Origin of the sequence: Microbacterium sp. R1 (assembly GCF_015159725.1) — a bacterium.
GTDB lineage: Bacteria > Actinomycetota > Actinomycetes > Actinomycetales > Microbacteriaceae > Microbacterium > Microbacterium oxydans.
The window spans coordinates 225,817-281,992 of record NZ_JADDUD010000002.1 but is presented as its reverse complement, the minus strand read 5'-3'; the positions used below and the strand labels follow the sequence as shown (position 1 = coordinate 281,992).

Genomic DNA, 56,176 nt, shown 5'->3' with positions numbered 1-56,176 from the left:
ACCGCGACGACGCGCTCGGATCCCGGACCCATCCGAAAGGCCCGATACAGCTCGGAGACCTCCACCAGACTCATGACGCCTCCTTCGTGTCGAGTACAGGGGCCGCGGCGATCAGCGAGAGCGTATACGGATGAACCGCGTCCGCGAAGAGCCCCGGCTTCGTGAGCGTCTCGACGATCTCGCCCTGGCGCAGGACATGGATCCGATCGCAGATCGCGCCGGCCAGAGCCAGGTCGTGGGTGATGAAGAGCATGCCGAGACCACGGTCGCGGATCTGCCGTTGGAAGATCGCGATGATCTCGGCCTGCGTCGTCACGTCGAGCGCACTCGTCGCCTCATCGGCGAGCAGGAGCGCGGGATCGGTGCTCAATGCGGAAGCGATGACCACGCGCTGGAGCATGCCGCCCGAGAGCTCATGCGGGTACTGTCGCATTCGCCGCTCCGGGTGGGTGAGTCCCACCGCGGCGAGGAGCTGGACGATATGCGCCTCGGCGCGGCCCCGTCGCCAGCCGTGCACGCGGACGAGTCGTTCGGCGAGTGAATCCCCGATGCGACGCACGGGGTTGAGCGCGGAACGCGGATCCTGCTGCACCAGCGAGACGGATTCGGAGCGCACGCGCCGCCGGGTCTTCTCATCGGCCGCCACCATCTGGGTCCCGTCGACGCGGATGCTCCCCGCGATCGTCGCCTCATCGCCGTAGAGGGCGAGGGCCGCGCGCGCCGTCGTCGACTTGCCCGAGCCCGACTCCCCGACGAGCCCGACGAGCTCGCCGCGGTCCACCACGAGGCTGACGCCGGTGAGGATCCGAACCGCGTCGTCGCCTTCGCCGAACGCCAGATCAAGGTCCTGTATGTCGAGGAGCATCATTCATCCCTTCGCAAGCAGTCGGTCGGCCACGCGCACCCCGGCGACGTTCACCGCGATGACGACGATGGCGATGGCGGCACCGGGGACGAGCGTGGGAAGGAACTCCCCCTGGATGATTCCGGGTTGCCCCTCCTGGACCATCAGGCCCCACTCCGAGCTCGGAGGCTGCGCCCCGAACCCGAGAAAGCTGAGCGTCGCGAGACTCATGAGGGCTTCGCCGAAGAGGACGACGAGATACCCGACGAGCGGAGGGAGCAGATTCGGGATGACTCCGCGCACGCAGATCGTCAGGCCGCCGAGCCCCTGAACCCGGTACGCGTCGATGTAGGGCCGCGTCATCTCGCTCAGAGCCAGGCTGCGCGTGTACTTCGCGATGACCGGCGCGTAGGCGAGCGCGAGCGCCACGATCGCCGTGGCCGGCCCCTTGCCGAACACGGCGATGACGAGCACGACGAAGAGCAGACCGGGGAACGCGAACATCACGTCGGTCACGCGAGCCAGGACGGTATCGATCCATCCCCCTCGCCACGCCGCCAGGACACCGATCGCCACGCCGAGCACGGTGGCGAGCGCGAGCAGCGCCACGGGGCCGACGAGCGTCTCACCCGCTCCGATGAGCAGCCGGGAGAAGAGGTCGCGCCCGAGCTGGTCCGTGCCGAGCAGGTGCTGCGCGCTCGGTCCTTCCCAGATCGCTCCGAAGTCGACGCTGTCGGCCTCGTACGGGGCGAGGAGCGGGGCGAACGCTGCCGCGACCGCGACGAGCGCGAGGAGGCCGCAGGAGATCCAGAACCCGACGTCGGATCCGGAGCGCCGACGGCGGCGCACCCGTGGGAGGAGCACGGAGGTCATGCGGACACCGTCCTTCGTCGGATACGGGGGTCGAGCACGGGAAGGAGCAGATCGACGATCGTCGTGACGATCATGTAGGCGACGACCATGAACAGGAGCACCGCCTGCACCACCGGGAAGTCGTGCGTGTTGATGGCGTCGACGAGCAGGGAGCCGACGCCGGAGATCCCGAACACCGTCTCGACCGCGACCGTTCCGGCGATCATGCTCGCGATGACGAGCGCGACCATGGTGATGATGGGTCCCCAGGCCCCGCGCAGGACATGATCGCGCACGATGTACCGCTCGCGGAGACCCGAGGCTCGGGCGGCCTCGACGTGTTCCGAGGAGAACTGCTCGATCATGGACTGTCGTGTCACGCGGCTCACGATGGCGAGCGCGGTGATGGCGAGGGTGAGCGCCGGGAGCGTGAGCGCATACAGACGATCGAGTCCAGCGGAACCCGCACCTGCCACGGGGAACCATCGCAGTTCCACGGCAAAGAACGCGACGAAGGCGATTCCGAGCACGAAGGAGGGGATGCTCGCTGCGAGAGTCGTGAATCCGATGATGGCGGTATCGGCCGCCTTTCCTCGGCGCACGGCCGCGACGATGCCGAGGCCGATGCCGACGACCGTGAGCACGACGGCCGCGTAGGCGACGAGCGACAGGGTGATGGGCACCCTCGCCGCCAGTAGCGCGCTCACGGGCTGGTGGTACTGGAACGACTGTCCGAAGTCGCCGGTGAGGACTCCGGAGGCCCAGTGCCAGTACTGGACGAGCATCGGCTCGTCCAGGTGGTACTGGGCCCGGACGCTCGCGATCCGCTCCGGGGTCAGGTTCTCGGGGTTGCCGATGAGGAACGTGACCGGGTCACCCGGCGCTGCGTACATCGCAGCGAAGATGATGAAGGAGGCGATCACCAGCGTGAAGACCATGCCGGCGAGCTTGCGGAGCGCGAATGGCATCGTGACTACCCCTTCGCGCTGCCGAGGTCGACGGCCCACGGGTAGTAGATGAACGCTGCAGAGGCGGGGACACCCGTGACCGCCTTCGACATGATGAGCGTCGACGGCGTCGCGACGACCGGGATCCACACCGCGCGCTCCACCCAGCGCTTCTGCAGCTCTGTCGTGATCTCGGCGCGCTCGACGTCATCCGTCGCGGCGTAACCCTCGTCGACGAGCGCATCGTATTCCGGGTCGGAGAAGACGCCGAAGTTCACGCTCGCATCGGACGCGCCGTTCTTGTAGAAGCCGAGGGGGTCGTTCTTCGAGATGTAGTACTCGTCGGGCCACAGATCGGCCTGGCCTCGGAGGTCGGGGTCGGAGTAGAAGTCGCCGTACTGCACCTGCGGGATCACGGTGATCTCCGCCTCGAGCCCGATCGATTGCGCCGCGGCGACCAGCGCATTCGCGATCACGTTGTGCGTCGAGGAGCCGTTCGAGGCGACGACGATCGGGGCGGAAGGGGCGCCGGCCTCGGCGATCAGGTCCTTGGCCGCCGCGAGATCGGCCTCGCTCGGCTTCGCGGGCGCGCCCTCGAGAGCGTCGTAGGCCTGCTCGAAGGTGTCGGCCTCGTATCCCCAGGCTCCCGAACCGACGGGTGTCTTCCACGGCTGGGCGAGACCGCCGAAGGCAGCCGTGGCGACGCCGGTCCGGTCGAGGGCGAGCGAGAGGGCCTGCCGGATGCGCTCATCCGTCAGTGCGCCGCGATCGGTCGTCTCGAGCACCCACGCGTTCGTCGAGGGTCCTTGATACACGGACACATCGGCGCTCCCGATGAAACTCCGGGCGGCGCCGGCGTTCTCGAGGAACGACCCCTGGGCCTCGCCCGTCGTGACCGAGTTGGCTATCGCGGTCTCGTCGGCCCATCGGAAGACGACCTCGTCCGTGAGGGCATCGACGTCGGAGTTCCAGTACTCGGGGAACCTGGTGATGGTGAGCTGCGACCCCGCGTCCCACGACGTCACCTGGTACGGCCCGCTGCACGCGGAGGCGGAGCCGGGGCTGCCGAAGCCCTCCCCTTCGGCTTCGATGACGCGCGGGTTCCAGACGATACCGCCGTCGCCCGCCATCGCCTGGAGCAGAATCGCATCCGGCTGCGATGTCGTGACAGTGATCTGGTCGGTGCCGGTCTGCTCGATCGAGACCACGTTCCGGTACTCGTCGGATTCGGCGGCACCGTCCTCGGAGTGGCGCTGCATGCTCCACACGACGTCCGCCGTGCTCACGGGGCTGCCGTCGTGGAACAGCGCCCCCTGCCTGATGGTGAAGACGAGATGGGTGTCGTCGGTCCACTCGGCGTCCGATGCCAGCCCGGGACCGAGGGTCAGGTCGGGCTGCACCTGCATGAGCCGGTCGCAGACGTTCGCGAGAACCGTGTCGTCGGCGGTGGTGGCATCGATGTCGGCATCGAGTGTCGTCGGCTCGCCGCCGAGCATCCACGTCACGCTCTCGAGCGGACCGGAGGCGGCGGGTGTCGTCGCACCGAAAGGCACGTCGAGTGCGGCGTCGCCGTCTTCGCCCTTCGACCCCGAACTGCAGCCGGCGAGCACGAATGCCGAGGCGGCGAGCACGCCGATCGTCACGGTGATGGGGTGATGCTGCTTCTTCATTGAACGCTATCTCCTCGGGTTCTCAATCTGTCGGTCAGGGGGAGGGGAGTTCGTCGTGCGGGCCGTCGTAGAGATTCCAGGGCAGCACCTCGTACTCGGTTTCGCAGGGGAATCCGTTCGCGACGCGGTATTCGCCGGTGGTGAGGTCGACACAGCTCGAGAGGAGCGTCGACCACTGCTTCACCGAGGGGGAGTCGGGATGCGGATGTGTGCAGACGCCCTCGGGGAAGCCGAGGTGATCCGACATCGCCTCACGCACGAGCGCGTAGCTGTGTTCGGGGTTCTCCGCACGAGCGACCGCCGCCAGCCCGGCCTGGACACGCGGCAGACGAAGCAGCGAATCCGCTGCCACCGGAAGGTAGGACCCGGCGAGCTGCGGCGGCACGGAAGCCTGGAAGTGGTTGGTGTGCGCGATCACGCCGCGTTCGGGATAGATCCAGTCCACGCCGCTCGGCGTGGTCTCGAGGTCGATGCCGAATCCGCTGCGGTCGGCGAGGAGCGCATTGCTCGCGATATGGGGACGGGTCTTGACCAGCATCCTGAGCGCGCTCGCGATATCGCCCTGATCGAGCACGAGCCGGCGGATCAGGGTCTGCGGCACGCCGACCGCCGCCCCGAAGCTCCCCCCGAGGCCGTTGGCGTTCAGCGAGATACCGGCGGAGTTGGCACCGTGGCGTCCCACCTGCCCGGCTTCCACCTGCATGATCACCGTGGGAAGCGGATCCTGCACGACGCGGACGATGAGGGTCGTTCCCGCGGTGCGCGTGCGCCAGTCCCAGTTCTGCCCGACGAGCGTGTGCCCGGTGCCGCTGCCCTCACCTGTCAGGAAGAACGACGTGCAGCCGTCGACGGCGTCGTCGCGCTCGTCGTCGGCGGCACGGGCCGCGGTCCTCGTGACTCGCGACGGTCCCTGGTGGTCGTAGACGAACTCGCCGCGCACGTTCAGCGTGACGATCTCGGCGAAGGCGACACCCGCCCCCTCCGCGATCCCCCGCATCTCCTCGACGAGGTGCGGCGCGATCTGCTCGCTGATCGGAACCCATCGCGAGACGGAATCCGTGATCCCGGCCCAGCTCATGCCGGTCTGTTGGGTCAGCGCTTCCGTGTAGTACTCGATCGAGCCGGCGATGAGGTCGGCGGCGGCCTCGCCGTATCGGCGCCCGCGCTCGCGGGGCGCCCCACTGATCTCGATGGTGCGGATCGGTGTCATGGCCGCCATATGACCTCCCTGTCAGGTGCGCCTGTTGCGCAATGAGGTTGCACCCGGGATGATTGAATCATCCGTTACGGATGATGCGCCTCTCGAACAGAATGATACAGCAATGGAACCGTTTGTAACAAGCGATACAGAGAACCCTGCGCTCTCCGGCCTCCGCGCGCGCATCGCCAGGACGTGGAACGACCTCTCGAAATCCGAACGTGCCGTCTGCCGCGTGCTCTCATCGACGTCAGCCGAGCACATCCTCTATGCGAGCGCCGCCGAACTCGGCACCCAGAGCGGCACCTCGAACGCCTCCGTCGTGCGCACCCTGCAGAAACTCGGATACTCGGGCCTCTCGCACCTGAAGCAGGAGGTGGCGGCTCCGTTCTCGAGCAGCGTCTCGCCCGAGGTACGACTCAAGACCCGCATCGAGCACATCGGCCAGGACCTCGCCCGCATCCAGCAGGAGACCTGGGATGAGGCGGCGTCGCTCATCGAACTCGCACGCAGCTCGAACGACGACGCTGCGTATTCCGCCGCCATCACGCTGCTCATGCGCGCCGAGAGCATCTACTGCTACGGCCTCGGCGCCTCCGGGATCGCCGCTGACAACCTCGCACTGCGCCTACGACGGACGGGACTCTCCACTCGGCGGCTCAGCACCGACGGATTCCGTCTCGCAGACGAGGTCCTGAACCTCGAGGCGAAGGACGTCCTCGTCATCTTCGCGCCTGGACGGGTCACCCGCGACATCGACGTACTCCTGGACCACGCACAGTTGATGGGCGCCGGCGTCATCCTCGTGACCGACGAGCTCCACGAGAGGCTCTCCTCCCGTGTCGACGCGATCCTGACCGCACCCCACACCCCCACAGGACTGACCTCCGAGAGCCTCTCGGCGATCCTCATCTCAGACGTACTGGTCCAGGGCATCTCCGCTGTCGCGCCCGATGCGGCATTGCGTTCTTCGCAGCTGCTCAACGACGTTCGGGCACGACTGGGTTACTGAGCCCCCGGCCCCTGCCCCCTCACACGGCTCCGGTCATACGTCAGTTCTGCATGGCGATCTGCTGCCCTTCGACGAGCGGGTAGGCGACCAACTCGGAGCCATCGAGGTCCTCACGGTGCATGTCGACCCCGGTGATCTGGCTGTTCTCATAGGTCGTGTAGTAGTAGATCCCCTTGTCGGCGTTGCAGCATGACGAGTAGATGGTGATCTCGTACTTCTCCTCGTCGCCCACTTGCACGCATCCGCGCTGCTGGGCGACGGAGCCGAGGATCTGGAAGAACTGGCTGATCGACTCCGACTCGGAGCTCCCCGAAACGGAGTTCATCCGCGTGAACACCGCCTTCACGAATCGTGATGACGACGACAGGTCCCCGGGGAGACCCATCCCGCCCATCCCCCGGCTGTAGGTATCCAGAGGCACGTCAGGGGCGAACGTGTTCTGCGGCTGCCGGGTCGACAGATGCATGTAGTCGTTCAGCCGGAAGCTCTGGATGTCGAACGTGGGATTGTTGGTGAGAACGCCCCAGGGATTGTCGTACACCTTCAGGCCGTCATGGACGCTCTCCACCGTGATCGAGGCCGCACCGTCCGAGATGATCCAGTGCAGCGGCGACAGCGGGAACTGCGCGCTGAACGAGATGTCGGCGAGGTTCACGGTCTCCAGCGCTTCCTTCACCTGCGCCACGGAGTCGAACTGCCCCAAGACCCACGGGATGAACTCGAAGGGGGTGACGTTGGTCGCCTCGGAATCCTCCGCCGGGTAGTACGCGTTGTCGGGGAAGTTGAGCCCGGCCATACCGAGCCCCTTCTCATTGACCGCGTCGTAGTACAGCGGGTACCCGTCCGAGATCGTCGCGATGCCGATGATCGCGTGATGCGTAGGCATGGACGCGAGTCGGCGGAACGGGAACGAGAAGTTCCTCGGCGTGATGGTGACCGTCTCGTTGTACGAGAACTCGAGATCGAGATTTCTCCCGAAGTAGTGGTCGACGGTGGTGAAGCTCAGTCCTGTGCACATCGTTCCCTCTCCGTTCCGGGGCCCGGTCGGGTCCTCGAACGGCCATGGTCGCACTCGTGGTCGCCCAGCGTAAGGGGGGTGACGCAAGCGCGAAGGAGGGCCTCCCGGCGCGGGAGACCCTCCTTCGTGAAGCGGGAGCGGTGTCAGCTGGTGACGGTCCAGTCGAACTGGTCACCGTACTGCTTCAGCCACTCGTCGACCGCGTCGGCTTCCTTGCCCTCGCCGTACTCGTTGACCACGAGGTCTTCGAGCGCACCGTACTGCTCGTCGTCGAGCTTGATCTTCTCGATCAGCTCGGCGGCCTCGGGGAACTCCTCGGCGAAGCCGTCGGTGCCCAGGAAGTGCAGGCCCTCGGCCTTGCCCATCGCACCCTTCGGGTCCTCGAGGTCCTTCACGGGGAAGGCGTCGTTGGCCCAGAACGGACGCCACAGCGTCACGACGATGTCCTCCTGCTTGTCGGTCGCGGTCTTCAGCTCGGTGAGCATCGCCGCGGTCGACGAGGTGACGAGCTCGTACTCGCCATCGAGACCGTACTCGGGCATCATCTTCTGCGTCTGGGCGGTGAGGCCCGCGCCCGGCTCGATGCCGTAGATCTTGCCGTCGAACTCGCCGCCCTTGCCCACGAGGTCTTCGATCGAGTTCAGCTCGGAGTACTCCGGAACCGCGAGCGTGAGCTTGGCGTTCTCGTAGTACTTGCCGAGGTCTTCGATGTCGTCACCGTACTTCTCCATGTAGGAGGCGTGGGTGAGTTCCGGCCACGCCGAAGGATAGATGTCGACGTCGCCCTGGGCGAGCCCGGTGTAGAGCGGGCCTGCCTCGGTGAGCGTCTTCATCTCGACCGTGTAGCCGATCTTCTCGAGCTGGTCCTGCAGCAGGTAGGCGGTGCTCAGCCCATCGGTCCACGAGGGCAGGAAGCCCAGCGTGATGGTGCCCTTGTCGTCGCCGCTGCCGTCGCCGCCGCCCGTGCCACCGGCGCCGTCGCTGCTGCAGCCCGCGAGGGTGAGCGCCGCTGCGGCGCCGAGTGCGGTGATTGCGAGGATCTTCTTCTTCATGTGATTTCTCTCTCTTGCGTTCCGTATGGGTGTTGTTCCGTAGGTGATGGGACTCAGTGCACGAGTTCCGGGTTCGCGGCGTCCTGCTGCGCGGACGTCTCGGGAGCGGGAGCGGATGCTGTTCCGCCACCGTTCCCGCGCGGGGTGCGACGCCGTGCGAGCATGCCGAGCAGCGACGAGCGGTTCTCGCCCGGAGCTCCCAGCGCCGCGGTGACCCGGTCGAGGAAGACCGCGATCAACACGACACCGAGGCCGGCCTCGACGCCCTTGGGGATGTTGATGGTCGAGATCGCCTCGACCACCATCTTCCCGAGGCCGTCAGCTCCCGCCATTCCGGCGATGACCGCCATCGACAGGGCGAGCATGATGACCTGGTTGACGCCGGCCATGATGGTCGGCATCGCGAGCGGAAGCTGGATGCCGCGGAGGATCTGGCCCGGCTTCGCGCCGAACGCCTGACCGGCCTCGACGGTCTCGGAGTCGACACCGCGGATGCCCAGCTCGGTCAGACGCACACCTGGGGGCAGGGCGAAGATCACGGTCGCCACGAGGCCGGGCACCACGCCGATGCCGAAGAACACGATCGCCGGGATCAGGTACACGAAGGCCGGCATGGTCTGCATGAAGTCGAGCACGGGCTTGAGCACGGCGCGGACGGTGGCGTTGCGCGCCGACCAGATGCCCAGCGGCACGGCGATCAGCACCGCGATGATGGCGGCGACGAGCACGAGCGCCAGGGTCTGCATCGCGGGAACCCACAGGTCCATCCCGACGATCAGTCCGAACGACACGACCGTGCCGATCGCGAGCTGCCACGAGCGCACGACCCAGGCGATGAGCGCGGCGATCACGATGATGGCCACGAAGTTCGGGGCGAGCAGGATGCTCGTGAGGCCGTCGACGAGGAAGCTCATCACGAACGAGATCACGTCGAGCAGACCGTCGAGGTTGTCCTTGACCCAGTCGACGACGGACTCGATCCAGGTTCCCACGGGGATGCGGAAGCCATCCATCAGCGCACCTCCTCCGTCTCGACCTGGGCTCCTGAGCTTGTCGAGGGGCCCGGGTCGGCGGTCCACCCGTCATCGAGCACCGCATCGATCTCGGCCTGCGGCATCGGCATCAGCGGAAGCGTGATCTCCTCGGTCGCGCCGGGCCCGGGGCCGAGGGCGGCGAGCAGCGTCACGCGCGGGATCACCCCGACGAGACGGCCTTCGGCATCCGTGACCGCGAGCGGCAGGGGAGATTCGACGGCGGGCACGAACAGGTTCATCAGCACGTCGTCCTCCCGCACGCTCTGCAGCACGGGCTTGATGATCGAGTCGAGCGTGGTCGCACCGTTGCGCACGAGCTTCACCGCATCGCGATCGGTGACGACGCCGACGAGCTGCCGGTCCTTGCCGACCACGTACGTGGCCGACATGTAGGCGTCGCGCATCTGGCGCAGGGCGGTGCGGGGTCCCGCGGTGTGCGGCACGACGGGGCGCGGGCGCTCCATCACGTTGGCCGCGGTGAGCACGCGGGCACGGTCGACGTCCTGCACGAACTGCTCGACATAGTCGTTGGCCGGGTCCATCAGGATGTCTTCCGGTGTGCCGATCTGCACGATGCGGCCGTCGCGCATCACGGCGATGCGGTCACCGAGGAACATGGCCTCGTTCAGGTCGTGCGTGATGAACACGATGGTCTTCTGGAGCTTCTGCTGCAGTTCGAGCAGCTGTTCCTGCATCTCGCGCCGGATCAGGGGGTCGAGCGCGCTGAACGCCTCGTCCATCAGCAGGATGTCGCTGTCGGCGGCGAGCGCACGGGCGATGCCGACGCGCTGCTGCATGCCACCCGAGAGCTCGGACGGGAGCTTCTCGCCCTGTCCCTCGAGCCCGACCAGCGAGAGGATCTCCTCCGCCTTCGCCAGGCGATCGGCCTTCGGGGTGCCCTTGAGCTCGAGCGGGTACGCGACGTTCGCGGCGACCGTGCGGTGCGGCAGCAGGGCGAAGTGCTGGAACACCATCGAGATGCGGTCGCGACGGATCTCGCGAAGTCGCGACGACGGAATGCCGGTGATGAGATCGCCGTTCACGGTGACGGTGCCGTCGGTGACGTCATGCAGCCCGTTGAGCATGCGGATGATGGTGGACTTGCCGGATCCCGACAGGCCCATGATGACGAAGATCTCCCCGCGGTTCACGGAGAAGCTGGCGTCGATGACCGCGGCGGTGCCGGCATCCGCGACGGCGGTTCGGCTCTCACCGGCCTTCAGTCGACGGACGGCGGCGTTCGGATTCTTACCGAAAACCTTGTACAGATTGCGCGCTTCGAGAGCGATTTCGGACACGTTTCCCCTGCGGCTCGCCTTCGGGTGGCTGAGCCTGCTTCGGTTACGCCCGGGTGATCCCCTCAAGGCCGTTCGACATGTCTGCTGTGGCGGCACGGACGGCGGATTTCGGATCCACCGCGATAGAGCATCGACCGTACGTCCACGCCTCTTCGCAGCACAGCTCATCGAAAGAAGGACGTGGTCGCGGACTGGTCTTCGGGCCGTCAGGCCCACAGACCAACGTAACGAAATGGCCGATCAGGGGCAAATCCCGGTCGCGCGGGGCGGCCTCGTTTCGGTGGCTGACCGGGGGATTGCACGGGTATTCAACAATCCCTCCCGCGGTGGTTCCGCGGTCAGGAATCCGAGGTCTGCGTGCTCCGGATGCTGCGTGTGACGGTGAATTTCGGGGTGCGTTCGACCTGCTCGGTCGCCCCCACCAGCCGGGTGAGTTCAGGGCGATAGGCGAGGGAGGAGTTGTACACCGTGAAGAGTTCTCCGTCGGGCCGGAGCACACGCGCCGCGGCCTCGAACAGCCGCGTCGCCGCTCCCGTGTGCACGCTCGCGCCGAGATGGAACGGCGGGTTCAGGAGCACCACGTCGAAGGAGGCATCGGGAAGCGCGGAGCCGGCGTCGTCGTGGGTGACCGTGACCCTGTCGGCGACTCCGTTCGCAGCCGCCGTCGCGCGGGCGGATGCCACTGCAGCGGCAGACCGGTCGGTGGCCGTCACCTGCGCTTCGGGGTGCGCGAGGGCATAGGAGACGGCGAGCGCACCGGTGCCGCAGCCGAGGTCGAGCACACGTCGGGCCGCAGTGTCGTGAACGACTCCGGAAGGACGTCCATCTTCCGGCCCGCTCCGGTGCGAATCGCGCCGATCCGGGGCATTCTTGCCGAGTTGCGCACCGGTCAGGCCGAGCACCTCCAGCAGCACTCGAGTTCCGATGTCGAGGCGCGGCCCCGCGAACGCGCCTCCGTGGGCGACCAGCGTCAGCCCCTCGTGTTGCGCCGCCACCGGGAACGGCCGGTCCGCGGCGGCGGGGCGCGGCTCCGCGGCCACGATCAGTCGCGACTTCCGCTCGGCGCGTTGGGCCTGCACGTGCGCGAAGCTCCGCCCCAGCACCTCGTTCTGGCCGAGGGACATGTGCTTCACGCGGCCTCCGGCGACGAGCACCACGTCGGGAGCAGCCCAGCGGGCCACGGCGTCGGCGATCTCCTCGAGTTCCGCGAGCGACTTCGGCAGCTGCAGCAGCACCAGTCTCGCGCCGGTGAGCAGGTCGGCATCGAGCTCGTGCGGGTGGAACAGTCGGCCGAAACCCAGACCATCCGTCTCACGCTCGGCGGGTTGCCCCGCGACGCGCCCTGCCGCATTGAGGTCGTCTCCGTTTCGGCCGGAAGCACCCGCAAGCCCGAGCTCCTCGGCGTTGCGCTGCAGTGCCAGGCGGCCGGTCGCGAGGTCCTGATGCACGCGGATGCCGTGGCGCCCTGCCGCGGCAAGAGCGAGCGTGATCGCGCCGTACTCGTCGCCGATGACGACCGTCTCGGAGCCGTCCACGTCGAGCGCGAGCGCCCGTTCCACGAGCAGCAGGTCGGTCGCGTCATATGCCTGCAGGTTGTCCGCCTCGACGTCGGGCCAGCGGCGCAGGCGACTGTAGGGGAACTCCGGCACCAGCCCACTGTACGCGGGCGTCGTAAGGATTTCGCATGTGTTGTTTTCGCCCGATTCACAACTTTGTGAATCGGGCGTACGCTCCCGCGCATGACCACCGTCATCGCCACCCGCAATCTCACGAAGCACTACGGCCACACGCACGCACTCGACGGCCTCGATCTCACCGTCGAGCAGGGCCAGGTGCACGGGTTCCTCGGCCCGAACGGCGCGGGCAAGTCGACCACCATCCGCATCCTCCTCGGCCTCGCGCGGCGCACCGGGGGTGAGGTCGAGGTCTTCGGCGAAGACCCCTGGGATCGCGCCGTCGACCTGCATCGACGCCTCGCCTACGTGCCAGGAGACGTCAGCGTCTGGCCGAACCTGTCCGGGGGCGAGGCCGTCGACCTGCTCGCACGACTGCGCGGCGCCCGTGCGAAGGACGCCGCCTACCAGCACGAGAAGAAGCGCCTGATGGACGCGTTCCAGTTCGACCCGCGCAAGAAGGGCCGCGCCTACTCGAAGGGCAATCGGCAGAAGGTCGCTCTGATCGCGGCGTTCGCCGTGCCTGCCGACCTCTACATCCTCGATGAGCCGACCAGCGGACTCGATCCCCTGATGGCGGTCATCTTCCAGCGTGAAGTGGCCCGCGCCCACGCGAACGGCGCGACCGTGCTGCTGTCGAGCCACATCATGAGCGAGGTCGAGCAGCTGTGCGACCGGGTGTCGATCATCCGCGCGGGCCGCGTCGTGGAGGCGGGAACCCTGGCGGAGCTGCGTCATCTCACCCGCAGCGACGTGTCGTTCGCCTCCGCCGGCGCCACCCTCGAACAGGTCGGCCGCATCCCGGACGTGCACGACCCCGTGCAGCAGGGCGACCGCATCCGCCTCTCCGTCGACAGCGATCGCACGGCGACGGTTCTCCCCGCACTCGCCACCCTCGGCATCAGCGACCTCCGCGTCGCTCCGCCCTCGCTCGAGGAGCTGTTCCTGCGCCACTACGGCGATGACCTCGCCGGCCTCGAAGCGGCCGAAGACGGCGAGGCGGAGCACGAAGTGCCTTCCGCCCGCCGCGCGCTGAAGGACCGTGCGTGATGACCACGTTCGGCGTGCTGCTGAGACAGCGACTGCGCCGCGATCGGCTGCAGCTCGCGCTGTGGATCGTCGGTACGGCCCTGATGGCCTTCGCCGGATACGCCGGTGTCAGCCAGTCCTACTCGACTCTTGCCGACCGGCAGAACATCCTCGCCGCCGCGCTCGCGAATCCGGTGATCCTGATGTTCCGCGGGCTGCCGTCCGGCACGTCCGAAGGGGCGTTCCTGGCTTTCGAGGTGCTGCCGTGGCTGGCGTTCCTCGCCGCCCTCATGAGCACATTCCTCGCCGTGCGGCACACCCGGGGCGACGAGGAGGCAGGACGGGCTGAGCTCGTCTGGGCCACCCCCGCCGGGCGCCGCCTTCCGACGGTCGCGACGATCGCGCACGGGGTCCTCGCGAACGTCGCCCTGGCCCTGCTCACGGCGCTCGCGCTGGTCGCCACCGGCCTTCCGCTCGCAGGATCGGTCCTGGCGGGGGCCGCAGCGGCGTCCTGCGGCATCGCGTTCCTCGGCGTCGGCCTCCTCGCGGCGCAGCTTCTGCGCACCTCTCGAGGCGCGAACTCCCTGACGGTCTGGGCGCTCGTGGCGATGTTCCTGATCCGCGGCATCGGCAACGCGGCGGGCACCCCGAGCGACGATCTCACCCGCATGACGAGCGCGTGGCCGGCGTGGCTGTCCCCCTTCGGGTGGGTGGAGCAGTCCCGCCCCTACGACTCCGACCTGGTCTGGCCGGTGCTGCTCGGCCTGGCCTTCGGACTCGTGCTCGCCGGCGCATCCGTCGCCCTGCAGTCGATGCGAGACATCGATGCGAGTTTCGTCGCGGAGCGCCCCGGCAGGGTCTCGGCACGGCCCGCGCTCGCCTCGCCGCATGCCCTGGTGTGGCGGCTCACGTCCGGGGCGATCGTGGGGTGGGCGGTCGGCGGAGCGATCACCGGCATCCTCGCCACCACCCTGAGCGGACTGGTCGACCGGATCTCGGGCGAGAACCCGGCCGTGGCCGACATCCTGACCAAGATCGGCGGAGCGACAGGCGGGCTCGACGAGGTCGTGGTCACCGTGTTCTTCACCCTTCTCGGCATCCTCGCCGCGTGCTGCGCCGTGCAGATCGTGGTGCGCGCACGGCAGGAGGAGGCGCACGGCACAGCCGAGGCCGTGCTGGCGACCCCGGTCGGTCGTGTGCGCTGGCTCGCCGACTACGTGATCGTCGGCGTGGTCGCGGTGCTGATCGTGGTCGCCGCCGCGGTGCTCGCCGGGTGGGTCGGCATCCGGGTGAACGGCGGCGCTGAATCGCTGTACCGCATCGTGGCGGTGGCGGGGCTCGGCCAGGCGTTCGCCGCATCGGTCTTCGCCGTCCTCACCGCGCTCGTCTTCGTGCTGCTCCCCCGCGCGACGACGGCCGTATCGTGGAGCCTCGTCCTGCTGGCGACCCTGTTCGGGATGTTCGGTCCGTTGTTCGGACTGCCGGAATGGACGATGAACCTCTCGCCCTTCGGGGTGACCCCGGTGGTGGACGGCAGCGGCGTGGATGTGCGCGGCCTGTGGTGGCTCGTGCTCGCCCTGGTCGCGGGAGGCGCAGGAGCCCTGACCCTGATGCGACGCCGTGAGCTCGCCCCCGGAGCCTAGGAGGAGCACGATGCCTGACGACCGCGACGCACCCTCGCCCGACTCCCACCGCGGGACGGAACCCGCCGAGCAGGCCGCCGCCATGATGACCGCCGCCGGGATGCCGCGGATGCCTGCGCGCGTGATGATGGCGCTGATCGCCGCTCCCGAGGGCGGGTACACGGCCGCGCAGCTCGGCGAGCGTCTGGGCGTCTCGGCCGCTGCCGTCTCCGGCGCGGTGCGCTACCTGCAGCAGCTGCACTTCATCCAGCGTCGATCGCGCCCCGGCGACCGGCGCGACCGCTACGAGTTCGTGCACGATCCGTTCTACAGCTCGATCATCGGGAACATGCCGGTGTACTCGCGCCTTTCCGAGTACATCGACGAGATCGCCGCGGAGCACGACGACGATCAGGGCGCCCACGACCGCGCGATCGAGCTCGCCGAGTTCTTCCGCTTCCTCTCCACCCGCATGCTGCAGATCGTCGAGGACTGGCGCGCCCTCCGCCGCGACTCCTGACCCTCGCCCCACACCCACACCCACACCCACACCCACACCCACACCCACACCCACACCCACACCTTCCTCGCACACCCGCACCCGCGCCCGCGCACTCCTGCCAAAACGGAGACCATTCGTCCGCGCCCGGCGTGTCTCCCCGGAGGCGGATACCAACGCGCCGAGCGGGCACCGGATGGTCTGGGTTTTGGCACCAGCGACGAGCCCCTTGACACCCGCGTGAGTCATATGGTTACTTAGTCAAGTAACTAACCCACGAACCACGCGGAGGACTCGTGATCGAAGAAGGCAAGCCGCTCTTCCTCCAGATCGCCGAGCAGATCGAGGACTCGATCGTCGACGGCACACTCAGCGAGGAGGCACAGGCTCCTTCCACCAACGAGCTCGCCGCGTTCTACCGGATCAATCCCGCCACCGCAGCGAAGGGAGTCGCCATGCTCACCGACAAGGGAGTGCTCTACAAGCGCCGAGGCATCGGCATGTTCGTCGCCGACGGTGCCAGGGAGCTGCTCCTCGGCGAGCGCCGCGCCGCGTTCGCCGATCGCTACATCGACCCGCTCCTCGCCGAAGCCCGCACGCTCGGGCTGGGCGCGGAAGATCTCGCGGCACTGCTCAGGCAGCGCGCCGCACTGACCATCGACGCAGAAGGGAAGACCCCCGCATGACCGCCGTCATCGAGGTGCAGAACCTCACCAAGCGCTACAAGGAGAAGCGAGCACTCGACAACGTGTCGCTCGCCATCGAGGGAGACGCGATCTACGGCCTCCTCGGCCGGAACGGTGCAGGCAAGACCACGCTCATGTCCATCCTCACCGCGCAGAACTTCGAATCATCCGGAACCATCAAGGTCTTCGGCGAGCACCCGTACGAGAACGCGCGCGTGCTCAGTCGGATCTGCTTCGTCCGCGAGAGCCAGAAGTATCCGGACGACGCGTACCCCAAGCACGCTTTCAAGGCTGCGAGCCTGTTCTTCCCGAACTGGGACCAGGCGCTCGCCGACGAGCTCATCGCCGAGTTCCAGCTTCCGATGAAGCAGACGATCAAGAAGCACTCGCGCGGCCAGCTGTCCGCGGTCGGGGTCATCATCGGTCTCGCCTCGCGCGCCGAGATCACCTTCTTCGACGAGCCGTATCTCGGTCTCGACGCGGTCGCCAGACAGATCTTCTACGACCGACTGGTGGAGGACTACGCGGAGCATCCGCGCACGATCATCCTGTCCTCGCACCTGATCGACGAGGTGTCGAACCTCATCGAGAAGGTCATCGTGATCGACGATGGGCGCATCCTGCTCAACGAAGACACGGATGCGGTCCGCGAACGCGCCGTGACCGTGGTGGGCGACGCCGCCAAGGTCGATGCCTGGGTGGGTGCGCGGGAGGTGCTGCACCGGGAGTCGCTCGGCCGGGTCGCGTCGGTCACCGTCCTCGGTGCCGTGTCGTCGGAGGATCGCGCCGAGATCACCGCGTCAGGACTCGACCTCGCACCCGTCTCGCTGCAGCAGCTGGTCGTGCGGCTCACGCAGAAGGTCGCGACCGATTCCACGAGAGAGAACGCAGCGAAAGAGGAGGTGCGCTGATGCGACGCACATTCAACGTCGTCCGCCTGCAGCTGATCAACAAGGGCACCTTCGTCTGGTACCCGCTGATCATCCTCGCGGCTGCCGTCGTGATCTCGATCATCATCTACGCGATGATCCCGGTCGACACCCCCAAGTACGGCGGCGGAGGCCAAGCGCCCCTCTGGTACTTCTTCGCGATCGGCATGTCGGCGATGACCCTGACCTTCCCGTTCTCGCAGGCCATGAGCATCACCCGCAGGGAGTTCTTCTTCGGCACGATGCTCACGGCAGTCCTCGGCAGCGCCCTCATGGGAATCCTGTTCCTGATCGGCGGCGGCATCGAGGTCGCCACGAACGGCTACGGCGTGAACGGCTACGTCTTCTACCTGCCGTGGCTGTGGGACGCCGGGCCCCTCGGCGCCTTCGTCGTCTACTTCACTCTCGCCCTGTTCTTCTTCGTGCTCGGGTTCACGGGCGCGACGATCTACAAGAGCTGGGGGCAGCTGGTCCTGCTCATCGTGGGCATCGGGCTGGCGCTGGTGCTCATCGGCCTCGTCTTCCTGGCGACCCGACTCGATCTGTGGAACCACGTCGGCGCCGCGATCATGGACCTCGGGGCGGTGGGACTGGCGCTGTGGGGTCTCGTGCTCACCGCGGTCTTCACGGGAGTATCGTTCCTCGCGTTCCGCAGGACCATCCCCTGATCCTCCGCGAGAGAACACGAATGCCGCGACCGCACTCCCCGTGCGGTCGCGGCATCGTGGCTTTCGTCAGCGGATCCCCCTAGCCTCGGAGCACGGCGGAAGCAACCGGGTGCCGAAGAGCCGCGACGGTCACTACGCTCGGTGCGCGTGAAGATCCCTCCCCGTCTGCGGGCCCGCCGTTCGGGTGTCGCCCGCTCGCTGCATGAGGCCGTGCTCCCCGCGCGGCTCCTGCTCGTCGTGAAGACGATGCTCGCGGTCGGGCTGGCCTGGGCGATCGCACCGCACATGCCCGGTGTCACCGACGAGTACCCCTACTACGCTCCGCTCGGCGCGCTGGTGAGCATGTATCCGACTCTGATGGGCTCGGCGAGATCGAGTCTGCAGACCTTACTCGGGCTGGCCACCGGAATCGGCCTCGCGACACTCATCGTGATCACGGTGGGTCCGACCTGGTGGTCGATCCCTCTCGTCGTCGGCCTCGGCGTACTCGTGTCGGGCACGGGCTGGTTCGGCGTCGGTCGCGAGTATGTGCCGATGGCCGCCCTGTTCGTGCTGATCATCGGCGGACAGAACGCCGACGACTACTCGCTCGGGTATCTGACGCAGATGGCGGTCGGGGTGGTCGTCGGCCTGGTGGTGAACCTGGTCATCGCGCCGGCGCCGCTCACCATGGCAGCAGCAGGACGGGTGGCCGACTTCCGCGAGCAGCTGGCCGCGCATCTGCACGACATCGGCTCGGCGGTCTCGGAGTCGTGGCCTCCCGAGCACGAGCAGTGGGCTGATGACGCTGCCTCGCTGGCCGACACCTCCTCGGAGTTGAGGGCGGCCCTGACCGAAGCGGAGGAGAGTCGCCGCGGCAATCCTCGCGCCAAGGGACACCGCTCATGGATCCAGCAGAGCCACGATGAGCTCGCCGCCCTCGATCGCATCGGCCACCTCATCCGCGACATCGCCGACGAGATCGCCGACACCATTTGGGAGCGGCCGGCAGGGCTCGCGCTCGACCCCGCCCTCCCGGGTCCGCTGTCGGCCGCGTGCCATGCGGTGGCCGAGGTGATCGCGCACGGCGATGCCTCCTCGAGCGAGGATCACCGCGTGCGCGCCGAGGCGGCGCGGGCGATCCGGCTGCTCCTCGAGACCGTCGACGACCGCACGGTCGACGTCCGACGGTCGATGGGCCCGGGAGTGCTCACCGCGATGCACCTGCGACGCATCCTGATCCTGAGCGGTACAGGCTCCCCCTCCGAGAAGAGGGAAGAGGAGGTCGAGTAGCCGCGTCAGATGGTGTCGTCGGCGGCGATCACATCCACCTGCCAATAGCGTCCATCGGGGTCGGTGTCATCGTGCGCATCGTCGGCAGCGCTCATCACGTCGTTGATCTTCACCATCAGGTCGTCGAATTCGGCCTCGGTCAACCGCATCGTGCGCTGGGTGAAGGCGGCGTGCACCTCTGCCGTGCGACCGGCGACGTACTCGGGAGTCCAGGCGGTCACGCGGCGCATCAGGTCGTGGTGATCCTCGACCAGCGCGGCGATCACGGCGCTGCCGAGTTCCTCGTCGGCGACCGGACTCTCCGGGCCGCCCACATTGAGGGGACCCTTGTGCCCCGTCCAGACGCGGTCGCGTCGATCGCGGGCCTTCTCCGGCGCCTCTTCGATCAGCCCGGCATCGGCGAGCGCGCGCAGGTGGAAGCTGGCACTGTTCGCCGGCACGCCCAGTTCCGCGGCGATGTCGGCTGCGCGGAGGAAGTCCCGCCGGGCGAAGAGGCGGATCATCCGGCGCCGAAGCGGGTGCGAGTAGGCCTTCAGCATGGCCGATGTCATCCAGGCGGGGTCATCGCGCGCGCTTTTCGTGCGATCCTCCGTCATCCCCCGATCCTACCCGCACTTCCAATTGCGCAATAAGCCTTGCGCAATACTTCTTGCGCATCTAATCTCGACGCATGACCACCCTCACCGAGCCTCATCGCCTGTGGCGGAACACGCGCTACCTCACCTGGTTGGTGAGCGATACGAGCAAGGGGCTCGCCGGCGCGCTCTTCGCCTTCGCGATCCCCCTGCTCGCTCTGATCGTGACGAACGACCCCGCTCAGGCGGGCATCATCGGCGGGGTCGGGATGGCGGCCCGACTCCTCACGACCCTTGCGGGCGGCGTGCTGGCCGACCGCCATCGCCGTATCGCGCTGATGCTCCTCGGCTCGCTCATCGGCATCGTGCTGGCTGGCGGCTTCACGCTTCTCGCCCTGGGGGACGCCCTGACCTTCGGGTCGTTGCTCGTGGTCGACGTGCTGCTCGCCGCACGCAGCGGACTCTTCGACGTTGCGGGCGAGAGCGCCATCAAGGAGATCGTTCCCGACGACGCGATGGGGCGCGCACAGGCCGCGAATCAGGGGCGCGATGCCGCTCTCCAGCTGGCGGGTGGTCCGCTCGGTGGTCTGCTGCTCGGCGTCGGCGGCTGGCTCGTCGGTGTGGTCATGACCCTGTGCCACGTGATCGCGGCCCTGACCGCGTGGATGCTGGGGCGTCAGGCGCGTCGCGCCGGAGTGGTCGATGCGGGCGAAAACCCAGACCATCTGCGTGCTGCGCGGCGCGTCGAGCCCGAACACGCCGCGGACACGGCGGATGGTCTGGGTTTCGGCACCTCGACGACCCCGCCCGCGGCGAAGCCCGACGCGTGGAAGGAGCTCCGCGAGGGGTTCGGGTGGCTGCTCTCCCGTCCCGACCTCGGCGGGGTGCTGCTCATCACGACGGTCATCAACCTCGGCTTCAACGCCACGATCACCACCATCATCTACGCCCTCCAGCAGGACGGACATTCCGAGCTTCTGATCGGCACCCTGAGCGCGTCGATCGGCGCCGTGATGCTCGCGGGAGCCGTGGTGGCCCCGCTGCTCATCCCGCGCATCAAGGCCGGAATCCTGGCGATCGCGGGGCTCTCCGTGATCTCGGCGGGTGCCATCGTGCTGGCGATGGTCACCGACCCGCTGATCATCGCCGTGGTGCTCGGCGTCTCGGTACTGCTGGTCCCGGCACTCAATGCCGGCATGATGGGCTACTTCATGGTCGCGACCCCGAGCCACCTGCTGGGGCGTGCCAACAGCGCTGCCGGTGTTCTCGGCATGGGCGCGATGCCGCTGGCACCACTCATCGCCGGCTTCGGCCTCGCCTGGATCGGCCGGGAGTGGACCGTCCTGGTGTGCGCAGCGCTCTGCCTCGTCGCCGTGGCGATGGCCCTCGGCAACCGGGCGCTGCGCGCTCTGCCCGTCGAGTCCCGCTGGGCAGAGCACGCGAAGCAGTACGAGAGGGCCTGAGCTCCCGGGAGAAGGCGGTCGGCGCTAAAGCGCTCCGGTCAGCGCGGCGATCCCCGCCAACAGGGACACGAGAGCCAGCACGAGCGCGACCGCGATGAGGACGGCATGCACCTTGAGGAACGCCGTGGCCTTGCCGTTCTCGTCCCGCGCGCGGGGGTCTTTGGACACGCGCTTGTAGAACTGCGGCCAGACCAGAACGTTGAAGGCGGCGTTGAGGAACAGCACGATGGCGAGGGGGATCACCCCTCAACGGTATCGACTTCGTCTATGGGCCTCCCCGCACGATCATCCGCGCGGATTCTTGGATGCAGACATGTATCAGAAAGCCCTTGCCGCGCTCCTGGTAGGTGTGATCACAATGGGCTTCATGATCGACGGTGCACCCGGCACCGCTCACGATCCTGCCTCGGACGACGGGCGCGCACGCTGGGAGCGCGCCGCGGATCTGTTCGACGCATGGCGCGAGAGCGACAGCCGCGCGATGGACGAGCTCGTACGGCTGATGACGCCCGTGCTCTGGCACGTCGTGCGCGCCTATGGGCTGGAGCGCACCCTCGCCGAAGACGTCGTGCAGACCACCTGGCTGCGACTCGTCCGCGGCCACGACTCGATCAGCGACTCACGGGCCGTATCGGCCTGGCTCACGACCACCGCCCGCCGGGAGGCCTGGAAAGTCGCGAAAGCGCACGGCAAGGTCGACACGACCGAAGCGGATGACCTCGACACGCTGCTGCCCGAACAGGCGTCGGCCGAAGAGCACGCCACCCTCGGCGACGAGAACCGGCGACTGTGGGCGGCCGTGCGCCGTCTGAACGAGCGCTGCCAGAAGCTGCTGCGAGTGATCGCCTTCGAGGATCGTCCGGACTACGCCCGCATCGCCAGCGACCTCGCCATGCCCGTCGGCAGCATCGGCCCCACTCGGAACCGGTGCCTCGCCAAACTACGCGCCCTGCTGGACGCGCCACCGACAGCGCAGGCAGGGGGATTCGCATGACCGAGAACGAGGACGCCCAGATGTTCGCCCGGCTCCGCTCCCTGTGGAGCGAGGTCGATCCGATGCCCGCCGGCCTCATCGACCGCATGGTCGCCGCAGTCGCCGCCGACGGCCTGAACCGTGAATACGCGCTGCTCACGCTGGTCGAAGGACAGTTGGGCGCGGTGCGGGGCGAGGCCGACGCGCTCACCCTGCAGTTCAGCGACGGATCGACGAGCATCCTGCTGCACGTGACGACGACGGCTTCCGGACGCCGCCGCGTCGACGGCTGGGTCGACACCGCAGCCGCCGAGATCGTCCTGACCCAGGGCGAGAAGACCAGGTCGATCACGCCGGAGGAGACCGGACGCTTCGTGTTCGACGACGTCCCGCCCGGCCTCACGCGCGTTCAGCTGACCACCGTGATCGGGGACGAGACGCGCACACTGGCGACCCCGCAGTTCGAGCTGTGACCACGGGCGCCGCCCGTCGATGAAGACGCGGGTCCACCCGCAGGAAGAGGATGACGCATGGATCAGCCCAAGGGATGGACCTGGCAGGACCGCGCGGAGGGATCGATCCGACGGGGCACGGCGCTCGACCCGAGCACGGAGCCGGTGGACGGTATCCGTGCGTTTCCGACGGCGTACCTGCCGGAACGCCTGCTGATCACCCGCGCTCTCGGCGATGAGGAGGCCTACGACCGGGAGGTGCGCACGCTCCGCGACGCGGCAGACACGTTCGGCTGGCAGCTCGAGATCGAGGACGACACCCGCTCAGCGGTCGACGGCGAACTCGTGCCGGGAGTTCCCGGTTTCCTGCGCGCACGGCTGCGCACGCCGGACGAGCCGGTGCGCGGTGAATCGCCCGTCGCACCGGATGCCTGGCGCGTGCTCCAGCGCGCACGCCGCATGTCCCGCTCGACGATGCCGCGCACGAGCCTCGACCACGTGCTCTCCATCGATCCGGTCGGGCTCAATCCGTTCACCAGGACGAACCCGTTCACCCGCACCAATCCGTTCACCCGCACCAACCCGGTGCGCGGTGCGGGTGGCGCCGGCGGCAGCGACGACTACCTCGAGCCCGGACGCGGAGCACGACAGCCGGTGACCTGGGTGGGGCCTGCGCCCGTGCGCGGTCCCAGCCCCAAGCGCGGACGACGACCCGTCGTCGCTGTACTCGACACCGGCTGCGGCGAGCACGCCTGGCTTCCCGCTGACATCGTCACCCGCACCGTCGACCTCGACGGCGTGCCGGTCGGGCTGACCGATGACGCCGATCCGGAGCGCTACCCCGACCTGTACGGGCAGCTCGACGGGGAGATCGACGCGGTCGCGGGACACGGCACCTTCATCGCGGGCATCGTCCGACAGGCGGCTCCGGACGCCGACATCCTCTCGATCCGGGTCGCGGGGGCGCTCGGCGTCGTGGACGAGAGCACGCTCCTCGAGACGGTCGCCCAGGTCGTGACGCTGCTGGCGCGCCACCGCGAGAACCCGAAGACGGGCTTCCCGATCGATGTGCTGAACCTGTCGCTCAGCTACTACCACGAGACGCCGACCGACGGACTGTTCAGCCTCACGCTCTACCAGCTGCTCGCCAAGGCACGCGAACTCGGCTGCGTCGTGGTGTGCTCCGCGGGGAACGACGCGATCGATCGCCCCTCCTTCCCGGCATCCCTGTGGCCATGGCCGGGCGCGGACAACGGCATCCGCCCGGACAAGGACGCGCCGCTCGTCTCCGTCGGAGCGTTGAATCCTTCCGGCCAGTCGGTCGCCCTGTTCTCGAACATCGGTCCGTGGGTGCAGGCCTACGCACCCGGAGCGGCGGTGGTGAGCACCTCGCCCGCGTTCGTGGGAGGCGCCCAGGCGGCGACGAGGGCCGACGTCGAAGGTCTGCGCCGTGAGACGATCGACCCCGACGATTACCGCGGGGGCTTCGCGGTGTGGAGCGGTACGTCGTTCTCGGCACCGTATGTCGCGGCGCGGGTCGCCGCGCAGCTCGGTACGGTGCCGGTCGGCGGAGCGGCCCCCAGCGCTGCGGCGAAGGCGGTCGCCGCCGTCCTGAAGTCGCTGCCGAGCCCGATCGATCCCGTCTGACGCACCCCCGGGACGAGCCGTCCGTACCGATACGGGCGGCTCGTCCTGGTGCCGGGCGGCTGCCCGGGGCGCCCGGCGGTGCACCTGCAGGACGAATGCACGAATGCCGGATCAGGACGCGGCGCGTCATCCGACGAATGAACTTTCTCCCGGCGGGTGTCGAGCTCGATCCGCGCTCTTCCCCGCAGCCCTGGAGCACGGCATCCTGGAGGGATGCCCCTGTCCGCGATCGAGCTGCACCGGCGCGGAGTCGAGGCGGCGAACGCCCGGCGGTTCGCGCAGGCGCGGCGCGCCCTCGGCGCGGCGTCCGTCCGCGCCGACGACCCCGATCTCCGCGCACGCATCGACGGCACGGTCGCCTACGTCCTCGCGCAGACGGGGGAGCCGGCAGCCGCCGAACAGCTGTGCCGCGAAGCGCTCGGCCGGCCCGGTCTGCGGAGCGAGACCATCGCGGTGCTCAGCGGACAGCTCGGCACACTGCTCATGCACGGTGGTCGGCTGGCCGAGGCGGAGATCGAACTCAGCCGTGCGATCGACACGATCAGCGCGATCGGAGACGAGACCACCGAGCTCGCCAACTGCCTGATGAACCGCTCGGTGGTACGGATGCAGCAGCGCGAACTCGAGACCTGCATCGAGGATCTGCAGCGTGCGGTGGCCGTGTACGAGGCGAACGACGACGAGGAGCCACTCGCCGAGGCCAGGCACAACCTCGGGTACGCGGCCCTGCTCGGAGGAGACCTCGTCACCGCGCTCACGCTCATGACACGTTCCCGCCCGACGCTCGCCGCGATCAGCGATCTCGCTGCAGCCATCAGCGACCTCGATCGCGCGGAGGTGCTGCGCGACGCGGGACTCACGACCGAGGCCGAAGCACTCCTCGAGCAGGTCGCCGCCCAGTTCGGTACCCAACGGATGCGACAGGCCAGAGGCGAGTCGGAGTTCCATCTGGCTCGCTCTCTCCTGCGTCATGATCCTGCCGCAGCCGAACGCGCAGCACGCACCGCGGCGCGACGCTTCACCGCGCTCGCGAACGACGGGTGGGCGGCCCGGGCAGAGGCGGTGCGGCTGGAGGCGCAGCAGCGAGCGAAGCCGCATCTCCGCATCGACGACGCGGCGTTCGCGCGGACGGCGAAAGCCCTCGAACGGAGCGGCTTCCATACCGAGGCCACGGGGCTGCGGCTGAGTGCACGCCGTGATGGCTCCGGCCGCCTGCCGCGAATCGCCGACACCGCCCCGACACCGCTGCGCATCCGCGCCCAGGAGGTGCGTGCCGCGCGCGCCGCGGCTGCCGGCCGTGACCGCGACGCCCTGCGCGCCGCCGCCGACGGCCTCGAGCTGCTCACCGCCTGGCAGCAGGCGTTCGGCGCCCTCGACCTCCAGGCCTCCGTCGCGATGCACGGCAGCGATCTGATGTTCGCGGGGCTCTCCGCTGCGGCGCGATTGCGCGACCCCGCCACGCTGTTCGAGTGGTCCGAGCGTGCGCGCCACCTCAGCCAGCAGGTCGCCCCGGTGCGACCCCCACACGATGAGTCGCTCGCGGTGGACCTGGCCGAGCTGCGGATGCTGCGCGCCGAGCTGGCCGGGGGCGACTGGACGACGGATGCCAGAGTGCGGGAACTGCGCGACAGGGTACGCGAGCGGCAGTGGGCGGCGACGGGCTCCGGCGGCACCAGAGAGCGGCTCGGGCTCGCGGAGGCAACGGCGCTGCTCGCCCCCGACCTGGCGGTCCTGTCATACATCTTCACCGGATCCGACCTGCAGGCCGTGGTCGCGACATCGGCCGGCGCGACCATCGTCGACCTGTCGTGGCGGCGGGTGCAGACGGCGCTCGACGGCCTCCGCGCCGATCTCGATATGGCCGCGCTGACGCGTGGGGGACTGATGGGCGCGGTCACCGAGCGGGCGCTCACCTCACGGCTGGCGGTCCTCGACGCGGAGCTGCTCGACCCGGTGAGGTCCGCCGCGCCGTCCGCAGCGCGCTTCGCGATCACGGTGCCCGGTGTGCTCGGCGGCGTTCCCTGGGCGATGCTCCCCGGAATCTCCGGCGTCCCCTTCACCCTCGCGACGTCGGCCTCCCGCCTGCTGGGCGTCCCCTCTCGCACGACGACGGCACCGTCGATGATCGGCTTCGCCGCCGGGCCCCGGGTAGCGCGCGCCGCCGACGAGATCGAGCGCGCGGCGGCGACCTGGCGGGGAACCGGCCGCACTCCGCGAATCCTGGTGCCTTCGGACGCGACGGTCGCCGCCGTCACCGAGCTCGCAGCGGCCACCGACGTGCTCCACATCGCGGCTCACGGCAGGCACGCGGTGGACAACCCGCTGTTCTCCGGTTTCGAGCTCGCGGACGGCGTGCTGTTCGGCTACGACGTCGACCTGATCCCGAAGGTCCCGTCGACCGTGATCCTGTCGGCGTGCGAGCTCGGGCGCTCCTCGGTGCGGTGGGGCGAAGAGGCGTTGGGCATGACGCGGGTGTGGTTGCACGCGGGTGCCGACTGCGTGATCGCCGCCCCCGTCGCCGTTCCGGATGACGTCGCGGCCGAGCTCCTCAGCGCCGTGCACACCGGCCTGTCCGAAGGTGCCGCACCGGCCGTCGCGCTCGCGCGGGCATCGGCCGAGACCGGCCTGAGCGCCCCGTTCCAGTGCCACGGCAGCGGATTCTGAAACTTTTCCTCCATTCGATGTATCAGAAGGGGGGCCGCTCGCTCCTGTTCTTCGGAAGGTGCCATGCGAAGGGCCTCGAAGGGAGAGGCGCGAGGGAGGCGCAGTCGGATCTGGGGATCATGCGCACTGGGGGAGCGCGAACACGACACGGACACCATCTGCTCGAGGATGATGCGGCAGGCCGCCGCGGCACCCTCAGGGGGCCTCGACGATCTGGGGACGTCGGGGCCCTTGGGGTGTGCCGGGGGAGCGACGCTCCTCAGAGCCCGAGGAAGTCGCCGAGCCAGACGCGTACCGAGGCCAGGCATTCCCGCGTGACCTCACCTGCCGTCCCCGTGAGGCGGTCGCGGGAAAGCGTGCGAGGTTGCTCGGTCATGATCCACGACGGCAAGTCCAGTCCGCTCGGCTCGTCCACGACGACGTGATTCGGCCAGCCCCGGTCGGTCGTCGTGATCGGCAGCACGATGGCCAGCGTGGTCACGGCATCCAAGTATCCAGCCGAGGCCACGACGAGAACGGGACGATGTCCCCCCTACTCCCTGCCGCGCACCGGCTCGAGTGCGGCCCAGACGGCTCGTCCTGGTGCGAGCTCTGAGGAGGAAGTCGCGCGGTCGCGTCGGTCAGGTCGGTCCGCTCCCATTCGGCGGCTTCTGCAGCATGCGATTGCTTGTCGGCCGCAGCCGTCCGTTCGATCGCATGCTTCAGCGACTGCAGTCTCCGACGGCGGTCCTCCGCGTCGGCAAGGTGAGCGAGATGCGCGCCGGGAGTGAGACCGTCACGCGCGGCCTGCTCCTTCAGCCGGTCGCGCAGGTCGTCGCTCACCTTGATCGTCGTAGTCATACTTTGAGTATGACCGCGCTCCGTGCGGCGGCGTCAGGCGACCAGCACCGCGTATCCAGCCGCGCGGAGCGCTGCGAGCACCTCGGTGTCAGCCCCGGCGTCGGTGATCACGGTCGGGAAGAGCTCGACGCCGCCGACGGTCGAGAACGCCTCGACGCCGAGCTTGCTGCCGTCGGTCACCACGACCGCTCGGCGCGCGCGTTCGGCCATCATCCGGTTCACCGCGGCCTCGCGCTCGTCCTGTGTGGTCGCACCGGCGACGGCGTCCATCCCGTTCACACCGATGAAGGCGATGTCGAGCCGCACTCCGCGCAGCAGCTGCTCCACGAACGGACCGACCAGTTCGTAGCTGCGCGAGTGGATGACGCCACCGGTGACGACCACCTTGATGTCGGGGCGCGTGGCGAGCTGGGCAGCGATGTTCACGGCATTCGTGACCACGGTGATGCCACCGCTCCCCGCGAGGTCGTCCCGTGCGGCCAAGGCAGCGGCGATCGCGGTCGTGGTCGTGCCGCCGGAGAGCCCGACCACCATGCCGGGTGCGACCAGGCCGGCGGCGGTCTGCGCGATGCTGGCCTTCTCATGCGTGCGCAGGTGGCTCTTGTAGCGGATGGGCAGTTCATAGGCGACCGTCTGCGCTACCGCACCGCCATGGGTCCGGGTGAGCAGGCGCTGCTCGGCGAGCGTGTCGAGGTCGCGACGCGTGGTCGCCGACGAAGCCTCGAACTCCTCGACGAGCTCTTCGACCGTAACCTCGCCCTTCGCAGCCAGCAGGTCGAGGATCGCGTTCAGCCGGGCGGCCCGCTTCATCAGGCCACGGCTTCCGTCGTCTGCAACGCGAACAGCCGGAGCATGCGCGCGGCTTCGTCCGCGAGGGCATCGCGGGCCGGCGCGAGGTACTTGCGGGAGTCGACCAGGCGCTCGTCCGCGTCGAGCTTCTCGCGGACGGCGCGCGTGAAGTAGCCGTTCAGGTGCGTCGAGACGTTGATCTTGGTCATGCCGGCGCGCACGGCATCGGCGATCACGGCATCCGCCACACCGGACGATCCGTGCAGCACCAGCGGCACGGGGAGAGCCTCGCGAAGGCGCCCGATCAGGTCGAGGTCGAGAGAGGCGGTGCGGTCGGTCATCGCGTGCGAAGAGCCCACCGCGACCGCGAGAGCATCCACTCCCGTCGATGCCACGAATGCCCGCGCCTCGTCGGGGTCGGTGCGCACACCGGGCGCATGGGCTCCGTCCTTGCCCCCCACCTCGCCGAGCTCACCCTCGACATACACGCCGGCCTCGTGCGCACGCGCCGCGACCGCCGCCGTGAGCGCCACGTTGTCGTCGTAGGGCAGCGCCCCGCCGTCGAACATGACCGAGCCGAAGCCCAGCGCGATGGCCTCGTCGACGAGCTCCGGCCGCTCGGCGTGGTCGAGGTGCACAGCCACGGGGGTCTGCGCGCGCCGTGCCACCGCGAGAGTCGCCAGGGCGATGGGTTCGAGCCCACCGTGATAGTCGGCGCAGTTCTGGGAGATCTGCAGGATGACGGGGAGCTGGGCGAGCGCGGCTGCCCGAACCAAGCCCTCCGCCGTCTCGAGATGGATCACGTTGAAAGCGCCGATGCCCGTGCCGGCAGCAGATGCCGCGGAGACGAGGTCGCGAGCGGAGACGAGGGTCACGAGGGGTCCTTCCGGAAGGATTCAGGGTCGGGGCGCGAGATGCGCAAGTGCTGTTCGAGCTCGGTCCAGCGTGAGGAGATGTCGCCCGCGAGTGGCGTGAGCACCGCGGCGGCGGACCATGCCGTTGCACGGCGGAGGATCTGCTCGGGGTCGCGCACCCCGGCGGCGTACAACACGGCGCACGCTGCGACACCGGCATCGCCCGCACCCGTCGGGTTGCCGGAGAGCGGCTCGTCCAGGCGCGCGTGCACGAGCTCGGCCGCGGTGACGGCGAGCATGCCCTCGGCGCCGAGCGAGAGCAGCACGAGCTCCGCGCCCCTGGCGATGAGGGATCGGGCTCCGTCGACCGGGTCGGCGATGCCGGTGGCCTCGACCAGCTCGGCCGCATTCGGCTTGAGCACGCGTGCTCCGGCGTCGGCCGCGAGCAGCAGAGCAGGGCCGGAGGTATCGACGATCACCGGCACGCCGGCATCCCTTCCCACCGCGACGAGCATGGGGATCAACGACTCGGGCGCACCGGGCGGCAGACTGCCGGAAACGACGAGCACCCGGGTGCCCGCGAGCCGTTCGACCACCTCGGCAAGCAGTGCCGCCCACTCCACGTCGGTCGGATTCACGCCGCGTTCGTTGATGATCGTGGTGTCTCCGAGTGCCGCATCGACCACCGCGATGCTGCGACGGGTCTCGGCGGCGACCGGCACCAGGGCGTGCGGGACGCCGCTCGCCCGCAGCTCCTCCGCGAACTCCTCGCCGACCCGACCGCCCACGGTGGTGACCGCGAGCACCTCGGTCCCTTCGGCATGGGCCACGCGGGCGACGTTGAGCCCCTTGCCACCCGCGCGCGCCGCTCCGGGGTCCGCGCGGTGCGTTCCCCCTTCGACGAGTCGGTCGACGCGCCAGGTGAGATCGAGTGCGGGGTTGGGGGTGACGGTGAGGATCACGTGAGCTCCCGAGCTCGAAGCGCGGCACCCAGCAGACCCGCGTTGCCGGAGAGCTCGGCCGGGACCAGAGCGGGGATGCGGTGGAAGCTGAGCCGCGCGGCCAAGCGCGTGCGCAGCTCGTCGAAGAGCGCACCACCGGCACGCGACAGCCCGCCTCCGATCACCACGGCCTCCGGCGCCACGACGGCGGTGAGCTGAGCCAGCGACATCGTCAGAGCGTCGAGTGCCGAGTTCCAGATCTCCGCAGCGGTCTCATCGCCCGCCGCCGCGCGCGCGATCACGTCCTTCGCCCCCTCGGGGGAGATTCCCGTCGCCTCCTGATAGCGACGGGCGATGGCTCCGGCCGAGGCGACGGCTTCCAGGCAGCCGCGAGCGCCGCACGCGCAGATCGGCCCGTCCGCGATCGGGGAGTGCCCGATCTCGCCCGCATATCCTCCCGCGGTGTACGGGACGCCCCCGACGAGCAGGGCGCCCGCGATCCCGGTTCCGATCACGAGCACCACCGCATCGGCGTAGTCACGCGCACCGCCGAGTCGTCGCTCCGCCCAGCTCGCCGCACGCACGTCGTGATCGAACGCCACGGGGAGCCCGAGACGCTCTGCGGCCAGATCGCGCAACGGGGAGTCGTGCCATCCGAGATTGCTCGCGAACACCCCCAGCCCGGCATCCGCGTCGACGATCCCCGGGACGACGAGCCCCACGGCCTGCGGCACGACGTCGGGGTGCGCGGCGCGGAGCTCTCCCGCCAGCACCTCGAGGCGGTCGAGGAGCACCTGCGTGCGATCGCCCTCGGCGATCGGCGTGGGCGTGCGGCGCAGCCCGAGAGCCGTGCCGTCGGCATCGAACAGGGCCGACTTGATGTCGGTGCCGCCCACGTCGAACGCCAGCACGGGCGCGCCGCCGCCGAGAGTCCGCACGGCGGCGAGCTTCTCCCCTGCGGCATCCCGCTCGACGTCGGGGACGTCGGTCATCCCGTCAGCTCGGGTCATGGTCGGCTCCGGCGGCGGGTTGCGTCATGCATCCAGGATGACGGATCGCGTGAGGTTGCGGGGCTGATCGGGGTCGAGGCCTCGGGCGACGGCCCGGTCGAGTGCGGTGCGGTGCAGGCGCACGAGGTCGGCGAGCGGGTCGATCGCCCGCTGCTCGAACCGGGCACCGGTGGCCTCGACCTGCGCCGAGAGGCCGTCGGGCGCCTCGCCGAACTGCCAGGTGACGCGGCCCGGGGCCGCGATCGCGATCGGACCGTGGCGGTAGTCCATCGACGGGTACGCCTCCGTCCATGACTGCGACGACTCGCGCAGCTTCAGCGCGGCCTCGTGGGCGAGGCCGATGGTCCAGCCGCGACCGAGGAACGTGTACTGCTCCGCGTCGCGCAGCTCGTCGTCGCCGTCCTCGGCGAGCACGGCCTCGGCGTCGGCGATGGCGCCGGAGAGGTCCTCACCGAGCGAGGCGCGGAAGAGGGCGAGGGCCGTGGTGGCGAAACGGGTCTGCACCACCGACTTCTCGTCGGCGAACGGCAGCAGCACGGCGTCGTCGACCAGCGAGACCAGCGGCGAGTCCGGGTCTCCGATCACGCCGACCGTGGGGATGCGCCCCTTGATGCGCTCGACGAGCTCGAGCACCTCGCTGGTGGTCCCTGAGCGGGTCAGGGCGACGACGGCGTCATACCCGCGGTCGAGGAAGGCCTCGGATGCCGCGTACGCGTCGGTCTCGCCGTGGCCGGCGGACTCGCGCAGCGCCGCGTACGACTGCGCCATGAACCACGAGGTACCGCAGCCCACGACGGCGATCCGGGCACCGGAAGCGGGGAGCAGCGCCTGCTCGGCCTTCAGGTCTGCGGCCCGAGTCCACATCTCGGGCTGGGAGTTGAGCTCTTCGCGCATGTGTGCGCCGGGCAGCGATTCAGTCATCGAGGTGCCTTTCTGGCGATATGTTGCATACTTGTGATCGTTTCAAGCTTGATTCGATCATAGTATGGCGTCGAATCGAGTCGTCAACAGCTTTACCTTGATTTGTTTGTTCTCCTGACAAATAATCGGACAAGTTCCACCCGAGCCCCGGCTTGAACGATCGCGGTTGCCTCCCGGCGAAGCGGTCACCCACGCACTGTCGCGTGATGTGCTTGCGACTGTGCACCACACCCCCCTCCCGACGCGGCCCCGCCGCCGAGGGTTCGGACATCACAGTGAGGAATGCAATACACATGAAGAAGTCACTGCGGTTCGGCGCCGCCGCCATTGCGGCCGTCGCCACGCTCTCGCTCGCTTCGTGCGGGTTCGGCGGTTCTTCCGGCGACAGCGGCGACGCGGAAGGATCCACCACGCTCGACCTCCTCGTCCCGAGCTACTCCGACGGCACCAAGGCCAACTGGGAGACCGTGATCGACGGGTTCGAGAAGGCCAACCCCGACATCAAGGTCAAGCTCGAGGTGCAGTCGTGGGACAACCTCGAGAAGGTCGTCTCCACCAAGATCCAGGCCGGCGAGGCACCGGACATCTACAACGGCGGGCCTTTCGCGGGTTTCGTCGGCGATGAGCTGCTCTACCCGACGAAGGACGTCGTCTCGGACGACACCTACTCGGACTTCCAGGAGTCGTTCCTCAAGAACGCCGAGGTCGACGGCACCGCGTACGCCCTGCCGCTGATCGCCTCGGCTCGCGCCCTGTTCGTCAACAACGCGCTCCTCTCCCAGGCCGGTGTCGAGGCGCCGACCGACTGGGACTCGCTGCTCGACGCCGCGACCAAGGTCTCCGCGCTCGGGGGCGGAGTCGCCGGATACGGCATGCCGCTCGGATCGGAAGAGGCTCAGGCCGAGGCCGCCGTGTGGCTGTGGGGCGGCGGCGGATCGTTCGGCGACGCGTCGGAGATCACGATCGACACCCCGGAGAACCTGGTCGGAGCCGAGCAGATCAAGAAGATGATCGACGCCGGCGCGACCCAGGCCGACCCCGGCTCCACCCAGCGCTCCCCGCTGATGGACATCTTCATCCAGGGCAAGATCGGCATGCAGGTCGGCCTCCCGCCGACGGTCGGCCAGATCGAGGAGAACAACCCCGACCTGGACTACTCCATCGTCCCGATCCCGACGAAGGACGGCTCGCCGTTCACGCTCGGCGTCATGGACCAGCTGATGGCGTTCCAGAACGACGACGACAAGAAGGAAGCGATCACCAAGTTCTTCGACTACTACTACTCGGCAGACGTGTACGTGCCGTGGGTGCAGGCCGAGGGCTTCCTCCCCGTCACCAAGTCCGGCGCCGAGCAGCTCTCCGGCGAGGAGGCCCTCAAGCCGTTCCTCGACGTGCTGCCCGACGCGCAGTTCTACCCGTCGACGAACCCGAAGTGGTCCGCCGCCGACGGTGCGTTCAAGTCGCTGTTCGGCCAGCTGCAGTCGAAGCCGGCGCAGGACGTGCTGACCGAGATCCAGGCACAGGTCGACGCGGGCTGAGCCCGCTGATCGGAGAGGTTCGGGTACCCGAATGAGCCAGAAGACAGAGTCCTCGAACCTCGCGGGGGCGGCGAGCAGCCGCCCCCGCACTCCGAAGACCTCGGATGCCACGCGCGGCAGGCCGGGCGGAAAGGACCTCCTCCAGGCGCTGCCCTGGATCGCACCGGCGCTGCTTCTCATCTTCGGCGTGGTGCTGTTCCCCGCCGGGGTGATGTTCTTCAACTCCACGCGCGACATCTCCCTGTCCGGCCTCGACAAGGGCTCGGTGGGCTTCGACAACTTCGTGACGGTCTTCACCTTCACCGAGTTCTGGCCGATCTTCTTCCGCACGATCGTGTGGGTGGTCGCGGTGGTGACCCTCACGGTGGTGATCTCGCTCGGTCTGGCGCAGATCCTGAACAAGGCCTTCCCCGGGCGTCAGCTCGTGCGCATGGCCGTGATCGTGCCGTGGGCCGCCTCCGTCGTGATGACGACCATGGTGTTCTACTACAGCCTCGAACCGTACTTCGGCATCTTCAACAAGTTCCTCTACGACATCGGGCTCTCCGACGACGCGGTGGGCTACGGCTGGACGAAGAACCCTGCGACGGCCTTCACCTGGTCGATCGTGATCGCGATCTTCGTGTCGCTTCCCTTCACCACGTACACGATCCTCGCCGGGCTCCAGTCGGTCCCGGCCGATGCGATCGAAGCCGCGAAGATGGACGGCGCCGGCCCCGCGCGCACCTACTGGTCGATCGTGCTGCCCCAACTGCGCAGCGCCCTGGCCGTGGCGATCCTCATCAACATCATCAACGTGTTCAACTCGCTGCCGATCCTGAAGGTGATGACCGGCTCGATCCCGGGTTACGGCGCCGACACGATCATGACCCTGATCTTCAAGTACATCGAGCTGCAGAAGAAGGTCGACGTCGCGAGCGCCCTCTCTGTGGTGGCGTTCCTCATCGTCATCGTGATCGTCGCGGCGTACGTGAAGATCGTCAAGCCCATGAAGGAGGTCTGATCATGACCGTGACCGAGACCGAGCTCGTGACCACCGCGGGAGGCCGCGGCCGCCGCACCACCCCTCCGACCCCCGGACGCAAGCGCCGCTACACCGAAGACCAGGTGACGCTGCCCCGCGTGATCCTGCGCACGGTCGCCGGGTTCCTGGTGCTCGCGATCTTCGTGCTGCCGTACCTGATCATGTTCTTCGGCTCGGTGAAGACCAAGGCTCAGATCCGGTCCGTCGATCCCACCTACCTGCCGACCGAGTGGCACTGGGAGAACTACATCTCGATGTGGTCCACCCCCGAGACGCCCCTGCCGTACAACCTGATCTCGACCATCGTCATCGCCGTGTTCGCGACGCTGCTCGTGCTGCTGGTGTCACTTCCGGCGGCGTACTACACGGCACGCTTCAAGTTCCCCGGCCGCATGGTGTTCCTGTTCCTCGTGATCGTCACACAGATGCTGCAGCCGGCCGTGCTGACCTCCGGCCTGTTCCGCCAGTTCACCGTTCTCGGACTCGGCGACACCTGGATGGCGATGATCTTCATCAACGCGGCGTTCAACCTGTCGTTCGCGGTGTGGATCATGCACTCCTTCTTCGCGGGCATCCCCAAGGAGGTCGACGAGGCCGCGCAGATCGACGGAGCCGGACGCTTCACCGTGCTGTTCAAGATCAACCTGCCGCTGGTCTGGCCGGGCATCGTCACCGCGATCGTCTTCACGTTCGTCGCGTGCTGGAATGAGTTCGCCGCCTCGCTGGTGATCCTGTCGACCGACAAGAACCAGCCGTTGTCGGTCGCCCTGACCAAGTTCGTCGGTCAGTACGAGACCAGCTGGCAGTACGTGTTCGGCGTCTCGATCGTCGCGATCCTGCCGGTGGTCATCCTGTTCATGCTCATCGAGAAGCGCCTCGTCGGCGGACTGACCGCCGGCAGCGTGAAGTGACCGCTGATGCACATCAGATATGACCCCGAAGTGGATGCCGCTTACCTCACGGTCGGGCACGAAGTGCAAGCGGGGAAATCTGTTGCACAAGTACCGGAGATTCGAAACCCTCACGGAGTGGGGGAGATCATCCTTGATTTCGATGCAGATGGGCATCTTCTCGGTGTCGAGATCCTTCAGGCATCGAAACTTCTTCGATCAGACGACCTTGATCGGGCCGAACGCATCTCGAGCGAACCTTCCTGATCACGTCTAGGTAAACCGCACGCGGGTCCACAGCAGGGTCGTCGCCGCCTCATCCCGGAGGTCGCGACGGCCCTGCCCTTTTCGGAACGGGTGCCCTAGCTGCGCGACGTGGATGCGGCGCGCAGCTGCTCCGGGTTCCACCGCACACCCAAGGCCGAGGTCAGGGCGGCCTGCGCCGCCCCGGCCGCGAGCGACGCACGAGGGTCGGCATAGCGCACCGGCACCTGGGCGGTCCCGCGAGCGGGGTACTCGGTCTCGCGGCGAACGCGTTCGAGGAAGCGGGGTCCGAGTTCCGTCGCCGGGCCGCCGATGACCACCTCGATCGGATCGAGCAGCGCGCTGATGAGCTTGACCGCCCTGGCCAGCGCACGTGCGCCCTCGTCGAGCTGCTCTTCGTCGGCCTGCGCGGCGAGCGCACGGATCTCGGACGCGTCCATGGCGTCGGAGAACTCCTCGCCCAGCATCGCACCGAGGGCGGCGGCGGACTCGAGGCATCCGCGCTGACCGCATCGGCACGCACGGGCCGCCTCGCCGAACACGACCTGCACGTGCCCGATCTCCCCCGCACGGTCGCGGGGCCCCGGTGCCAGCTCGCCGTCGAGGGTGACGGCCGCACCGACGCCGCCACCGAGGTGGATGAAGAGCCGGTAGCCGGACGGCGACTCCTCCATGCCGGCTTCGGCGATGGCCTCAGCGTCGACGTCGTTGATCAGCAGCACCGGCGCACCGAGCGCCCGCTCGAACCGCTCCGCGAGGGGCACGTTCTGCCACTTCAGCTGCACGCTCTCGAGCACCACACGTCCGTCGGTGGTGCCCGGCAGCTGCACACCGGCGGCGAGGAGTCGACCGCCGAACTCCGCTGCCACGGTGGCGACGGCATCGTCGAGGGTGCGGTCGCGGTTCTCCACGGAGTAGTTCACGCGCCGGCCGTCCACCTCGGTGCCGTCGAGCGCGACGAGAGCGATGTCGGCATGACGGGGCTGGATCACCAGCACAAGGATCACGTGGTGACCCGCGTCGACGCTCAGGGTGGTCGCCCGCTTGCCGCCGGTGCTCGCCGCCTGCTCCCCCTCGACGATCAGCCGGTTCTCGATGAGCTCGGCCACCAGTGAGGACGCGGTGGCGGCGGTCAGACCGGTCGAGCGCGCGATGCCCGCTCGCGTCTGCGTTCCCGGGTTCCGGAAGACCAGCTGCAGTGCCCGCCGCAGGTTCGCACGCCGAACGGACGCCTGGGTGTCGAGGCCGTCATCCGTGCTCAGCATGTGTTCCCGTTCCGAGGCTCGCTCCTTGCGAGCTGTTGACAGATCGCCGCGCGATCCGTAGCCTCTCCCTAAGTTTATTCATTGAACTTAGTTGGTCAATGAACCTCAAGCTCCGGACGGGCGAGTGCTGCACACACCGTCGCCCGTCCGGCACCTCCTTCTCAGCGGCTCTCGGCCGCTTCGGTGTGGTGACGGATGACCTCCGCGACCACGAAGTTGAACCACTTCTCCGCGAACTCCGGATCCAGGTGCGCCTCCTCGGCGAGTGCACGCAGTCGTGCGACCTGCTGCTCCTCCCGGTTCGGATCCGACGCCGGCATCTCGTGCTCCGCTTTCAGATGCCCGACCTGCTGGGTGGCGCGGAAGCGCTCCGCCAGCATGAAGATGAGTGCGGCGTCGATGTTGTCGATGGTGGCACGAAGACGGAGCAGTTCGGCCTTCGGGTCTTCGGCGGCGGTCATGCCCCCTACTCTAGAGCCGCGTGACAACCTGGTTTCGATCCGGGCCACCGCTATCGTGAGCACATGAGCAACGAAGAGTCGCCGGAAACCGCGCCGCACGACGAGGACGCACCCGCCACCGCTCCCGCCGCACCGGCCCCCGGGCGCCGTCGGCCCTCCGCATCCGACTCCGCTGCCGCGGTGATCGCGTCGGCGGCCGACTCGCCTCGTCCGGTCGTGATCGAGCCGACGACACCGAGCCGCTCGTTCTGGACGCGCATCGATCGTCCGTTCGTGTTCGGGTTCCTGGTGACTCTCGGTGGCCTGGGCGCGATCGTGATCGGTCTCGCGCTGTCGAACCTGTCCACGGTGCTGATCTACATCGCACTGGCGCTGTTCGGTGCACTCGGACTCGACCCTGCCGTGCGTTTCCTGGAGCGCCGCGGTCTCTCCCGCGTCATCTCGGTCGTCATCACGATCCTCGCGCTCATCGTCGTGTTCGCCCTGGTGCTCTGGATGATCGTCCCCGTCGTGATCGATCAGATCGTGAGCTTCGTGCAGTCCGTGCCCGGCATGATCAAGGACTTCACACACAGCGACATCTACGCGACCCTGGAGGCGCAGTTCGGCGATCAGTTCCAGGACCTCGTCGCCCAGGTGCAGTCGTTCCTGACCGACTTCGGCAACCTGGCCACGATCGGCGGCGGCGCCCTCGCCGTCGGTGCCTCGATCGCCACCAGCATCTCCGGCGCCATCATCGTGCTCGTCCTCACGCTGTACTTCCTCGCCTCGCTTCCTTCCATGAAGCAGGGGATGCTGCGTCTCGCTCCAGCCCGCGACCGCGCTCGCGCCGGAGACATCGCCGACCAGATCACCGACTCGGTGGGCGGATATGTGATGGGCATGGTGATCCTGGCGTTCTGCAACGCGACGCTGGCGTTCCTCCTGTACCTGTTCCTCGGACTGCCGTTCCCGCCGCTGATGGCGGCGATCGCCTTCTGCATCACGCTGATCCCTCTGGTCGGCTCCGTGCTGTTCTGGATCCTCGGCACCTGCCTCGCGCTGTTCACCAACCCGATCGCCGCGCTGGTCTTCGCGGCGATCTACCTCGTCTACATGCAGATCGAGGCGTACGTGATCACCCCGCGGGTGATGAACAAGGCGGTGTCTGTCCCCGGTTCGCTGGTCGTGATCGGTGCCCTGGCCGGAGGCACCCTGCTCGGTCTGCTCGGGGCGCTGGTCGCCGTGCCCGTCACCGCGTCGATCCTCATCATCATCAAGCAGGTCCTCGTGCCGAAGCAGGACGCCAGGATCTGACCCCCGCAACGACGAAGCGCCCGGACCCTGTGCGGGTCCGGGCGCTTCTGTCTGTGCGACTCAGCTGAGGTCGTTGTCGGACAGCCACTTCTTGGCGATGTCCTCCGCCGACTTCTGGTCGACCGTGCTCTGCACGTTGAGGGCGACGAGCTCTTCCGCGGTGAGCTTCTTGCTGACCGCGTTGATCACGTCGGAGATCTCGTCGGCGACGTCGCTCGAGGCGATCGGCACGACGTTCGAGGCCAGGATGATGTTCTCCGGGTCTTCGAGCGCGACGATGTCCTCGGTCTGGAACGCCGGGTCGGCCGAGTAGATGTCCGCCACCTGGATCTCACCGGCGAGCAGGGACTCCAGCGTGGTCGGGCCGGTCGCGGAGAAGCCGAGGTCGACGCCGTACACCTCCTTGGCCTTCGCGGGGCCGTAGGGGCGCTGCTCGAACTCCGGTGCGGCGCCGATCGTGACCGGGGTGGTCACCTTGGAGAGGTCGCCGATCGTGGTGAGGCCGTTCTCCTCGGCGAAGCTCTTGAGCACCGTGTAGGTGTCCTGGTCGGAGGCTTCGGCGTAGTCGAGAGCGGTCAGGCCGTCGGGCAGCGCGTCCTTCAGGGCCGCGTACACGTCGTCCGGGCTCGTGGCGGTCGCGTCCTTGTCGAGGTACTCGAGCAGGTTGCCCGTGTACTCCGGGAACAGGTCGATCGCACCGGACTCGACGTCGGGCATGTAGGCGTCGCGCTGGCCGATGCTGAACTGGCGGTCGACGTCGAAGCCCGCGCCCTCGAGCGCCTGGGCGTAGATCTCGGCGATGATCTCGTTCGAGTAGTAGGCCTGCGAGCCGATGACGATGGTGTCGTCGCCGGAGCTCGATCCTTCGCTCGGGGCGTCGAGCGGGTTGCTGTTCGCGCAACCGCCGAGGACGAGCACCGCGGCGAGCGCGGCTCCACCGGCGAGGGCGAGACGTGACTTCCGTGCTGTGAACATGGGGACTTCCTCTTCTCTGGGACAACGGGGGTGAGGCTGTGGAACGTGTTTCGGCTGTGGTGTGTTTCAGGCGGTGGCCGGTGCCGGTGTGCCGGCGGCCGCGCGGGAGCGGCGCTTCGCGGTCGGCGCGCGCAAGCCCGCGGGAACGGCGGCGTGCTGGAGGAGGGCGAAGATCAGGTCGACGACCAGCGCGAGCACGGCCACGAGGATCGCGCCGCCGAGCACCTGGTCGAACTTGCGCAGGGGAATGCCCTGGATGATCGGCCAACCGAGGCCGCCGAGGTTCACGTACGCGGCGATGGTGACCGTGGCGATCACCTGCAGCAGGGCCGCGCGGATGCCACCGACCAGCAGCGGGAGCCCGAGGGGCACCTCGACCTTCCAGAACACCTGCCACTCGGTCATGCCCATCGAGCGCGCGGAGTCGAGCACGCGACGGTCGATGGCCTCGAGCCCGGTGTAGGCCCCGGCGAGGAGGGAGGGGATCGCGAGGAGCACGAACGTGATGATCGCGGCCTCGGGCACCCGCAGCACACCCAGGATCAGCACGAGCAGCACCATCAGGCCGAACGACGGGATGGCGCGCGCCGCACCCGACACGGCGACGGCGATCTCGCGGCCCTTGCCGGTGTGGCCGATGAGCCACCCGAGCGGTATCGCGATGACGCCGGCGATCAGCACCGAGATCAGCGTGTAGTACATGTGCTGGCCGAACAGGACCGGCAGCGAGTAGGTGCCCACCCACCGGTCGGGGGAGAAGAGCCAGGCGAAGGCTTCCGTGAAGACGTTCATGCGGCGGCCCCCAGTGCGGCGGTCTGCTTCGCCGCGGACGGCGTCTTGGCGGCGCGGGTCCAGGGCATGAGGGCGCGGCCCAGGAGCATGAGCAGCAGGTCGATGAGGAGGGCGATCACGACGACGGCGATCACTCCGGCGAAGACCTCGGCGAGGATGCGTCGCTGCAGACCGTTGGTGAAGAGGTAGCCGAGGTTGGTCACTCCGACGAGGATGCCGACCGTGGCAAGGGAGATGGTGCTCACGGCTGCCACGCGGAGACCGGCGAGCACCACGGGACCGGCGAGCGGGAAGTCGACGGTCCAGAATCGACGGAAGCCGCCGTATCCCATCGCGGTGGCCGACTGGCGGATGGCGGGGTCGACCGAGTCGAGGCCGTCGGACACCGCCCGCACGAGGATCGCGACCGCGTAGATCGTGAGGCCGATGATGAGGTTGATCGGGCTGCGAGCGGGATACCCGGCGACGGACGGGAGGAGGATCAGCAGTGCGAGCGACGGGATCGTGTAGAGCAGCCCGGTGAGGACGATCACCGGTCCCTTCACCAGCTGGTAGCGCCAGGCGAGCCACCCGAGCGGCAGCGACAGCACGAAGCCGAGCACGATCGCGATCGCACTCTGCTGCAGGTGGATCGCGGTCAGCTCGAGGATGAGGCCGAGATTGTCGACGATCCAGTTCACGGAGCGCCCTTCGTCGCGCTCTCCTCGCTCAGGAGCGCATCGGTCACAGCATCAGGCACATCGATGATCGACCCCTGCGTGCGGCCTTCGCCGTCGACCACCACGGTGCCGTGCGGCGTCTGCTTGAGATGCAGAGCACGGCGTCCGCGTTCGGCGCCGATGAACGCCGAGACGAAATCGTCTGCCGGGTTCTCGATGATCTCGCTCGGGCTGCCGACCTGCACGATGCGGGCGCCCTTGTCGAGGATGACGACCTGGTCGCCGAGCAGGAACGCCTCGTCGATGTCGTGCGTGACGAACACGACCGTCTTGTCGAGCTCGCGCTGCAGCCGCAGGGTCTCCTGCTGCAGGTCGGCTCGCACGATGGGGTCGACCGCCCCGAAGGGCTCGTCCATGAGCAGGATGTTCGGGTCGGCCGCGAGGCCGCGGGCCACACCCACGCGCTGCTGCTGGCCGCCCGACAGCTGGCTCGGGTACCGCTCGGCGAGTGCCTGGTCGAGGCCGACCGTGTCGAGCAGCTCCCGTGCGCGCTTGTGGGCGGCAGCCTTCTTCACCCCGGTCAACCGCAGCACGGTGGCCACGTTGTCGATCACGGTGAAGTGCGGCATGAGGCCGGAGTTCTGCATCACGTAGCCGATGCGTCGGCGCAGTGCCACCGGATCGCCCTGGAGCACGCTCTCGCCGTCGATCTCGACCTCGCCGGAAGTCGGCTCGACCATGCGGTTGATCATGCGGAGCAGAGTCGTCTTGCCACAGCCGGACGAGCCGACGAACACCGTGGTCTTGCGCGAGGGCAGCACGAGGCTGAAGTCGTCGACGGCGAGGGCGCCGCCGGGGAAGCGCTTGGTGACGTTGCGGAACTCGATCATGGGCTGGTCTCCAGTCGGTCGATCGATGTGCGAGCGGACGAGTCTGTGCTCTTCTGATACTTTCGGGGCTCTTCAGATGCCTACGGGCCGACCTCGACGCGCGGATCGAAGGCGACGAACCCGGAGAAGTCCTTGCCCACCCGATCGAAGGCGGAGGGGTAGGGGTTCGGATACGACCACGCGTAGTCGGTGTGGAGCTCGCCGTCGGTCTGCACCGAGTAGTACTGAGCAGCCCCCTTCCAGGGACAGGTGTAGGGCGTGGGGCTCTCGACGAGCACGCCGGGCGTGATGGACGCCGGTGGGAAGTACCAGTTCCCCTCGATGCGGGCGAGATCGCTCTCGTCAGCTTCGGCGATGACGGTTCCTGCGAGTACAGCCTTCATGGTCCTGCCTCCTCGGATGTGGGTATGAGCGTATAAGACGGGTGCGACATCATGGGTGAGGGTTGCGCCGCGCTCGTCAATATGAGAAACAATCCGGAACCTGTTCGGCATGACCGAGCGAACGGATTGTCCCCTGATCGCGGGAGCAAGCCCTGAACTCCCTCAGGCGGAGTCGCGGCCGTAGCCCTCCAGCAGTCGCAGCCAGATCTCGCTGATCGTGGGATACGACGGCACCGCGTGCCAGAGGCGGGCGATCGGCACCTCGCCGACGATCGCCACGGTCGCCGCGTGCACCAGTTCCGCCACCTCGGGTCCGACGAACGTCGCACCGATCACGACGTCGCGGTCGGTGTCGACCACGAGTCGCGCCTGGCCTTCGAAGCCGTCTTCGTAGAGGCTCGCGCCGGCGACCCAGCCCAGGTCGTAGTCGACGGCCTTCACCGCGATGCCGGCCTTCGTCGCCTGAGCCTCGGTGAGCCCCACCGATCCGACCTCGGGGATCGAGAATGTGACCTGCGGGACGGCGGCCTGGTCGGCGGTCGCGACGTGACGACCCCACGGGGCGTCGTCGACATCTTCGCCCTTGGCGCGGGCGACGATCACATCGCCGGCGGCGCGCGCCTGGTACTTGCCCTGGTGGGTGAGGAGCACGCGACCGTTGACGTCGCCGACCGCGTAGAGCCAGTCGGATCCGGGGACGCGGAGCGTGTCGTCGACGTCGATCCAGCGACCGGGTTCCAGGCCCACGACGTCGAGGCCGATGTCACCGCTTCGGGGCGAGCGACCCGTCGCAGCCAGCACCTCGGTCGCGGTGATCTCCTCGCCACCGTCGAGGGTGATGGTCACGCCGTCCGCGCCGCGGCGCACGGATGTGGTGCCCGTGCCGGTGCGCACGTCGACACCGAGCTCCTTGAGGCCCGCGGCGACACGTTCGCCCGCGAAGGGTTCCATCCCGCCGAGCAGACCGCTGCGGGCGATCACCGTGACCTTCGAGCCGAGTGCGGCATAGGCGGTCGCCATCTCGACGGCCACAACCCCTCCGCCGATCACCGCCAGGCTGTCGGGCAGCTCTTCGGCGCTGGTGGCCTCCCGGCTCGTCCACGGTGTGGCATCGCGGAGTCCATCGATAGGCGGGATGACGGCATCCGATCCGGTGCTGATGGCGACAGCGTGCCGCGCCGTGAGCACGCGCTCCGCGCCATCGGCATCCGTCACCGTCACTTCGCGCTCACCCGTGATGCGGCCGTGGCCCCGAGCGAGGTCGATGCCGGCGGAGTCGAGCCACTTCACCTGGCCGTCGTCCGACCAGTTGCTGGTGAACGAGTCGCGGCGGTCGAACACGGCCCGCACGTCGAGCTTTCCGGTCACCGCCTGCGAAGACCCGCCCACGTGCTGTGCGGCCCGGAGCGCCTGCGCCGAACGCAGCAGCGCCTTCGACGGCATGCATGCCCAGTAAGAGCATTCACCCCCGACGAGCTCGCTCTCCACGATGATCGCGGTGAGCCCGCCCTGCACGGCTCGGTCGGCGACGTTCTCGCCCACCGGACCACCGCCCAACACGATCAGGTCGTACTCGTCGGTCTTCTCCGCAGCATTCATGCGTCGCACCTCTCCGTGAGCCGGTTACGTGGCCCAGTCTCGCTCATGAGCAACGCCGAGTCACGGGTGAGTTGTTCCCTGCGGCGTGGCGCGAGGAGGGGCTGCGGCAGGCCATAGAGTGTGGTTCGTTGTTTCGATCGGCGGCGGACGCCCCGCGCGCAGGTCCGCTTCGCGCGCTATTAGCCGCACGATCTCCGAGGATGCCCACCGATGAGCACTGCGATCACTCCCCCGCCGCCTGGTTGGTATCCGGCACCGGATGGCACCGAGGCCACATGGTGGTGGAATGGCGCCGGCTGGCTGCCACCACGGAGCGAACAGGTCGCTTTGCGGACGATCACCAAGCTCGCCACCGCAACCCAGGTCATGGTCATCGTCTGCGGTGTTCTGGCACTCGTGCTCGTTGGCGTCGAGGCTATGGGTATCACGGCGCTCACCAGCTACCTCGATGGGAACACCTCGGCCGTCGAGACTCTCCACCTGTACGACTGGACCTGGATTGTCGGTAACGCACTGGCGACCCTGTCGATGACCGCCGCCGCCGCGCTGTGGGCTACCTGGCAGTACCGTGTCGCCCTGCAAGTTGCGGGACTCACCCGTCGCGCCGCCGGCTGGCACGCCGGAGACTGGTTCCTCCCCATCCTCGCCCTCTGGCGCCCCTTCCAGGACATCTCTGACCTCTGGCGGGCGATCGGCCGCACCCCCCCACGCTGGCTGATCGTGTGGTGGCTGCTCTGGATCGCCAGCTTCATCTCGTTCAAATGGTCGACCCAGATCGACTCGCGAACCGAAGCACTGGAGCAGATCCGCGCCACGATGTGGTCCAGCATCGTGGGCGAGGCGTTCCTCATCGCCGCCGCCTTGATGGCCTGCATCATCATCCGTGGAATCACGCAGGGCGTCATCCACCGTCCACAGCAGCGGTAACCCGAAACCCTAGTCGCACCGGGGATCAACCCCGTCACCGACGACAACAACAACCGGTCCGCCCAGTCATAGCAATACGACGTCGACGTCGCAGCCTGCCCCCGAGCCGTCCACACGTCCGTCACATCCGTCCAGTTCCCGACATTCCCGCCGCAGCATTCGGACCACACCCACCAGACGAACCCCACCCCTACGACAGCCCGTGCCACGGAATCACCGCCGAGACAAAACGACCCGCCGCGTCATACCCATACGTCGACGAACACGATGCCGACCACATCGAAGACTGCTGCTTCACCACACGACGCGACTTCGGGGGAAGCAAGGCACCCGGCACGGTGTCCATGCTCATGGCTCGGTCAATCCACCGACGCGACCAGGTACGAACATCTCGCTATTTCCTCAACCTGGACCGCTCCAGCCGCTCCTCTACCGATAGATCGTCTGGAGTTTGATTTCGGCTCGCCCATTTTGCGCCATTGTTGATCCATCTGGCACGATACTTCGCCGTTGACTCAAACGTCGAATCCTCATACCCCCATTCAACATTGCAGCACGGACATATGTCGAAACTCGCGAACCGTCCATATTCACCCCACGGGGGCGGATCACCCGGGTCGTAGCCGCACACCCGACAGTACCGAGAATCAACGACCATCGCGCTTCGAGACTCGATTCGACGCGCCTTCCTCGACGTGGGGTCAGAGATGTCATCTACCGAGGCAGCGTCAATCTCCTGCTGCGCGCGCATTTTGGTGGGCGCGAGTTCCACGAGCAGAGGTATCAGCAAGATGACAAAGAACGCCAGTATGCTAACCACTTTCGCGTCAAGTGGATACGAAGGAATGAGCGTCACAACGGCGACGATAGGAAAGATCATCAAAACGCGTTTGAAGTATGTGACCACGAACTCTCGCAGCATCAGCGGGACCTCTTCTTGATCGCGCGCATCGCCTTGGGATTGGTCACGGGCAACTGACTCGAACGCTGCGCCAAGTAGGTCGCAAACGATCGCGATACATCCACGACGCTAAGGCACCTAAGTCGCTCTTCAACTACTTCACCAATCCATTCCGTTCCACAAACGTCGACTATTCATCGGACCATTCGGTCATATCCCCCAAGTCTCGCGCGACGAGCTTGTAGTACCGAGAGTCGGCGTCTTGGCCCTCCTCGTGATATAGAATCGCAAGGTTGAGTGCGCTATGACCATCTTTAGACTCAACCCCCTTTAGATAGGCCTCGACTGCGCCTTCAATATCAGAATTATCGCTGAGGAGATTGCCCAGTTGAAGCGCTGCTCCATAAACCCCGTCGGCGACGAGCGGACGTAGCACGACGGCGGCCTCGTCATCCGCGCCTCGCGCGCGAAGCGCTTTGGCATAGTCCACGCCGAAGTCGGCGAAAACCTCGGCACCCTCGCGAAGCAGTTCTTCGACTTCATCCCCCGTTTCGCCGAGCTCATACAAGGACGCGCCCAGCAGGCCCGCCACCCAAGCGCGATTCCCGTACCGTCGATCACGTGCTCGTCTGAGGAAGCCAATCGCTTCCTCGTGAGCGCCGAAAGAACTGAGAACGTCGCCAAGAAACGCAACGGCCTCTTCAGAGCCAAGCGACTCCGCCTCCCGCAGGGCGACCACAGCCTCCAGCTGACCGACCGAGTGACCCCAAAGCTCGACGCCGAGCAGGTAGACCGCGTCCGCGTCGGTTTCTGCGTCGTGGATGCTCTTCAGCCCCTCGACCGAGAACTCTGATTCTAGAAGCACGGCCGCATGGTCCGACCCAACTTCGTCAACACCTCGTTTAATGGCTGCAGCGACACTCCGATAGTCGGATGCTTCACGAGCGTGCTTGACCTCCTCCGACCAATCCATACGTCCTCCTCAGAATGCTGTAGCAACACGGCCGCCGCCGAAGACAATCATGTTGTTTCGCTTGTTCGGGTTTGGCGGCAAGTTGCCGCGTCCTCCATGCGACTGCGCGTTTTGATGCTTGGGGGGCGCCGGCCCTTGTTTCCGCTCACCATGCCCTGTCCGCTCGCCATTTCGAGACGGTGTCTTCTTACGGTGTGCCATCTGCATGATCCCACCGATGGCCAACGGAACCGCCATCGTCAGCACGACGCTTGCCGTAGTGAGTTGTCGAGCGAAGTAGCCAACCTGCTCCTGCACCCAAGGGTTGCTGACGACGAGGATTCCGGCGATGACGAGCGTTGCCCCGATGAGAAACGCCGGGCTGGCGACCACAGCAACCAGTCCAAGCAGAATCGGGATTGCCTCGCCGCTGAGATCATGCATAGCGATCGGGTCGGCTGGCCAGACGTAGTCATTGTGACTTCCACCTTCGATCGGGTCGACCTGCAGGAACCGCCCGAGAGCGGGGACATACAACCGCACCCCCATCTCCACCACCAGCGCCGAACCCGCCGACTCCGCGGGCTTCAACGCCCCCTGATGCCAGAGGGTGTTCCCCGCGACCTGCCCGGTGCCATCCGACGCGACCGTCCCGATCGCGAACGTGACCGGGTCCACCGGCTGACCGAACGGATCCCACAACAACAACCCGCTTGTCGTCGTGCCGGTGCGCGTCACCAAGCCGTGCCCACCCAACCCGGGGAACGACCACGTCACCTCCCCCGCCTGGTTCGTCCACGACACCCCACCCGGCAGGCCCACACTCCGCGTCAAACCCGCACCAGACCTCTGCCCCCACGCCGCATCACCACCCGCCGCATACAGGTAGCTCGTCGTCACCGCCGGCTCCGCACCCGCCGGATCGATCGTCCGCGATGCCATGCGCCCGGTCGCGTCCCGCACGATCCGCACCGTCGTCCCATCGTCATACGTCGTCCCGATGTGCCGGTTCGCGGCATCGTACGAGAACTGCATGTCACCCAGACGAACCGTGTTCCCCCGCCCGTCGTACACGATCTCCGACGCCGACAGACCATCCGCGACAGTCGTCGCACCCGGGACCGCCCCCGTGACTGTCGAGGACAGTAGCCTGTCCGCCCAGTCGAAACAGGACGTCGTCGTGGTGGTCACGGCCGCCTGACCCGGCGCCGTCCACACATCCGTCGAACCCGTCCGGTTGCCGGACATGCCCGCCGCCGCATTCGGACCACACCCACCCGACGACCCGAACCCATAGGTGAGCTTGTGCCCAGGAATGGTCGCCGACACCAGCCGCCCCGCGGTGTCATACCCGTACGTCGACGAATACGACGTCGAACCCGTCGACGATTGCTGCTTCACCACACGGCCCGACTGCGAACGCACAACGGCGTCCGACACGACCTGACCGCCGACCAGCCACTCCTGGCCGATCACCCGCTCCGCCGCATCACGGCTGACGCTGTTCAACGCCGAACCATCCGGATACGCGATCTGCTTCAACCGCTGCAAAGCGTCATACGTCACCGACGCGAGCTGCTGCCCATCGACCGTGACCGTCTTCACCTTGCCGTCGGCGTCATACGTGTACGCCGTCACCGATGCCGCACCATTGGCTGGGGTCGTCGAGATCTGCGTCACACGCCCGGAAGCGGGATCGTATGTGGGCGTGGTCACCGTGCCCCACACGTCCGTGTAGCTCACGACCCGACCGAGCAGGTCTGAGACGGTCGTGATGGTCGAGCCGTTCGGCGACCCTGCGACCGCTACCCCGCTCGTGACGGTGGTGTATCCACCGTTCGTCACCCGTCTCGACTCCGTTGTCGTGCTCGAGATCGTCGCCACGCCCGAAGGGCCGGCGACCGTCGTGGAGACCACCTTGCCCCGGCCGTCGTACCCGGTGCACGACCACGCTGTGTCGCCGCTGGTCTTCGTCCCCACCGTGCGACCCCACGCGTCATACGCGTACTCCGTGGTGATCGGCGTGCCCGTTGCCGGGGTCGGTCCCGTCGTGGACTTGAGGAGACCGAACTGTTTGGTCCCCGCCGGAAGGCCGCACACCGCCGGGGCGCTGTTGATATCGCCGTAATAGGTGCTGGTGGTCTTGGCCGTCGCAGGTGCGCCTGCTGCCCCACCGTCGGGGAGCGTGCGGGTCAGACGCCTGAGCCACCCGGCCGCACCGGGCTGCTCGAACGTCGTCGACGTCGTCAGCGCGAGGCCGTCGGGGTCGGAGCCTTCACCCCTCCGCGAGCGGCCAGTCCGCGGCGGTGACGCCTACGCCACCGCTCTCGCAGGCTCCCGCACCCGCACACCGTCGGCGAAGGCCCGCGGGTAGGCGCGCCGGAGCGCGACGACGACGAGCGTGGCCGCGGTCACCTTGATCAGATCGCCGGGCAGGAACGCGAGGCTCGACAGCGCCGTGGGTCCGAGGGGCACGCCGGTCACGAGAGCCTGCACGGGGATGCCGAACGCGTAGACGACGAACACACCGCCGACCAGTGCCGCGATCGCGGAGCGCCACCAGGTGAAGCGCCCCGTGCGCATGAGCAGGCCGATCACGACGACGCCGGCGATCCAACCGATGAGGTACCCGGCGCTCGGGCCGACGAACACTCCGAGTCCTCCACGACCGCCCGCCAACACGGGCAGCCCGACGGCGGCGAGCACGAGCACGAGGAGGATGGCGAGAGGCGCGAGGCGCGGACCCAGCACGAGCCCTGCGAGCATGACACCGAGGGTCTGCGCGGTGATGGGCACCCCGGCGGGCAGAGGCACGATCACCGCGCCGAGCACGATGATCAGGGCGGCGAACACCGCGATGCGTCCGAGCGATGCGCTGGCGTCTGTGGCGCGCGACGTTGTCATGAATCCTCCTGAACACCGTTCACTTGAACGGTGTTCATTAGAATAGGGACGCCATCCTCTCCACGCAAACCCGCCCCAGGAGCCATCACGTCCTTCTCCCCGATGCTGCGCCGTGTCGCCGTCGAAGACCCCGCTCGGCCGGCCATCGTCGACCACGATGCCGGCGTGACCTATGGCGAGCTCCACACCGAGTCGCGGCGGATTTCGGCGTCTCTCGAGCGCCTGCTCACAGCCCACTCGGCGCGGGCGGATTCACCCGGTCTTTCGACGCCGCCGCCCGTCGTCGCCATCTGTCTGAGCCGGGCTTTCGACACCGCACGCACCGTCGTCGCGATGGAGGCGGGGTATCGCATCCTCAGCGTCGTGGATGCGCACTGGCCGGTGTCACTGCAGACGCAGCTGATCACATCCACCGGCGCGGTGGCGGTGATCACTGATGTCGCTGCGCTGCGAACCGCGCTGGATGCGAGCGGCTGGCCGGGTCTGATCCTCGGGCTCGCTGACCTCGAGAACTCCGGATCACTCGCCTATGCCGACCCCGATGATCCTGCCGACGATGCCCCATTCCTGCTGCTCACCTCATCCGGTACGACAGGACGACCGAAGCCCTTCCTCAAGACCCGCGCGCAGTACACCGCGAACATCGATGTCTCGCGCACATATCTGGGTGCGAGCAACCGCGTCGCGACCTTCGCACCGGGCCCGATGTCGTACAGCCTGACTCTCTACACACTGTTCGAGGTTCTCGCCTCCGGCGGCGAGCTGCACGTCGCCGACCGTCTCGACGACCTGTGGCTCACCCCCCGCGCGCGGGACGAACGCATCACGCGAGTGGTCACTGTTCCGGCGGCGGCTGCCACCCTCGCCGACGCCGCGAGGCGCAACCCGGGAAGGTACGACGGCATCGAGCTGATCGTCACGGGAGGCGCCGCGCTCTCGGCGTCGGCTCGAGCCAGAGTGTCCGACGCACTCCCCCGCACCCGGACGCTCAGTTACTTCGGCACCGGCGAACTCGGCTTCATCGGCGACGACCGCGCCGGCGACGGACGCATCCGGCTCTACCCGCAGGTGGAAGCCCGGGTGCGCGACGACGACGGCGATGATCTGGCACCCGGCGAGCTCGGCACGCTCTGGGTGCGCTCCCCCTCGTGCTCGACCGGCTACCTGCCGGGAACGACTTCCGCGTCGTTGACGGATGCCGACGGCTGGGCGAGCGTGCACGATCAGGGGCGGCTGCGTGGCCGGGACTTCTCGTTCGCCGGCAGAAGCGGAGATGTCGTCACCACCGGCGGGCATACCGTCGCCCTCGACGAAGTGGAACGTGCATTCGACGGGATGCCGGGCCTCGGCGACATCTGCGTGATCGCCGAGAGTGACGATCACCTCGGCACGCGGATCACCCTGGTCGTCGAAGGCGATGCGCCACCGGCAGCGACATTGCGCACGTGGGCGAGGGACCGACTCCCTCCGGCATCCGTGCCACGCCGCTGGCACCGCCTACCGGAGTTCCCACGAACCTCCGGCGGCAAGATTCGTCGCACCGCGGTCGCCGATCTCGTGGCGTTCGGGCGGAGGCCATCGTGAGCGTCGAGAGGTCTGTCGTCGTCACCGGGATCGGCGCCATCACCCCGAGTGGTCTCACCGCGCCGAGCATGTGGGCGTCAGTCCGCGCCGGACGAAGCGGCATCACGCGGCTTCCGCCTGAGCTCGAAGGTTCCGGGCCGGTGCAGGTCTGCGGAGTCGTCGGCGGGTTCACCGCCCCCGCCGACCTGCCGACACCACTCGTCCGCCACCTCACTCCGATGCAGCAGTGGGCGATCACCGCCGCTGATGAGGCGATGGATGATGCGGGCACAGGTGACCTGCCGTGGAACGCGGATGCCGCGCAGGTGATCATCGCCACGGGATCAGGGCCGGTCGACGCGGTGACGGAGGCAGCCGGCACGTTGCGAGAGGCCGGTCGGCGCCGGGTGCCGCCGAGCCTCGCCGTCTATGGAACCGCGGATGCCGTCGCCGGGATCCTCAGCCGTCGATACGGATTCCTCGGACAGACCCACGCCGTCACAGCGGCATGCGCGAGCGGCGCCATCGCGATCGGCGAAGGCCTACGGCGCATCCGTCACGGATACGCCGATGCGGTGCTGGTCGTCGGGATGGACGACTGCCTCGGTCCGCTGCATCTCGCGGCGCATGCGAACCTGCGCTCGGTCGTCACCGGATTCGGCGATGACCCCTCATCGGCCTCCCGCCCCTTCGACCGTGCGCGGAGCGGTTTCGTCATGGCCCAGGGCGCCGCCGCGGTTCTGCTCGAGGCCGCAGACCTCGCCGACGAACGCGGCGCACGCCCTCTCGCGACGGTCGCCGGGTTCGGTGCGACCAGCGACGCCCACCACGCCACGGCACCGGATCCGGCCGCCGCGGGAGCGACCAGGGCGATCAACGCCTGTCTCGCCGATGCCCGCACGACCGCATCCGCAGTCGATCATGTCAACACCCACGGCACGGGCACGGTGCTCGGCGACGCGGCCGAGCTCATCGCACTCGAGCAGGCGCTGGGAGCGAGGGCACCGTCGGTTCCGCTCACGGCGACGAAGTCCACCACCGGGCATCTGCTCGGCGCAGCAGGCGTCGTCGAGACAGCGATCGCTGCGATGACCCTGCGCGACCAGGTGCTGCCTCCGACGATCAACCTGACCGACCCCGACGCGGAGGGCTGGGACTTCGTGCGCGACCAGGAGCGACGGCATCCGGTCCGCACAGTGCTGTCGACATCGTTCGGCTTCGGGGGTCACAACGCGGCGCTGCTGCTCAGGCTTCCGAGGTGAACTGCGCCCGTGCGGCTCCGTTCGCCTCTCCCCCGCGGCGAGGTCACCGCGGAGACGGCACCAGCACGACCTTCCCTCGCTGCCGGCGCCGTTCGATGGCTTCGTGGGCGGCGGCGGCATCCTCGAGGCGATACTCGTCCACAGGCGGAGCCGTGCGGCCTTCCGCCAGCGCGGCGAGCGCTCTGGACTCGAGAGCACGCAGGTCGGCGATGGACCGCCCGAGCGGGACGGCGACCGTGAGGGAGCGCTGCAGGATGTCGTCGGTGTCGAGCCGGAGCGCCTCTCCACTCGACCATCCGATGATCACGACGCGGGCACCGCTGGCGAGAGTCTCGAGTGCCGTCCGGCCCGTCGCACCTCCGACCCCATCGATCAGAACCGACGGCTGCGCGCCGTCGAGACGTTCGGCCATCTGCTCCGGCCACGTCTCGACCGTCACGTCGAGCGGCAGCAGCCGGCCGTCGGCGAACCTCTCACCGTGCGCGAGCCGCTCCACCACAGGGCGCTTCACCTCGCCGCCGTAGAGGGCGACGACAGTCGCCCCGACCGAAAGCGCCAGCTGGACGAGCTGACTTCCCAGGCCGCCCGATGCACCGGGGATGAGGACGACGTCGTCTGGGCGGATGTTCGCGGATTCCCAGACGAGCTGGGCCGTTCGACCGGTACCGATGGTCGCGACCGCTTGGGAGAAGGATGCTCCGGCGTCGACAGAGTGCAGAGACTGCGCGGACGCGAGCGCGAACTCGGCGTATCCGCCGCTGCGGAAGCCGAGGTGGGCGACCACGCGCGTTCCGAGGAGGGCCGCGTCGACCCCGGGCCCTACGGCGTCGACGAACCCGGCGACCTCGCGCCCCGGCGTCATCGGAAGTGTCGGCTTCGGCATCGACGCCGGTGCGGTGCCTCGACGGATGTCGGTGTCGACGGCATGCACACCCGCCGCGGCGACCCGGATCCGCACCTCGCCCTCGGCGGGAATGGGCACGGCCACCTCCTCGGCTCTCAGCACCCCGGCCTCTCCGAAGTCGCGCTGCACGACCGCGAGCATGGTGCCCCGCTCCGTCGCCTCCGCGCTGCCCGCCTCCGCGCTGCCCGCTTCCCCGCTCACGCTTCTCCCCCTGGCGGTGTCCCGAGCCGTTCAACGGCCGCGCTCACCCGTGGAGCGAGCACCGCCGCCGCGATCGCGATCACCGCAGCCAGGGCGAACACTCCCAGGAACGGGTCCGCGGTGGCCAACGCCGTGAACAGCGTCCCCGTGATGGCGAGCGCCATGGCACTGCCGAACGAATCGGCGACCGTCATCGCGCCGCTGTTGAAGCCTTGATTCTCCGGTGTCGACATCGCGAGCGTCAGCGCGCTGGTACGTGGGCTCATGAGCCCCATCCCCAGACCCGCCACGATCCAGGCGACGGCGAGCAGTGCGGCGTCCGCCCTGATGGCTGTGATCGCGACGGTCAGCACGATGCCGACGAAGACCAGGATCGTGCCGATGCGCACCGCCGTCACGCTCGAGAGGCGAACGCCCATCCGCCCCTGGACCGTCGCCGCGACCGACCACGAGAGCGCACCTCCGGTCAGGGCGAGCCCCGCGAGGGTCGGCGACAGGTCATAGCGACCGGTGAGCAGGTACGGCAGGTAGATCTGCGCGCCGAAGAACGCGGCAGCTGCGAGCCCGCGGACGAGGATGACCGAGGGCAGCCCCCGGTGCGCGCGGAAGGTTCCGCGGGGAACCAGCGGGCGAACCGCGATCAGGGCGACGATCACAGCGACGACCGCCAGTACCGGGCCGACACCGGGGATGTCGCCGACCAGGTTCAGCGTCAGCACCGCGGCCGCCGCCAGAATCGACCAACCGAGGCGGCCGTACGCCCACGGTGTCGTCGCATCGCCGTCGCTCGAGAGACCGCGAAGGGCTGGAATCACCATCAGCAGCGCCACGAGCACCAGGATCACCACACCGAGGAAGACCCAGTGCCAGCTCCAGAGCTCGGTCACGGCTCCCGCGACCGTTGGTCCGATCAGCGAGGGGATGACCCACGCAGCCGCGAATCCGGCGAAGATCGCGGGGTGCAGCTCCTGCGGGTAGACCCGGGCGACGACGACGTACAGTGCCACCATCAGGCCGCCGCTGCCGAGACCCTGCGCGAACCGGCCGGCGACGAGGACCTCCATGCTCGGGGCGAGACCGGCGATGAGCAGCCCCACGATGAACATCGCGACCGCGGTGTACAGCGGGGCGACCGGCCCCCGACGATCGGCCCAGTTTCCCGCGATCACCATGCCGATGACCCCGGTGGCGAGAGGACCGGCGAACGCCAGCGCGTATAGCCGTTCGCCGCCGAGGTCGGCACTCACGGTCGGCATCACCGTCGTGACCGCCAGGGACTCGAACGCCCCCAGGAACACGAGCGCGCACGCGCCGATCGTGATCCACACGTATTGGCTGCTCATGATGCGAGCTGCGGCCGCATCCGGCGTCGCCGCCTGCTCGGTCTCCGAAGTCATGATGACGACAGTAGAACCTCAAGTGAGGTTGAGGTCAAGAACGGATCTCGCGATGCCTCAGCGCACCGGAAGGAAGTGCGTCGGCGTCGGGACCTGCGCTTCGTGGCGGATACCGAGCGGCGCGCCCGTGCGCTCGTCGAGGTCGATCAGAGTGATGGTGTCGGAGCGCTGCCCCGCGACGAGCATCTTGCCCTCGTGGACGAGGTGGTGACGCGGCCAGTCGACGCCCGAATCGGCGAGTGCCACCGACTCCAAGGCCTCGCCTCCGCCGCGCACCCGCAACGCCGCGATCGTGTTGCTTCCACGCAGGGCCGTGTAGAGGAACTGCCCGTCGCGAGTGCGGGCGAGCTCGGCGGGGAAGTCTGTGCCCACTTCGGCGATCGGGCTCGTCAGCGTCACCGACACGACGCTCCAGGTGCCGTCGGCCGCGCGCGCGAGCGTGAACACCTCGCACGAGTACTCGGTGACCACGTGCAGGTACCCGCTGGGGTGCAGCACCATGTGCCGCGGTCCGGTGCCGAGAGGCAGAACCACCTCGTGGTCGAGCACCAGCCCGCTGCCGCTCTGCCGCCAGAACCGCACGAGGTCGAACCCGAGGTCGGTCGTGGCGACGCGTCCGTCGGGGAGGAACACCGCGGCGTGCGCATGCGAGACACGGTCGCCGCCCATGCCGTACGGGTCCACCGCCGCGACGCCG

At 68.2% G+C, this 56,176-nt stretch carries 56 protein-coding genes (2 of these 56 running past the window's edge); 22 read left to right on the top strand and 34 right to left on the bottom strand.

What is annotated here, in order from left to right:
* The 6 genes in view from ILP86_RS13185 to ILP86_RS13160 are tightly spaced (at most 34 nt apart) and all read right to left on the bottom strand, a layout consistent with a single transcriptional unit that may run on beyond the window.
* Positions 1–74, bottom strand: the 5' end (the start) of a protein-coding gene (locus tag ILP86_RS13185) for an ABC transporter ATP-binding protein (RefSeq protein ID WP_193762172.1). 781 nt of this gene lie to the left of the window's left edge; only the first 74 of its 855 coding nucleotides appear in the window; it begins with the start codon at positions 72–74; the stop codon falls past the left edge of the window.
* Positions 71–868: an ABC transporter ATP-binding protein gene (locus ILP86_RS13180; protein ID WP_113680819.1), complete on the bottom strand. Its 798-nt coding sequence runs from the start codon at positions 866–868 to the stop codon at positions 71–73. Before ILP86_RS13180 ends, ILP86_RS13185 begins: the two co-directional genes overlap by 4 nt.
* Entirely contained in the window at positions 869–1,717 is an 849-nt protein-coding gene (locus ILP86_RS13175) for an ABC transporter permease (RefSeq protein WP_193762171.1), read from the bottom strand.
* Entirely contained in the window at positions 1,714–2,664 is a 951-nt protein-coding gene (locus tag ILP86_RS13170; protein WP_029258835.1) for an ABC transporter permease, read from the bottom strand. The genes ILP86_RS13175 and ILP86_RS13170 overlap by 4 nt, the downstream gene beginning before the upstream one ends.
* Positions 2,665–2,669: 5 nt before the next feature.
* Complete coding sequence (locus ILP86_RS13165) at positions 2,670–4,313, bottom strand: ABC transporter substrate-binding protein (RefSeq protein ID WP_193762170.1); 1,644 nt, start codon at positions 4,311–4,313, stop codon at positions 2,670–2,672.
* A gap of 34 nt (positions 4,314–4,347) precedes the next feature.
* Positions 4,348–5,532: an acyl-CoA--6-aminopenicillanic acid acyltransferase gene (locus tag ILP86_RS13160; RefSeq protein WP_046748104.1), complete on the bottom strand. Its 1,185-nt coding sequence runs from the start codon at positions 5,530–5,532 to the stop codon at positions 4,348–4,350.
* Between the two features lie 103 nt (positions 5,533–5,635).
* Here ILP86_RS13160 and ILP86_RS13155 point away from each other — a divergent pair, with 103 nt between their 5' ends.
* Positions 5,636–6,523: a MurR/RpiR family transcriptional regulator gene (locus ILP86_RS13155; RefSeq protein WP_193762169.1), complete on the top strand. Its 888-nt coding sequence runs from the start codon at positions 5,636–5,638 to the stop codon at positions 6,521–6,523.
* 40 nt (positions 6,524–6,563) lie between these two features.
* Here ILP86_RS13155 and bsh read toward each other — a convergent pair whose 3' ends face one another.
* The 5 genes from bsh to ILP86_RS13130 form a co-directional block, all read right to left on the bottom strand.
* Positions 6,564–7,541, bottom strand: coding sequence for a choloylglycine hydrolase (gene bsh, locus ILP86_RS13150; RefSeq protein ID WP_113680821.1), 978 nt, complete (start codon positions 7,539–7,541; stop codon positions 6,564–6,566).
* 143 nt (positions 7,542–7,684) lie between these two features.
* A complete protein-coding gene (locus ILP86_RS13145) occupies positions 7,685–8,593 on the bottom strand; it encodes a glycine betaine ABC transporter substrate-binding protein (RefSeq protein WP_046748102.1) in 909 nt (302 codons plus the stop codon).
* Between the two features lie 53 nt (positions 8,594–8,646).
* Positions 8,647–9,606, bottom strand: coding sequence for a proline/glycine betaine ABC transporter permease (locus ILP86_RS13140; protein WP_193762168.1), 960 nt, complete (start codon positions 9,604–9,606; stop codon positions 8,647–8,649).
* Complete coding sequence (locus tag ILP86_RS13135) at positions 9,606–10,925, bottom strand: glycine betaine/L-proline ABC transporter ATP-binding protein (RefSeq protein ID WP_193762167.1); 1,320 nt, start codon at positions 10,923–10,925, stop codon at positions 9,606–9,608. Before ILP86_RS13135 ends, ILP86_RS13140 begins: the two co-directional genes overlap by 1 nt.
* A 338-nt stretch (positions 10,926–11,263) precedes the next feature.
* Positions 11,264–12,574 carry a class I SAM-dependent methyltransferase gene (locus tag ILP86_RS13130; RefSeq protein WP_193762166.1) on the bottom strand — a complete coding sequence of 437 codons (1,311 nt, stop codon included), beginning with the start codon at positions 12,572–12,574 and terminating at the stop codon, positions 11,264–11,266.
* 90 nt (positions 12,575–12,664) lie between these two features.
* On the opposite strand from ILP86_RS13130, the gene ILP86_RS13125 reads away from it, so the two are divergent.
* The 7 genes from ILP86_RS13125 (at position 12,665) to ILP86_RS13095 (ending at position 19,303) form a co-directional block, all read left to right on the top strand.
* Entirely contained in the window at positions 12,665–13,648 is a 984-nt protein-coding gene (locus tag ILP86_RS13125; protein ID WP_193762165.1) for an ABC transporter ATP-binding protein, read from the top strand.
* Positions 13,648–15,270 (top strand): ABC transporter permease, encoded by a 1,623-nt coding sequence (locus ILP86_RS13120; RefSeq protein ID WP_193762164.1) that lies wholly within the window; start codon positions 13,648–13,650, stop codon positions 15,268–15,270. Before ILP86_RS13125 ends, ILP86_RS13120 begins: the two co-directional genes overlap by 1 nt.
* A 10-nt stretch (positions 15,271–15,280) precedes the next feature.
* Positions 15,281–15,769 carry a GbsR/MarR family transcriptional regulator gene (locus tag ILP86_RS13115; protein WP_193762163.1) on the top strand — a complete coding sequence of 163 codons (489 nt, stop codon included), beginning with the start codon at positions 15,281–15,283 and terminating at the stop codon, positions 15,767–15,769.
* A 275-nt stretch (positions 15,770–16,044) separates the two neighbouring features.
* Entirely contained in the window at positions 16,045–16,434 is a 390-nt protein-coding gene (locus tag ILP86_RS13110) for a GntR family transcriptional regulator (protein ID WP_046748097.1), read from the top strand.
* Positions 16,431–17,345, top strand: coding sequence for an ABC transporter ATP-binding protein (locus ILP86_RS13105; RefSeq protein ID WP_193762162.1), 915 nt, complete (start codon positions 16,431–16,433; stop codon positions 17,343–17,345). Before ILP86_RS13110 ends, ILP86_RS13105 begins: the two co-directional genes overlap by 4 nt.
* Entirely contained in the window at positions 17,345–18,031 is a 687-nt protein-coding gene (locus ILP86_RS13100; protein ID WP_061015281.1) for a hypothetical protein, read from the top strand. Before ILP86_RS13105 ends, ILP86_RS13100 begins: the two co-directional genes overlap by 1 nt.
* A 147-nt stretch (positions 18,032–18,178) precedes the next feature.
* Positions 18,179–19,303 carry an aromatic acid exporter family protein gene (locus ILP86_RS13095; RefSeq protein ID WP_193762161.1) on the top strand — a complete coding sequence of 375 codons (1,125 nt, stop codon included), beginning with the start codon at positions 18,179–18,181 and terminating at the stop codon, positions 19,301–19,303.
* 5 nt (positions 19,304–19,308) lie between these two features.
* Here ILP86_RS13095 and ILP86_RS13090 read toward each other — a convergent pair whose 3' ends face one another.
* Complete coding sequence (locus ILP86_RS13090) at positions 19,309–19,899, bottom strand: helix-turn-helix domain-containing protein (RefSeq protein WP_046748094.1); 591 nt, start codon at positions 19,897–19,899, stop codon at positions 19,309–19,311.
* A 74-nt stretch (positions 19,900–19,973) separates the two neighbouring features.
* Between ILP86_RS13090 and ILP86_RS13085 the strand changes: the two genes are divergently transcribed.
* Positions 19,974–21,341 carry an MFS transporter gene (locus tag ILP86_RS13085; protein WP_193762160.1) on the top strand — a complete coding sequence of 456 codons (1,368 nt, stop codon included), beginning with the start codon at positions 19,974–19,976 and terminating at the stop codon, positions 21,339–21,341.
* Positions 21,342–21,365: 24 nt separating this feature from the next.
* On the opposite strand, the gene ILP86_RS13080 is transcribed toward ILP86_RS13085, so the two are convergent.
* Positions 21,366–21,584 (bottom strand): SCO4848 family membrane protein, encoded by a 219-nt coding sequence (locus tag ILP86_RS13080; RefSeq protein WP_113681125.1) that lies wholly within the window; start codon positions 21,582–21,584, stop codon positions 21,366–21,368.
* 70 nt (positions 21,585–21,654) lie between these two features.
* Between ILP86_RS13080 and ILP86_RS13075 the strand changes: the two genes are divergently transcribed.
* The 4 genes from ILP86_RS13075 to ILP86_RS13060 all read left to right on the top strand — a co-directional run bounded on the left by ILP86_RS13075 (position 21,655) and on the right by ILP86_RS13060 (position 27,077).
* On the top strand, positions 21,655–22,335 hold the full coding sequence (locus tag ILP86_RS13075) for an RNA polymerase sigma factor (RefSeq protein WP_227751229.1): 681 nt from the start codon (positions 21,655–21,657) through the stop codon (positions 22,333–22,335).
* Positions 22,332–22,787 (top strand): hypothetical protein, encoded by a 456-nt coding sequence (locus ILP86_RS13070; RefSeq protein ID WP_061016638.1) that lies wholly within the window; start codon positions 22,332–22,334, stop codon positions 22,785–22,787. Before ILP86_RS13075 ends, ILP86_RS13070 begins: the two co-directional genes overlap by 4 nt.
* A gap of 57 nt (positions 22,788–22,844) precedes the next feature.
* The gene (locus ILP86_RS13065) at positions 22,845–24,413 is read left to right on the top strand and encodes a S8/S53 family peptidase (RefSeq protein ID WP_193762159.1); all 1,569 of its coding nucleotides are present in this window, start codon (positions 22,845–22,847) and stop codon (positions 24,411–24,413) included.
* 213 nt (positions 24,414–24,626) lie between these two features.
* A complete protein-coding gene (locus ILP86_RS13060; protein WP_193762158.1) occupies positions 24,627–27,077 on the top strand; it encodes a CHAT domain-containing protein in 2,451 nt (816 codons plus the stop codon).
* A gap of 259 nt (positions 27,078–27,336) precedes the next feature.
* Here ILP86_RS13060 and ILP86_RS19625 read toward each other — a convergent pair whose 3' ends face one another.
* From ILP86_RS19625 to ILP86_RS13030, 7 genes are read right to left on the bottom strand one after another with little or no spacing between them, the layout of a single operon-like run.
* A complete protein-coding gene (locus ILP86_RS19625; protein WP_308431937.1) occupies positions 27,337–27,558 on the bottom strand; it encodes a type II toxin-antitoxin system PemK/MazF family toxin in 222 nt (73 codons plus the stop codon).
* Positions 27,555–27,917: a hypothetical protein gene (locus tag ILP86_RS19620; protein ID WP_227751227.1), complete on the bottom strand. Its 363-nt coding sequence runs from the start codon at positions 27,915–27,917 to the stop codon at positions 27,555–27,557. Before ILP86_RS19620 ends, ILP86_RS19625 begins: the two co-directional genes overlap by 4 nt.
* 33 nt (positions 27,918–27,950) lie before the next feature.
* A complete protein-coding gene (locus ILP86_RS13050) occupies positions 27,951–28,727 on the bottom strand; it encodes a DeoR/GlpR family DNA-binding transcription regulator (RefSeq protein ID WP_058630848.1) in 777 nt (258 codons plus the stop codon).
* Entirely contained in the window at positions 28,727–29,581 is an 855-nt protein-coding gene (locus ILP86_RS13045; protein WP_193762157.1) for a class II fructose-bisphosphate aldolase, read from the bottom strand. The genes ILP86_RS13050 and ILP86_RS13045 overlap by 1 nt, the downstream gene beginning before the upstream one ends.
* The gene (locus ILP86_RS13040) at positions 29,578–30,522 is read right to left on the bottom strand and encodes a 1-phosphofructokinase family hexose kinase (protein WP_193762156.1); all 945 of its coding nucleotides are present in this window, start codon (positions 30,520–30,522) and stop codon (positions 29,578–29,580) included. Before ILP86_RS13040 ends, ILP86_RS13045 begins: the two co-directional genes overlap by 4 nt.
* Positions 30,519–31,511: an ROK family protein gene (locus ILP86_RS13035; RefSeq protein ID WP_193762155.1), complete on the bottom strand. Its 993-nt coding sequence runs from the start codon at positions 31,509–31,511 to the stop codon at positions 30,519–30,521. The genes ILP86_RS13040 and ILP86_RS13035 overlap by 4 nt, the downstream gene beginning before the upstream one ends.
* A gap of 24 nt (positions 31,512–31,535) precedes the next feature.
* Positions 31,536–32,432 (bottom strand): SIS domain-containing protein, encoded by an 897-nt coding sequence (locus ILP86_RS13030; RefSeq protein ID WP_141368075.1) that lies wholly within the window; start codon positions 32,430–32,432, stop codon positions 31,536–31,538.
* A gap of 293 nt (positions 32,433–32,725) precedes the next feature.
* Here ILP86_RS13030 and ILP86_RS13025 point away from each other — a divergent pair, with 293 nt between their 5' ends.
* The 4 genes from ILP86_RS13025 to ILP86_RS20015 are packed head-to-tail and all read left to right on the top strand — an operon-like array spanning position 32,726 to position 36,151.
* Positions 32,726–33,970, top strand: a complete 1,245-nt coding sequence (locus tag ILP86_RS13025; RefSeq protein ID WP_061015807.1) for an extracellular solute-binding protein — start codon at positions 32,726–32,728, stop codon at positions 33,968–33,970.
* Between the two features lie 31 nt (positions 33,971–34,001).
* Positions 34,002–34,973, top strand: coding sequence for a carbohydrate ABC transporter permease (locus ILP86_RS13020; protein ID WP_058630853.1), 972 nt, complete (start codon positions 34,002–34,004; stop codon positions 34,971–34,973).
* A gap of 2 nt (positions 34,974–34,975) precedes the next feature.
* On the top strand, positions 34,976–35,905 hold the full coding sequence (locus tag ILP86_RS13015) for a carbohydrate ABC transporter permease (protein WP_171011063.1): 930 nt from the start codon (positions 34,976–34,978) through the stop codon (positions 35,903–35,905).
* A gap of 6 nt (positions 35,906–35,911) precedes the next feature.
* The gene (locus ILP86_RS20015; protein ID WP_193762154.1) at positions 35,912–36,151 is read left to right on the top strand and encodes a DUF2283 domain-containing protein; all 240 of its coding nucleotides are present in this window, start codon (positions 35,912–35,914) and stop codon (positions 36,149–36,151) included.
* A gap of 95 nt (positions 36,152–36,246) precedes the next feature.
* Here the strand turns inward: ILP86_RS20015 and ILP86_RS13005 are convergent, their stop codons facing one another.
* Both ILP86_RS13005 and ILP86_RS13000 read right to left on the bottom strand, forming a co-directional pair.
* A complete protein-coding gene (locus ILP86_RS13005; protein ID WP_193762153.1) occupies positions 36,247–37,413 on the bottom strand; it encodes an ROK family protein in 1,167 nt (388 codons plus the stop codon).
* A 161-nt stretch (positions 37,414–37,574) separates the two neighbouring features.
* Complete coding sequence (locus tag ILP86_RS13000) at positions 37,575–37,874, bottom strand: chorismate mutase (RefSeq protein ID WP_021200128.1); 300 nt, start codon at positions 37,872–37,874, stop codon at positions 37,575–37,577.
* A 63-nt stretch (positions 37,875–37,937) separates the two neighbouring features.
* Here ILP86_RS13000 and ILP86_RS12995 point away from each other — a divergent pair, with 63 nt between their 5' ends.
* Complete coding sequence (locus tag ILP86_RS12995; RefSeq protein ID WP_193762152.1) at positions 37,938–39,170, top strand: AI-2E family transporter; 1,233 nt, start codon at positions 37,938–37,940, stop codon at positions 39,168–39,170.
* Positions 39,171–39,230: 60 nt separating this feature from the next.
* Here ILP86_RS12995 and ILP86_RS12990 read toward each other — a convergent pair whose 3' ends face one another.
* The 6 genes from ILP86_RS12990 to ILP86_RS12965 form a co-directional block, all read right to left on the bottom strand.
* Positions 39,231–40,145, bottom strand: coding sequence for an ABC transporter substrate-binding protein (locus ILP86_RS12990; protein ID WP_113681708.1), 915 nt, complete (start codon positions 40,143–40,145; stop codon positions 39,231–39,233).
* A gap of 66 nt (positions 40,146–40,211) precedes the next feature.
* Positions 40,212–40,937, bottom strand: coding sequence for an ABC transporter permease (locus ILP86_RS12985; protein ID WP_193762151.1), 726 nt, complete (start codon positions 40,935–40,937; stop codon positions 40,212–40,214).
* On the bottom strand, positions 40,934–41,617 hold the full coding sequence (locus ILP86_RS12980) for an ABC transporter permease (RefSeq protein ID WP_061015815.1): 684 nt from the start codon (positions 41,615–41,617) through the stop codon (positions 40,934–40,936). Before ILP86_RS12980 ends, ILP86_RS12985 begins: the two co-directional genes overlap by 4 nt.
* Positions 41,614–42,486, bottom strand: a complete 873-nt coding sequence (locus ILP86_RS12975) for an ABC transporter ATP-binding protein (protein ID WP_193762150.1) — start codon at positions 42,484–42,486, stop codon at positions 41,614–41,616. Before ILP86_RS12975 ends, ILP86_RS12980 begins: the two co-directional genes overlap by 4 nt.
* 80 nt (positions 42,487–42,566) lie before the next feature.
* Positions 42,567–42,869 (bottom strand): DUF427 domain-containing protein, encoded by a 303-nt coding sequence (locus ILP86_RS12970; protein WP_061015819.1) that lies wholly within the window; start codon positions 42,867–42,869, stop codon positions 42,567–42,569.
* A 162-nt stretch (positions 42,870–43,031) separates the two neighbouring features.
* A complete protein-coding gene (locus ILP86_RS12965; protein ID WP_193762149.1) occupies positions 43,032–44,468 on the bottom strand; it encodes an NAD(P)/FAD-dependent oxidoreductase in 1,437 nt (478 codons plus the stop codon).
* 210 nt (positions 44,469–44,678) lie between these two features.
* Between ILP86_RS12965 and ILP86_RS12960 the strand changes: the two genes are divergently transcribed.
* Positions 44,679–45,395, top strand: a complete 717-nt coding sequence (locus tag ILP86_RS12960) for a DUF4328 domain-containing protein (RefSeq protein WP_193762148.1) — start codon at positions 44,679–44,681, stop codon at positions 45,393–45,395.
* Between the two features lie 1,091 nt (positions 45,396–46,486).
* On the opposite strand, the gene ILP86_RS12955 is transcribed toward ILP86_RS12960, so the two are convergent.
* The gene (locus tag ILP86_RS12955) at positions 46,487–47,269 is read right to left on the bottom strand and encodes a hypothetical protein (protein WP_193762147.1); all 783 of its coding nucleotides are present in this window, start codon (positions 47,267–47,269) and stop codon (positions 46,487–46,489) included.
* A 9-nt stretch (positions 47,270–47,278) separates the two neighbouring features.
* Positions 47,279–48,991 carry an RHS repeat-associated core domain-containing protein gene (locus ILP86_RS12950; protein ID WP_193762146.1) on the bottom strand — a complete coding sequence of 571 codons (1,713 nt, stop codon included), beginning with the start codon at positions 48,989–48,991 and terminating at the stop codon, positions 47,279–47,281.
* Positions 48,992–49,022: 31 nt separating this feature from the next.
* Here ILP86_RS12950 and ILP86_RS12945 point away from each other — a divergent pair, with 31 nt between their 5' ends.
* Entirely contained in the window at positions 49,023–49,376 is a 354-nt protein-coding gene (locus ILP86_RS12945; protein ID WP_193762145.1) for a hypothetical protein, read from the top strand.
* A gap of 185 nt (positions 49,377–49,561) precedes the next feature.
* On the opposite strand, the gene ILP86_RS12940 is transcribed toward ILP86_RS12945, so the two are convergent.
* Complete coding sequence (locus tag ILP86_RS12940; RefSeq protein WP_058630866.1) at positions 49,562–50,152, bottom strand: biotin transporter BioY; 591 nt, start codon at positions 50,150–50,152, stop codon at positions 49,562–49,564.
* A gap of 102 nt (positions 50,153–50,254) precedes the next feature.
* On the opposite strand from ILP86_RS12940, the gene ILP86_RS12935 reads away from it, so the two are divergent.
* Positions 50,255–51,736: a class I adenylate-forming enzyme family protein gene (locus ILP86_RS12935; RefSeq protein ID WP_193762144.1), complete on the top strand. Its 1,482-nt coding sequence runs from the start codon at positions 50,255–50,257 to the stop codon at positions 51,734–51,736.
* Positions 51,733–52,977, top strand: coding sequence for a beta-ketoacyl synthase (locus ILP86_RS12930; protein ID WP_179516411.1), 1,245 nt, complete (start codon positions 51,733–51,735; stop codon positions 52,975–52,977). Before ILP86_RS12935 ends, ILP86_RS12930 begins: the two co-directional genes overlap by 4 nt.
* A 43-nt stretch (positions 52,978–53,020) precedes the next feature.
* Here ILP86_RS12930 and ILP86_RS12925 read toward each other — a convergent pair whose 3' ends face one another.
* The 3 genes in view from ILP86_RS12925 to ILP86_RS12915 are tightly spaced (at most 57 nt apart) and all read right to left on the bottom strand, a layout consistent with a single transcriptional unit that may run on beyond the window.
* The gene (locus tag ILP86_RS12925; RefSeq protein WP_308431936.1) at positions 53,021–54,082 is read right to left on the bottom strand and encodes an alcohol dehydrogenase catalytic domain-containing protein; all 1,062 of its coding nucleotides are present in this window, start codon (positions 54,080–54,082) and stop codon (positions 53,021–53,023) included.
* Complete coding sequence (locus tag ILP86_RS12920) at positions 54,079–55,479, bottom strand: MFS transporter (protein WP_374706394.1); 1,401 nt, start codon at positions 55,477–55,479, stop codon at positions 54,079–54,081. Before ILP86_RS12920 ends, ILP86_RS12925 begins: the two co-directional genes overlap by 4 nt.
* 57 nt (positions 55,480–55,536) lie before the next feature.
* Positions 55,537–56,176, bottom strand: the 3' portion of a protein-coding gene (locus ILP86_RS12915; RefSeq protein ID WP_193762143.1) for a beta-propeller fold lactonase family protein. Its footprint extends 470 nt past the window's final position; only the last 640 of its 1,110 coding nucleotides appear in the window; the start codon falls outside the window, past its right edge — the gene reads right to left on this strand; the stop codon is at positions 55,537–55,539.

Coding starts and splice junctions, on each gene's coding strand:
- ILP86_RS13140 (WP_193762168.1), bottom strand. CDS start 9,606: ATGGATGGCTTCCGCATCCCCGTGGGAACCTGGATCGAGTCCGTCGTC.
- ILP86_RS12985 (WP_193762151.1), bottom strand. CDS start 40,937: ATGAACGTCTTCACGGAAGCCTTCGCCTGGCTCTTCTCCCCCGACCGG.
- ILP86_RS13030 (WP_141368075.1), bottom strand. CDS start 32,432: ATGACTGAATCGCTGCCCGGCGCACACATGCGCGAAGAGCTCAACTCC.
- ILP86_RS12960 (WP_193762148.1), top strand. CDS start 44,679: ATGAGCACTGCGATCACTCCCCCGCCGCCTGGTTGGTATCCGGCACCG.
- ILP86_RS13155 (WP_193762169.1), top strand. CDS start 5,636: ATGGAACCGTTTGTAACAAGCGATACAGAGAACCCTGCGCTCTCCGGC.
- ILP86_RS13015 (WP_171011063.1), top strand. CDS start 34,976: ATGACCGTGACCGAGACCGAGCTCGTGACCACCGCGGGAGGCCGCGGC.
- ILP86_RS19620 (WP_227751227.1), bottom strand. CDS start 27,917: ATGACTACGACGATCAAGGTGAGCGACGACCTGCGCGACCGGCTGAAG.
- ILP86_RS13085 (WP_193762160.1), top strand. CDS start 19,974: ATGACCACCCTCACCGAGCCTCATCGCCTGTGGCGGAACACGCGCTAC.
- ILP86_RS13020 (WP_058630853.1), top strand. CDS start 34,002: ATGAGCCAGAAGACAGAGTCCTCGAACCTCGCGGGGGCGGCGAGCAGC.
- ILP86_RS12940 (WP_058630866.1), bottom strand. CDS start 50,152: ATGACAACGTCGCGCGCCACAGACGCCAGCGCATCGCTCGGACGCATC.
- ILP86_RS13180 (WP_113680819.1), bottom strand. CDS start 868: ATGATGCTCCTCGACATACAGGACCTTGATCTGGCGTTCGGCGAAGGC.
- ILP86_RS13120 (WP_193762164.1), top strand. CDS start 13,648: ATGACCACGTTCGGCGTGCTGCTGAGACAGCGACTGCGCCGCGATCGG.
- ILP86_RS13000 (WP_021200128.1), bottom strand. CDS start 37,874: ATGACCGCCGCCGAAGACCCGAAGGCCGAACTGCTCCGTCTTCGTGCC.
- ILP86_RS13160 (WP_046748104.1), bottom strand. CDS start 5,532: ATGGCGGCCATGACACCGATCCGCACCATCGAGATCAGTGGGGCGCCC.
- ILP86_RS13070 (WP_061016638.1), top strand. CDS start 22,332: ATGACCGAGAACGAGGACGCCCAGATGTTCGCCCGGCTCCGCTCCCTG.
- ILP86_RS13035 (WP_193762155.1), bottom strand. CDS start 31,511: ATGACCCGAGCTGACGGGATGACCGACGTCCCCGACGTCGAGCGGGAT.
- ILP86_RS12955 (WP_193762147.1), bottom strand. CDS start 47,269: ATGGATTGGTCGGAGGAGGTCAAGCACGCTCGTGAAGCATCCGACTAT.
- ILP86_RS13060 (WP_193762158.1), top strand. CDS start 24,627: ATGCCCCTGTCCGCGATCGAGCTGCACCGGCGCGGAGTCGAGGCGGCG.
- ILP86_RS13105 (WP_193762162.1), top strand. CDS start 16,431: ATGACCGCCGTCATCGAGGTGCAGAACCTCACCAAGCGCTACAAGGAG.
- ILP86_RS12945 (WP_193762145.1), top strand. CDS start 49,023: ATGGTCGAGCCGTTCGGCGACCCTGCGACCGCTACCCCGCTCGTGACG.
- ILP86_RS12970 (WP_061015819.1), bottom strand. CDS start 42,869: ATGAAGGCTGTACTCGCAGGAACCGTCATCGCCGAAGCTGACGAGAGC.
- ILP86_RS13115 (WP_193762163.1), top strand. CDS start 15,281: ATGCCTGACGACCGCGACGCACCCTCGCCCGACTCCCACCGCGGGACG.
- ILP86_RS20015 (WP_193762154.1), top strand. CDS start 35,912: ATGCACATCAGATATGACCCCGAAGTGGATGCCGCTTACCTCACGGTC.
- ILP86_RS13065 (WP_193762159.1), top strand. CDS start 22,845: ATGGATCAGCCCAAGGGATGGACCTGGCAGGACCGCGCGGAGGGATCG.
- ILP86_RS12995 (WP_193762152.1), top strand. CDS start 37,938: ATGAGCAACGAAGAGTCGCCGGAAACCGCGCCGCACGACGAGGACGCA.
- ILP86_RS13025 (WP_061015807.1), top strand. CDS start 32,726: ATGAAGAAGTCACTGCGGTTCGGCGCCGCCGCCATTGCGGCCGTCGCC.
- ILP86_RS12935 (WP_193762144.1), top strand. CDS start 50,255: ATGCTGCGCCGTGTCGCCGTCGAAGACCCCGCTCGGCCGGCCATCGTC.
- ILP86_RS13090 (WP_046748094.1), bottom strand. CDS start 19,899: ATGACGGAGGATCGCACGAAAAGCGCGCGCGATGACCCCGCCTGGATG.
- ILP86_RS12920 (WP_374706394.1), bottom strand. CDS start 55,479: ATGACTTCGGAGACCGAGCAGGCGGCGACGCCGGATGCGGCCGCAGCT.
- ILP86_RS12965 (WP_193762149.1), bottom strand. CDS start 44,468: ATGAATGCTGCGGAGAAGACCGACGAGTACGACCTGATCGTGTTGGGC.
- ILP86_RS13175 (WP_193762171.1), bottom strand. CDS start 1,717: ATGACCTCCGTGCTCCTCCCACGGGTGCGCCGCCGTCGGCGCTCCGGA.
- ILP86_RS13050 (WP_058630848.1), bottom strand. CDS start 28,727: ATGAAGCGGGCCGCCCGGCTGAACGCGATCCTCGACCTGCTGGCTGCG.
- ILP86_RS12990 (WP_113681708.1), bottom strand. CDS start 40,145: ATGTTCACAGCACGGAAGTCACGTCTCGCCCTCGCCGGTGGAGCCGCG.
- ILP86_RS13165 (WP_193762170.1), bottom strand. CDS start 4,313: ATGAAGAAGCAGCATCACCCCATCACCGTGACGATCGGCGTGCTCGCC.
- ILP86_RS13170 (WP_029258835.1), bottom strand. CDS start 2,664: ATGCCATTCGCGCTCCGCAAGCTCGCCGGCATGGTCTTCACGCTGGTG.
- ILP86_RS13075 (WP_227751229.1), top strand. CDS start 21,655: ATGTATCAGAAAGCCCTTGCCGCGCTCCTGGTAGGTGTGATCACAATG.
- bsh (WP_113680821.1), bottom strand. CDS start 7,541: ATGTGCACAGGACTGAGCTTCACCACCGTCGACCACTACTTCGGGAGA.
- ILP86_RS13005 (WP_193762153.1), bottom strand. CDS start 37,413: ATGCTGAGCACGGATGACGGCCTCGACACCCAGGCGTCCGTTCGGCGT.
- ILP86_RS13145 (WP_046748102.1), bottom strand. CDS start 8,593: ATGAAGAAGAAGATCCTCGCAATCACCGCACTCGGCGCCGCAGCGGCG.
- ILP86_RS13125 (WP_193762165.1), top strand. CDS start 12,665: ATGACCACCGTCATCGCCACCCGCAATCTCACGAAGCACTACGGCCAC.
- ILP86_RS13100 (WP_061015281.1), top strand. CDS start 17,345: ATGCGACGCACATTCAACGTCGTCCGCCTGCAGCTGATCAACAAGGGC.
- ILP86_RS12975 (WP_193762150.1), bottom strand. CDS start 42,486: ATGATCGAGTTCCGCAACGTCACCAAGCGCTTCCCCGGCGGCGCCCTC.